55 protein-coding genes (1 of these 55 only partly in view) are annotated in these 56,545 nt (G+C 64.1%); 45 read left to right on the top strand and 10 right to left on the bottom strand.

Going from position 1 to position 56,545, the window contains the following annotated elements; translation table 11 throughout:
- A protein-coding gene (locus tag ACP16H_RS06200) for a PAS-domain containing protein (protein WP_425071394.1) crosses the window boundary here: on the top strand, positions 1 to 636 show its final stretch. It extends 1,263 nt beyond the left edge of the window; the window shows 636 of its 1,899 coding nt (coding positions 1,264–1,899); its start codon lies beyond the left edge, outside the window; its stop codon occupies positions 634 to 636.
- Entirely contained in the window at positions 633 to 1,331 is a 699-nt protein-coding gene (locus ACP16H_RS06195) for a response regulator transcription factor (protein ID WP_425071393.1), read from the top strand. The genes ACP16H_RS06200 and ACP16H_RS06195 overlap by 4 nt, the downstream gene beginning before the upstream one ends.
- Positions 1,332 to 1,394: 63 nt before the next feature.
- Here ACP16H_RS06195 and ACP16H_RS06190 read toward each other — a convergent pair whose 3' ends face one another.
- The 3 genes from ACP16H_RS06190 to fdhF all read right to left on the bottom strand — a co-directional run bounded on the left by ACP16H_RS06190 (position 1,395) and on the right by fdhF (position 6,516).
- The gene (locus ACP16H_RS06190) at positions 1,395 to 2,582 is read right to left on the bottom strand and encodes a PepSY-associated TM helix domain-containing protein (RefSeq protein WP_425071392.1); all 1,188 of its coding nucleotides are present in this window, start codon (positions 2,580 to 2,582) and stop codon (positions 1,395 to 1,397) included.
- Between the two features lie 86 nt (positions 2,583 to 2,668).
- Positions 2,669 to 3,607, bottom strand: coding sequence for an HNH endonuclease (locus tag ACP16H_RS06185; protein ID WP_425071391.1), 939 nt, complete (start codon positions 3,605 to 3,607; stop codon positions 2,669 to 2,671).
- Positions 3,608 to 3,738: 131 nt separating this feature from the next.
- Entirely contained in the window at positions 3,739 to 6,516 is a 2,778-nt protein-coding gene (gene fdhF / locus ACP16H_RS06180; protein ID WP_425071390.1) for a formate dehydrogenase subunit alpha, read from the bottom strand.
- 242 nt (positions 6,517 to 6,758) lie between these two features.
- On the opposite strand from fdhF, the gene ACP16H_RS06175 reads away from it, so the two are divergent.
- From ACP16H_RS06175 to ACP16H_RS06115, 13 genes are all read left to right on the top strand, one after another.
- Positions 6,759 to 7,619, top strand: a complete 861-nt coding sequence (locus ACP16H_RS06175; RefSeq protein WP_425071389.1) for a branched-chain amino acid aminotransferase — start codon at positions 6,759 to 6,761, stop codon at positions 7,617 to 7,619.
- Positions 7,620 to 7,635: 16 nt separating this feature from the next.
- Positions 7,636 to 8,076, top strand: a complete 441-nt coding sequence (locus tag ACP16H_RS06170) for a hypothetical protein (protein ID WP_425071388.1) — start codon at positions 7,636 to 7,638, stop codon at positions 8,074 to 8,076.
- 46 nt (positions 8,077 to 8,122) lie between these two features.
- A complete protein-coding gene (locus ACP16H_RS06165; RefSeq protein ID WP_425071387.1) occupies positions 8,123 to 8,578 on the top strand; it encodes a universal stress protein in 456 nt (151 codons plus the stop codon).
- A 25-nt stretch (positions 8,579 to 8,603) separates the two neighbouring features.
- Positions 8,604 to 9,713, top strand: coding sequence for a hypothetical protein (locus ACP16H_RS06160; RefSeq protein ID WP_425071386.1), 1,110 nt, complete (start codon positions 8,604 to 8,606; stop codon positions 9,711 to 9,713).
- A 152-nt stretch (positions 9,714 to 9,865) separates the two neighbouring features.
- On the top strand, positions 9,866 to 10,429 hold the full coding sequence (locus ACP16H_RS06155) for a NifU family protein (RefSeq protein ID WP_425071385.1): 564 nt from the start codon (positions 9,866 to 9,868) through the stop codon (positions 10,427 to 10,429).
- 189 nt (positions 10,430 to 10,618) lie between these two features.
- On the top strand, positions 10,619 to 11,206 hold the full coding sequence (locus ACP16H_RS06150; protein ID WP_425071384.1) for a LysE family translocator: 588 nt from the start codon (positions 10,619 to 10,621) through the stop codon (positions 11,204 to 11,206).
- A 37-nt stretch (positions 11,207 to 11,243) separates the two neighbouring features.
- Positions 11,244 to 11,822, top strand: a complete 579-nt coding sequence (gene tsaB / locus ACP16H_RS06145) for a tRNA (adenosine(37)-N6)-threonylcarbamoyltransferase complex dimerization subunit type 1 TsaB (protein ID WP_425071383.1) — start codon at positions 11,244 to 11,246, stop codon at positions 11,820 to 11,822.
- Positions 11,812 to 12,225 carry a ribosomal protein S18-alanine N-acetyltransferase gene (gene rimI, locus ACP16H_RS06140; RefSeq protein ID WP_425071382.1) on the top strand — a complete coding sequence of 138 codons (414 nt, stop codon included), beginning with the start codon at positions 11,812 to 11,814 and terminating at the stop codon, positions 12,223 to 12,225. Before tsaB ends, rimI begins: the two co-directional genes overlap by 11 nt.
- Before the next feature lie 115 nt (positions 12,226 to 12,340).
- On the top strand, positions 12,341 to 13,345 hold the full coding sequence (locus ACP16H_RS06135; RefSeq protein ID WP_425071381.1) for a BMP family lipoprotein: 1,005 nt from the start codon (positions 12,341 to 12,343) through the stop codon (positions 13,343 to 13,345).
- 102 nt (positions 13,346 to 13,447) lie between these two features.
- On the top strand, positions 13,448 to 14,905 hold the full coding sequence (locus tag ACP16H_RS06130; RefSeq protein WP_425071380.1) for a hypothetical protein: 1,458 nt from the start codon (positions 13,448 to 13,450) through the stop codon (positions 14,903 to 14,905).
- A gap of 91 nt (positions 14,906 to 14,996) precedes the next feature.
- A complete protein-coding gene (locus tag ACP16H_RS06125) occupies positions 14,997 to 16,598 on the top strand; it encodes an ABC transporter ATP-binding protein (protein WP_425071379.1) in 1,602 nt (533 codons plus the stop codon).
- 92 nt (positions 16,599 to 16,690) lie between these two features.
- Entirely contained in the window at positions 16,691 to 17,788 is a 1,098-nt protein-coding gene (locus ACP16H_RS06120) for an ABC transporter permease (RefSeq protein WP_425071378.1), read from the top strand.
- Positions 17,788 to 18,753: an ABC transporter permease gene (locus ACP16H_RS06115; RefSeq protein WP_425071377.1), complete on the top strand. Its 966-nt coding sequence runs from the start codon at positions 17,788 to 17,790 to the stop codon at positions 18,751 to 18,753. The genes ACP16H_RS06120 and ACP16H_RS06115 overlap by 1 nt, the downstream gene beginning before the upstream one ends.
- A 122-nt stretch (positions 18,754 to 18,875) precedes the next feature.
- Here ACP16H_RS06115 and ACP16H_RS06110 read toward each other — a convergent pair whose 3' ends face one another.
- Complete coding sequence (locus ACP16H_RS06110) at positions 18,876 to 19,733, bottom strand: prephenate dehydratase (RefSeq protein ID WP_425071376.1); 858 nt, start codon at positions 19,731 to 19,733, stop codon at positions 18,876 to 18,878.
- 144 nt (positions 19,734 to 19,877) lie between these two features.
- Between ACP16H_RS06110 and ACP16H_RS06105 the strand changes: the two genes are divergently transcribed.
- From ACP16H_RS06105 to ACP16H_RS06085, 5 genes are all read left to right on the top strand, one after another.
- Complete coding sequence (locus ACP16H_RS06105) at positions 19,878 to 20,390, top strand: c-type cytochrome (RefSeq protein WP_425071375.1); 513 nt, start codon at positions 19,878 to 19,880, stop codon at positions 20,388 to 20,390.
- A 247-nt stretch (positions 20,391 to 20,637) separates the two neighbouring features.
- Positions 20,638 to 22,566 carry an extracellular solute-binding protein gene (locus ACP16H_RS06100; RefSeq protein WP_425071374.1) on the top strand — a complete coding sequence of 643 codons (1,929 nt, stop codon included), beginning with the start codon at positions 20,638 to 20,640 and terminating at the stop codon, positions 22,564 to 22,566.
- A 49-nt stretch (positions 22,567 to 22,615) separates the two neighbouring features.
- The gene (locus ACP16H_RS06095; RefSeq protein ID WP_425071373.1) at positions 22,616 to 23,701 is read left to right on the top strand and encodes a microcin C ABC transporter permease YejB; all 1,086 of its coding nucleotides are present in this window, start codon (positions 22,616 to 22,618) and stop codon (positions 23,699 to 23,701) included.
- 1 nt (position 23,702) lies between these two features.
- Positions 23,703 to 24,917 (top strand): ABC transporter permease, encoded by a 1,215-nt coding sequence (locus ACP16H_RS06090; protein WP_425071372.1) that lies wholly within the window; start codon positions 23,703 to 23,705, stop codon positions 24,915 to 24,917.
- Positions 24,914 to 26,503 (top strand): ABC transporter ATP-binding protein, encoded by a 1,590-nt coding sequence (locus ACP16H_RS06085; protein ID WP_425071371.1) that lies wholly within the window; start codon positions 24,914 to 24,916, stop codon positions 26,501 to 26,503. Before ACP16H_RS06090 ends, ACP16H_RS06085 begins: the two co-directional genes overlap by 4 nt.
- 56 nt (positions 26,504 to 26,559) lie before the next feature.
- Here the strand turns inward: ACP16H_RS06085 and hemN are convergent, their stop codons facing one another.
- Positions 26,560 to 27,915, bottom strand: a complete 1,356-nt coding sequence (hemN, locus tag ACP16H_RS06080; RefSeq protein WP_425071370.1) for an oxygen-independent coproporphyrinogen III oxidase — start codon at positions 27,913 to 27,915, stop codon at positions 26,560 to 26,562.
- 68 nt (positions 27,916 to 27,983) lie between these two features.
- On the opposite strand from hemN, the gene fnrL reads away from it, so the two are divergent.
- Entirely contained in the window at positions 27,984 to 28,736 is a 753-nt protein-coding gene (gene fnrL, locus ACP16H_RS06075) for a transcriptional regulator FnrL (protein WP_425071369.1), read from the top strand.
- Entirely contained in the window at positions 28,729 to 29,646 is a 918-nt protein-coding gene (locus ACP16H_RS06070) for a PhzF family phenazine biosynthesis protein (RefSeq protein WP_425071368.1), read from the top strand. Before fnrL ends, ACP16H_RS06070 begins: the two co-directional genes overlap by 8 nt.
- Before the next feature lie 2 nt (positions 29,647 to 29,648).
- On the opposite strand, the gene ACP16H_RS06065 is transcribed toward ACP16H_RS06070, so the two are convergent.
- Positions 29,649 to 30,002 (bottom strand): DUF1428 domain-containing protein, encoded by a 354-nt coding sequence (locus ACP16H_RS06065; RefSeq protein ID WP_425071367.1) that lies wholly within the window; start codon positions 30,000 to 30,002, stop codon positions 29,649 to 29,651.
- 66 nt (positions 30,003 to 30,068) lie between these two features.
- Between ACP16H_RS06065 and ACP16H_RS06060 the strand changes: the two genes are divergently transcribed.
- Entirely contained in the window at positions 30,069 to 30,524 is a 456-nt protein-coding gene (locus ACP16H_RS06060; protein WP_425071446.1) for a MarR family winged helix-turn-helix transcriptional regulator, read from the top strand.
- Positions 30,525 to 30,546: 22 nt separating this feature from the next.
- Here the strand turns inward: ACP16H_RS06060 and ACP16H_RS06055 are convergent, their stop codons facing one another.
- A complete protein-coding gene (locus ACP16H_RS06055; RefSeq protein WP_425071366.1) occupies positions 30,547 to 31,389 on the bottom strand; it encodes a universal stress protein in 843 nt (280 codons plus the stop codon).
- Between the two features lie 196 nt (positions 31,390 to 31,585).
- Here ACP16H_RS06055 and ccoN point away from each other — a divergent pair, with 196 nt between their 5' ends.
- The 21 genes from ccoN to ACP16H_RS05950 all read left to right on the top strand — a co-directional run bounded on the left by ccoN (position 31,586) and on the right by ACP16H_RS05950 (position 52,008).
- Positions 31,586 to 33,196: a cytochrome-c oxidase, cbb3-type subunit I gene (ccoN, locus tag ACP16H_RS06050; protein WP_425071365.1), complete on the top strand. Its 1,611-nt coding sequence runs from the start codon at positions 31,586 to 31,588 to the stop codon at positions 33,194 to 33,196.
- A gap of 12 nt (positions 33,197 to 33,208) precedes the next feature.
- A complete protein-coding gene (gene ccoO, locus ACP16H_RS06045) occupies positions 33,209 to 33,970 on the top strand; it encodes a cytochrome-c oxidase, cbb3-type subunit II (protein ID WP_425071364.1) in 762 nt (253 codons plus the stop codon).
- Between the two features lie 9 nt (positions 33,971 to 33,979).
- Entirely contained in the window at positions 33,980 to 34,165 is a 186-nt protein-coding gene (locus tag ACP16H_RS06040) for a cbb3-type cytochrome c oxidase subunit 3 (RefSeq protein ID WP_425071363.1), read from the top strand.
- Between the two features lie 13 nt (positions 34,166 to 34,178).
- Positions 34,179 to 35,072, top strand: coding sequence for a cytochrome-c oxidase, cbb3-type subunit III (gene ccoP / locus ACP16H_RS06035; RefSeq protein WP_425071362.1), 894 nt, complete (start codon positions 34,179 to 34,181; stop codon positions 35,070 to 35,072).
- Positions 35,073 to 35,242: 170 nt separating this feature from the next.
- On the top strand, positions 35,243 to 36,748 hold the full coding sequence (locus ACP16H_RS06030; protein ID WP_425071361.1) for a sensor domain-containing diguanylate cyclase: 1,506 nt from the start codon (positions 35,243 to 35,245) through the stop codon (positions 36,746 to 36,748).
- 257 nt (positions 36,749 to 37,005) lie between these two features.
- Entirely contained in the window at positions 37,006 to 37,167 is a 162-nt protein-coding gene (locus ACP16H_RS06025; protein WP_425071360.1) for a hypothetical protein, read from the top strand.
- A gap of 104 nt (positions 37,168 to 37,271) precedes the next feature.
- Complete coding sequence (locus ACP16H_RS06020) at positions 37,272 to 38,153, top strand: LysR family transcriptional regulator (protein WP_425071359.1); 882 nt, start codon at positions 37,272 to 37,274, stop codon at positions 38,151 to 38,153.
- 119 nt (positions 38,154 to 38,272) lie between these two features.
- Entirely contained in the window at positions 38,273 to 39,691 is a 1,419-nt protein-coding gene (ccoG, locus tag ACP16H_RS06015) for a cytochrome c oxidase accessory protein CcoG (protein WP_425071358.1), read from the top strand.
- Positions 39,692 to 39,719: 28 nt separating this feature from the next.
- Positions 39,720 to 40,199: a FixH family protein gene (locus tag ACP16H_RS06010; protein ID WP_425071357.1), complete on the top strand. Its 480-nt coding sequence runs from the start codon at positions 39,720 to 39,722 to the stop codon at positions 40,197 to 40,199.
- 75 nt (positions 40,200 to 40,274) lie between these two features.
- Positions 40,275 to 42,461, top strand: a complete 2,187-nt coding sequence (locus tag ACP16H_RS06005) for a heavy metal translocating P-type ATPase (RefSeq protein WP_425071356.1) — start codon at positions 40,275 to 40,277, stop codon at positions 42,459 to 42,461.
- Positions 42,462 to 42,465: 4 nt separating this feature from the next.
- A complete protein-coding gene (gene ccoS / locus ACP16H_RS06000) occupies positions 42,466 to 42,627 on the top strand; it encodes a cbb3-type cytochrome oxidase assembly protein CcoS (RefSeq protein WP_425071355.1) in 162 nt (53 codons plus the stop codon).
- A 240-nt stretch (positions 42,628 to 42,867) separates the two neighbouring features.
- Positions 42,868 to 43,992: a hypothetical protein gene (locus ACP16H_RS05995; RefSeq protein WP_425071354.1), complete on the top strand. Its 1,125-nt coding sequence runs from the start codon at positions 42,868 to 42,870 to the stop codon at positions 43,990 to 43,992.
- Positions 43,989 to 44,582: a hypothetical protein gene (locus tag ACP16H_RS05990; RefSeq protein ID WP_425071353.1), complete on the top strand. Its 594-nt coding sequence runs from the start codon at positions 43,989 to 43,991 to the stop codon at positions 44,580 to 44,582. The genes ACP16H_RS05995 and ACP16H_RS05990 overlap by 4 nt, the downstream gene beginning before the upstream one ends.
- Before the next feature lie 79 nt (positions 44,583 to 44,661).
- A complete protein-coding gene (locus ACP16H_RS05985; RefSeq protein ID WP_425071352.1) occupies positions 44,662 to 46,473 on the top strand; it encodes an OmpA family protein in 1,812 nt (603 codons plus the stop codon).
- A 3-nt stretch (positions 46,474 to 46,476) separates the two neighbouring features.
- Positions 46,477 to 46,944, top strand: coding sequence for a hypothetical protein (locus ACP16H_RS05980; protein WP_425071351.1), 468 nt, complete (start codon positions 46,477 to 46,479; stop codon positions 46,942 to 46,944).
- Between the two features lie 35 nt (positions 46,945 to 46,979).
- Positions 46,980 to 47,819, top strand: a complete 840-nt coding sequence (locus tag ACP16H_RS05975) for a hypothetical protein (protein ID WP_425071350.1) — start codon at positions 46,980 to 46,982, stop codon at positions 47,817 to 47,819.
- A 37-nt stretch (positions 47,820 to 47,856) separates the two neighbouring features.
- Positions 47,857 to 48,420, top strand: coding sequence for a hypothetical protein (locus ACP16H_RS05970; protein WP_425071349.1), 564 nt, complete (start codon positions 47,857 to 47,859; stop codon positions 48,418 to 48,420).
- A gap of 39 nt (positions 48,421 to 48,459) precedes the next feature.
- Positions 48,460 to 49,497: a hypothetical protein gene (locus tag ACP16H_RS05965; RefSeq protein WP_425071348.1), complete on the top strand. Its 1,038-nt coding sequence runs from the start codon at positions 48,460 to 48,462 to the stop codon at positions 49,495 to 49,497.
- A 10-nt stretch (positions 49,498 to 49,507) separates the two neighbouring features.
- Positions 49,508 to 50,146 (top strand): hypothetical protein, encoded by a 639-nt coding sequence (locus ACP16H_RS05960; RefSeq protein WP_425071347.1) that lies wholly within the window; start codon positions 49,508 to 49,510, stop codon positions 50,144 to 50,146.
- Between the two features lies 1 nt (position 50,147).
- A complete protein-coding gene (locus ACP16H_RS05955; protein ID WP_425071346.1) occupies positions 50,148 to 51,320 on the top strand; it encodes a PASTA domain-containing protein in 1,173 nt (390 codons plus the stop codon).
- A 13-nt stretch (positions 51,321 to 51,333) separates the two neighbouring features.
- Positions 51,334 to 52,008 (top strand): PASTA domain-containing protein, encoded by a 675-nt coding sequence (locus tag ACP16H_RS05950; protein WP_425071345.1) that lies wholly within the window; start codon positions 51,334 to 51,336, stop codon positions 52,006 to 52,008.
- A 2-nt stretch (positions 52,009 to 52,010) separates the two neighbouring features.
- On the opposite strand, the gene ACP16H_RS05945 is transcribed toward ACP16H_RS05950, so the two are convergent.
- The 3 genes from ACP16H_RS05945 to ACP16H_RS05935 all read right to left on the bottom strand — a co-directional run bounded on the left by ACP16H_RS05945 (position 52,011) and on the right by ACP16H_RS05935 (position 55,209).
- On the bottom strand, positions 52,011 to 53,600 hold the full coding sequence (locus ACP16H_RS05945; protein WP_425071344.1) for a GMC family oxidoreductase: 1,590 nt from the start codon (positions 53,598 to 53,600) through the stop codon (positions 52,011 to 52,013).
- A 48-nt stretch (positions 53,601 to 53,648) separates the two neighbouring features.
- A complete protein-coding gene (locus ACP16H_RS05940) occupies positions 53,649 to 54,677 on the bottom strand; it encodes a Hint domain-containing protein (RefSeq protein WP_425071343.1) in 1,029 nt (342 codons plus the stop codon).
- A gap of 73 nt (positions 54,678 to 54,750) precedes the next feature.
- Complete coding sequence (locus ACP16H_RS05935) at positions 54,751 to 55,209, bottom strand: Lrp/AsnC family transcriptional regulator (RefSeq protein WP_425071342.1); 459 nt, start codon at positions 55,207 to 55,209, stop codon at positions 54,751 to 54,753.
- A gap of 148 nt (positions 55,210 to 55,357) precedes the next feature.
- On the opposite strand from ACP16H_RS05935, the gene ald reads away from it, so the two are divergent.
- Positions 55,358 to 56,476 carry an alanine dehydrogenase gene (gene ald / locus ACP16H_RS05930; RefSeq protein WP_425071341.1) on the top strand — a complete coding sequence of 373 codons (1,119 nt, stop codon included), beginning with the start codon at positions 55,358 to 55,360 and terminating at the stop codon, positions 56,474 to 56,476.
- The last annotated feature ends 69 nt before the right edge of the window (positions 56,477 to 56,545 follow it).

Here is a 56,545-nt window from a genome sequence, read left to right as displayed (position 1 = left end):
ACGGGCCGTGATGCCGCGCGGATCACCCTCACCGCGCGCGAACTGCAATCCACCTGGCTCGAGATCACTGTATCCGACACGGGTTCCGGCTTTTCCCCAGAAGCCCTGAAGCGTGGCCTTGCGCCCTTCTTCACCACCAAGGGCGGCGAGGGATCGGGCCTCGGCCTTGCCATGGTCTACGACATGACCAAGCTGGCTGGCGGATCGGTGCGCCTCTCCAACACCGACACCGGCGCGCAGGTGACCCTGCGCCTGCCCCTGCGCCCTGCCCCCGACCTGCCCGCCACGGGCCTTGCCCTCTTGGTCGAAGACAGCCCCGACCTGCGCACGCCCATCCGCGAGATGCTGACCGCCCAGGGCTACAACGTCGTCGAAGCCGCCTCGGTCCCCGAGGCGCTGGCGCTGCTCGACAACCTCCCGGTGGCGCTTATTCTCTCGGACGTCACGCTGGAGGGCGAGGAACCGGGCTACGCGCTGGCCGACCACGCTCCGCAGATACCGCTGCGCCTGATGACCTCGCTGCCCGCGAGTGACCCGCGCCACGCCGAGGCCCGCCACCGCGCGCCCGTTCTGGCCAAGCCCTTCACTCCGGAAATGCTTGCCAATTTCCTTGATACCCGCGAGGAAACGGCATGACCCAAGCGCCCCTCGTAACTATTCTCGACGACGAACCCGCCATCCGCGAGATCCTCACCGAGGCATTGCAAGAGGCCGGGTTCCGCACCCGCGCCTTCTCGCGCGCGACGGAGTTCGAAGCCGCCCTGCGAACCACCACGCCCGACGTGGCCCTCGTCGACCTCGGCCTGCCGGATCGCGACGGGCTGACCCTCGTGCATCGGCTGGCACTCGAACAGGGAGCGAAGGTCATCATCATCTCGGGCCGTGCGCAGGTTCAGGACCGGGTCACGGGGCTGGAACTCGGGGCCGATGACTACGTCACCAAACCCTTCGAGGCCGCCGAGGTCGTCGCCCGCGTCCGCGCCCGCCTGCGCACACCCGCCGCGAAACCGCAGCAGACCACCGCGCATTTCGGCGAGTGGACCGCGCATTTCGACCGTTTCACCCTGGAACGAGACGGACAGGAAACGCCCTTCAGCCAGGCTGAATCCGAGGTGCTGCGCCTGTTCCTCGAAAGCCCCAAGCGCCTGATCACCCGCGCCCACATGCAGGAGGCGCTAGGCGGCACGGCAGGCGACAGTTTCGACCGCGCGATGGATGTCCGCATCTCGCGCCTGCGCACGAAGCTGGGCGAAGACCCGAAAAACCCGCGCCTGATCAAGACGATCTACGGCGCGGGCTACATTTTCCTCGGCGATGTCACCTGGAGCTGACCCAAAGGCTTTCCCCCTGAGGCGCCTTCGCCCGCCAAGGTCTGTCGGACGAAAGACCTTCTGTCACGCCACCGCGCGCCGTGTCCGCGCCATCCGCGCCAACCGCCGATATCCCAGCGCGATGCCGGTCCAGACCAGCACAGCCGCCGCCAGTGACGCCAGCCCGGCAATGGTCTGCCCGATCAGCCCGTAATACTGTCCGGTATGCGCGAACCGTGCCCACATGCGCATCTTGGCCCCGGTCGTGCCGGTGGCCCCGCTCTCGGCGCTCACGACCTCCCCGCTCGCACGGTCCATGACAAACCGCGTCTTGGCGCCCGGCTGCTGCCCGTTGCCCGAATCCAGTGTCACCAGCACCACGCCCGCACTGTCCTCAGGCACGGCGATGGAAGCGCGGGTCCAGTCCGGTTTGACCTCCTGCGCCTTTTCGATCAGCACGGCATAGGCCAGCGGTTTCCCGCCAAGGTCCTGCCGCTCCAGCCGGTTCGGAATATTCGTCTCGCTGCGTTGCAAGGCTTGCTGCCCGCCCGTCGCGTTCAGGCCATTTGCCGGCGCCGACACCGGAGGCCCGCCGCGGACAGGCACATCTTCACCAACCGAGGCGAACAAAAGCGTATTCGCCCATGAATAACTCATGATCACCCCGGTCAGCACGATCACGAAAAGCGGCACCAATGCCCAGAAGCCCAGCACATGGTGCCAGTTGTGGTCCCGTGCCTGCGTGGTGGGCAGTCCGCGCCGGGACAGCAGGCGCGTCTTCAGCATCGACCACTTCCACGCCTTGGGCAGCCACATGTAGATCCCCGACACCACCAGCACGAGGAACACGAGGTTCGAAGCGTCGATCAGCCAACCGCCCACCTCGGTCGAGCCACTGAAGGACAACCAACGGTGCAAGGACATCACCGCGTGGAAGAAATCGGACACGCCATCGCCGGCGCCTTCGACCGCTGCACCACTGTAAGGGTCCAGCACCTGCGCCGAACGCCCCTGCGCCAGCGTCACCAGACCGCCGTCCTCGCGCGGCAAGGTCAGGACTTGGCCGGCCACCGCTCCGTTGGCTGCCAGCAAGTCCTCGGCTGACAGAACCACCGCGCCCTCGGGCGCATCAACGGCTTGCACCTTCGCCCAGTCCTCGATCTGCCCCTCGTAGGTCAGCAGCACACCCGTCACCGCCATGACCATGATGAATACCCCGGCGGTCAGACCCGCCACCAAATGCCCCCAGAAAATCACCTTTCTGAACATCATACCTATCCCCGTAGATTGCGTTCTTCAGGCTGATACGTCCCGCCCAGTACACCCCGTCGCAGTTTTTCCGCAGCGCGGCGAAAGTCTCAAGACGGCATAGGGTCGCCCCGGCCAAAGACATGCTCGCGGTGCCAGCGCAGGTTCTCGGGGTGGGGATGCAGCCTTTCGTCCTGCGGCAGATGCAGTCGCGGCCCCACAAGTCGCCGGACCACATCGCCAGGCACCTTGTTGTGCGACACCAGGACGGAATGGTCCTCCGCGACCGAGATCAACCCCCGGTCGAACATCCAGTGCAGCGTCCCTGACAAAGCCAGCCCATTGCGCACCGAATCGCTGCCGCCTTTCTCCACCGGGATGATGTGCGCTGCCTGCACCTCGGGGCGACCGCCACCATTGCGCAATTCCAGCCCCGACACAGCGCATCGATACCCGTAAGCCTCGCGCACCTTCCGGCGAAACGCCACGTCGCGGTAGGGCCTGCGTTCGACCCGCTCAACGATGGCGCGCGCCGAGGGCGCCGCGAATGCCTCCTGTCCCTTGAAAGCAAACCCCTGCGCAGATGCAGGCACGCCCGGCGGGACGACATTGTACCTTGCGGCCTCGACGCTCTCCAGGTCCCCCGGCAATCCCATGTCCACGATCCGCGCGAAATCGGTCTCGGTCAGTCGCCGCACAGCCAACTGCACCGCACCGCCCTTTTTCGGCGTTCCGTCCGGTTCGCGCAAAGCCGTCTCCAGCGGACGCCCGGCAATCAGCCGTGGCACAAAGCTGTCGAACTCCAGGTAACTTGCCGGCGCGATCATGGCCCAATACATCCCATTGCCCGGTGGGCTTTCGACGACTTCACGCACCTTCGCCACGGCAAAATACCCGCGCGGCCCGGCCTTCACCGGTTCGTAGTAGACAATCCAGTCCCCGACCGCCTCGCGCACGGCCTTCAGGTAGGTTCTCGGAAACTCGTATCGCACGTCCGGCGCATCATCATAGATCGAATCCGCGCGGTGCAGGAAAACAGCCTTCGTCATAATGGCCAGGAAGCCCGCCGCACACGCAAAAGGCAAGCCCGCCGATGCGCGACTCGCCCCTGCTTCTTTGGTTTTTCAAATACCCTCGGGGGTCCGGGGGCAGCGCCCCCGGGGCCTGAACTATGCGCAGATCACTCCGCCGCCATTTGCTCCACCGCTTCTACGCGCACCGCCGAATACTTGAACTCCGGAATCTTGCCAAACGGGTCCAGCACCGCGTTGGTGAGGATGTTGGCGGCCGCCTCCACGTAGGCAAAGGGCAGGAACACCATGTCCGGCGCCACGGCACGATCCGCTCGGGCCATGACTTCGATCATACCGCGGCGAGTCACCAGTCGCACAAGTCCGCCCGCTTCAACCCCCAAACGACGCAGGGTCGACGGGTGAAGGGAACAGTTGGCCTCCGGCTCTACTGCGTCCAACACAGTGGCGCGTCGCGTCATCGACCCGGTATGCCAGTGCTCCAGCTGTCGCCCGGTGGTCAGCACCATGGGGAAGTTCTCGTCCGGCACCTCTGCCGGCGGGGTCACCCGTGCCGGGGTGAACTTGGCCCGACCTGCGCGGCGCGGGAAGCCATCGCCGAAAACGACTGCCTGCCCCGGATCCTCCGGTCCCATCGTTGGATAGGTCACGGCGCTATCGGTCTCCAGACGTTTCCAGGTGATGTGATGCAGGCTGCGCATGGACATCTTCATCTCGGCAAACACCTGGCTGGGATGGTCGTAATCCCAGTCGAGCCCGATGCGCCGCGCCAGTTCGACGATGACCTGCCAATCTTCCCGCGCCTCGCCCGGCACCGGCACCGCCGCGCGCATCATCTGCACTTGACGGTTGGTGTTTGTCACCGTGCCGTTCTTCTCGGGCATGGCGGCGGCGGGCAGGATCACGTCGGCATAGTTCGCCGTTTCCGTCAGGAAGATATCCTGCACCACGAGATGATCGAGTTTCTCCAAGGCTTTACGCGCGTGTTCCACATCCGGGTCGGACATGGCGGGGTTTTCGCCAAGGATGTACATCCCCCGGATTTCGCCACGATAGACGCGATCCATGATCTCAACCACGGTCAGACCCGGCTGCGACTGGATCTCGGTGCCTTCCCAGATGTGCTTGAAGAGCGAGCGCACCTCTCCATCGGTCACCGTCTGGTAATCGGGCAGGAACTGCGGGATCAGGCCGGCGTCGGACGCGCCCTGCACGTTGTTCTGCCCGCGCAGCGGGTGCAGGCCGGTGCCGGGGCGCCCGACATGACCGCAGAGCAGCGCCAACGAGATAAGGCAGCGCGCGTTATCAGTGCCGTGAATGTGCTGCGACACGCCCATGCCCCAGAAGATCATCGCCCGCTGCGCCGTGGCAAAGGAACGTGCCACCTGGCGGATTTCTTCGGCCTCGATCCCGCACAGCTCGGACATCCGTTCTGGTGTGAAAGCCCGGATATGGTCGCGGAATTCAAAGAAGCCTTCGGTGAAGCCCTCGATGTACTGACGGTCGTAAAGCTTTTCCTCGACGATCACGTTCATGATCGCGTTCAGCAGCGCCACGTCCGTTCCGGGACGGAATTGCAGCATATGCTTGGCGTGCCGCTTCATCGCGGTGCCGCGCGGGTCCATGATGATCAACTCGCCGCCACGCTTGGTGAACTGCTTGAAGTAGGTCGCTGCGACGGGGTGGTTCTCGGTCGGGTTGGACCCGATCACGATGGCCACGTCGGCGTTCTCGATCTCGTTGAAGGTCGCGGTCACCGCCCCCGATCCGACGTTCTCCATCAGCGCCGCCACTGACGACGCGTGGCACAGGCGCGTGCAGTGGTCGACGTTGTTGTGCTTGAACCCCTGCCGGATGAACTTCTGGAAGAGGTAGGCTTCTTCGTTGGTGCACTTGGCCGACCCAAAGCCCGCCACCGAGGCACCACCGTAGTAAGACCGCAGGTCCGCCAGACCATGCGCGGCAAAGTCCAGCGCCTCTTCCCAAGTGGCTTCGCGGAAGTGCGTCCAGGGGTTCGACGGATCGACGTTCAGTCCCTTTTCAGGCGCATCCTCCCGGCGGATCAGCGGTTTGGTCAGGCGGTGCGGGTGGTGGATATAGTCCATCCCAAAGCGGCCCTTGACGCAAAGACGCCCCTCGTTCGCCGGACCGTTGATGCCCTCGACGTATTTGACCTTACCGTCCTTGACCTTGATCGAGACCTGGCAGCCGACGCCACAGAAGGGGCAGACGCTCTTGGTCTCGCTGTCAAAGTCGTTGCGATCGCCTTGCTGTTGCGCGTCCAGCACCGTGGCAGGCATCAGCGCCCCCGTCGGGCAGGCCTGAACACATTCGCCACAGGCAACACAGGAAGACTCGCCCATCGGGTCGTCGAAATCGAACACCGGGTAGGCGTCGTGGCCGCGTCCCGCCATGCCGATCACGTCATTCACCTGCACCTCGCGGCAGGCACGCACGCACAGACCGCACTGGATGCAGGCATCAAGGTTCACGCGCATGGCGACGTGGGAATCGTCCAGCAGCGGAATACGCTCGACCTCAAGCGTCGGAAACCGCGACTCGGCCACGCCGTTCTCGGCGGCCATGTCCCACAGGTGTGAAGACGCATCATGCGCGGCGGTCTTCTCCGGCTGGTCGGCCAGCAGCAGTTCCATCACCATCTTGCGCGCCGTCTGTGCGCGGGCCGAGGCGGATTTGACCACCATGCCTTCGGAGGGTTCGCGGATACAGGACGCCGCCAGCGTGCGCTCGCCCTCGATCTCCACCATGCAGGCGCGGCAGTTGCCGTCGGGGCGATAGCCGGTCTGCGGCTTGTGGCAGAGATGCGGGATCTTCAGGCCGCGGCCATTGGCCACTTCCCAGATCGTCATGCCCTTCTCGGCCTCGACTTCCTCGCCATCGAGGGTGAAACGGATGATGTCGGACATGTTGAGGCCTCCCTGAACGCTCGCGGGCTGAATAAACCATGCTCACGGCCATCGGCATGGAACAATGCCGACCTTCGGCTGCGTTTTTGCGTCTCAACGTTTCCGATGCGCAGCAAACAACGCAGTTTTGGAACATGCGCTACGGAAAACCTCTGCGTACGTCGGGGATCTTCCCCGACTCTCCCCCTCTGGACGTCACCGCCCGACGCGCCTAGCCTCCGCGCCAAATCACGGAGGACACCATGGCGACCGGCACGAACATCCGCACATACTTCAACGGGACGTGGCACGAGGGTGATGCCATGATCATGCGAGCGGCGGATCATGGCGCCTGGCTGGGCTCCAGTGTCTTTGACGGGGCGCGTTACGTGAACGGGGTCCACCCTGACCTCGATGCACATCTTGCCCGCGTTAACCGCTCCGCAGAGGCACTGATGCTGCGCCCGACCATGGGCGTGGAACAGATGCTCGACATCACCCGTGAGGGACTGTCGAAGTATGCCAAGGACGCCGCCGTCTACATCCGCCCGATGTATTGGGGCATCCACGGCGACGTCACCGCCATCGTCCCGCAGCCCGAGGAAACCGGCTTTGCGATCTGCCTCGAAGAAATCCCCATGGCACCCGAAACCGCATCGACCACCCTTGGCCGCACCCGGTTCCGCCGCCCCGTGATGGAGGACGCTGTGGTCAACGCCAAGGCTGGCTGCCTTTATCCCAACAACGCCCGCATGCTGGCGGACGTGCGGTCGCGCGGGTTTGGCAACGCGCTGGTGGCGGACGCCATGGGCAACGTGGCCGAATCCGCCACGGCCAACGTCTTCATGGTCAAGGACGGCGCGGTCCTCACCCCTATCGCCAACGGCACTTTCCTCGCCGGGATCACCCGCGCGCGGCACATGGCCAACATGGAGGCCGAAGGCATCGACTGTTTCGAAACCGTCCTGACCTTCAAGGACTTCGAAGAGGCAGACGAGGTCTTCCTCACCGGGAACATGAACAAGATTACACCCGTGACGGGCTTCGAGGACATTTCCTACCAAGTCGGCCCCATGACGAAACGCCTGCGGCAGATGTACTGGGACTGGGCGCTGTCGGCCTGAGATGTAAGAGCGCGACATGGCAAAGCTCATCGTCATTGGCATCATCCTCGCGTTCTTTGGTGCGGTGCTGCTGGTCGTTCAGATGAACTACCGCCGCGAGATGCGCGACCGCGAAACCCGCGTACCCACGCTGGACGATCAGCTGGACACGCTGGTGCGCGCGGGGCTGCCCCTGCGCGCCGGCGTTACCCGCGACACCCTGCTTGCCCGCGCCTCCGAGGAGGACTACCGCACCGCCCCCTGGGCGCGCCTGCTGCTGGAACTGGCGCGCGACACCGGGGACGGCGCGCCCTGCCCTTGCACCGGTGACGGCGCGCCTGCCGGTGGCACGGTTGTCCTGCTGCTCGACCACGCCTCCGGGACCGCACGCTACACCCTGCCCGACGCCACGGCAGAGCGCATCCAATCCCTCGCCCCCGGGCTTCTCACCCGCCTGCCCCCGGGCACGCCGCGGTAGACAGGACCGCGCCCCTCTGCCAGTGTTCCCCGGCAGGAGGCCCCACATGCGCAAGTTCCTCGTCGTGCTCGACGATTCCCGTGAATGCCTGAACGCCATGCGCTTTGCCGCCATGCGCGCGTCGAAATCCGGTGGCGGCGTCGCGATCCTGTCGATCATCCCGCCCGAGGAATTCAACCACTGGATCGGCGTTGGTGACATCATGCGCGAGGAAGCCCGTGAACGCATCCACGCGCATTTCGAGGTCTTCGCCAAGTGGATGCGAGACAAGCAGGGCGTCGATCCCGAACTGGTCATCCGCGAGGGCGACCCGGTGAATGAAATCCTCGCCCAGGTCCGCGAGGACACCGAAATCGGCGTGCTCGTCCTCGGTGCCGCCGCCGACAAGAAAGGGCCCGGCCCGCTTGTCACGCAAATGAGCCGCAGCGCAGGGTCCCTGCCCATTCCCGTGACCATAGTCCCCGGCGACCTGTCCAAGGAACGGCTCGAAGCGATCACCTGACGCCTTCTGCCGAAAACGCTTTCCCATGGCGTCCACACACGGCATCCTACCCCGGATTTCACTGAAGGGTTTTCCGATGCGCGCGCTTTGCCTCCTGCTGTCCATATTGCTTGCCACCCCTGCCGCCGCACAGGAAGAACCCCGCATCCACGCCAGCTGCCTCGGCGGGGCCTGGCAATCCTGCTTCATCCTGATCGACGGACCGATCCGCGACGGCATCACCGACCGGCTGAAACAGATGGTTGCCGCAGGCGAGGTGCGCGGCCGCGTCGTCTACCTCAACAGCCCCGGCGGCTCGTTGCAGGAAGGCCTGCGCATGGGGCGCTACTTCCGCGAGATGCATTGGGACACCACCATCGGCAGCCTCGACGGCGTGCCGCGCAATCCCGACGGCAGCCCCGCTTTCGCCAGCGCCGCCGAACTGGGGCCCGGCCATTGCGAAAGCGCCTGTTCCTACGCCTTCCTCGGCGGCGAAAACCGCGCCTATCAGGACAACGACAAGCTCGGCTTTCACCAGTTCTACAATGTCGACGGCGATATCGGTGATGGGCTGACCCAGCAATTCTCCGGCCTCGTGGTGTCCTACATGGTCGAGATGGGCGTGGATGCCCGCATCTTCTCGCTCGCCGCGACTCAAGGCCCTTCGCAGATGTTCTACGTCGACCGCAACGAGGCCATGGAGTTCGACATCGTCAACCGGCGCGGCTTCGATGCCCTGACGCTGGAGCCCTTCGGGAACGGCATCATCGCCATCTCGAAACGCCTCGACCCGGCGAAACACCAGGACGGTGCGGACTTGGTGACCTTCTTCTGTCAGGGCGGCCAGCCCTACGCCATGCTGCACACCGCGCATCACATGTTCCTGCCGGGCACTCAGGGCACGCCCGCCGTCTGGTTCTCCGCCGACAAGTTCGACCTGCCCGCCGATGCGCTGTCGCTACAGGTCAGCGGACCCGAGGCCAAGATGACCCTCCGCCTGCCCTTCGACATCGCCACCGAACTGACACGCCGAACGGATTTTTCCATTTGGATCAGCTACGGACGCCTCGAAGGGGGCACCTTTACCGCCTCGCGCGAAACCTCTCAGAAAGATCGCGAAATGATCGCAGCCGCCTTCCGCTACTGTATCGGCTGACTCGCTGCTTCTTTGGTTTTCCAAATGCCCTCGGGGGAGCCGCCCCGGCAGGGGCGGCAGGGGCAGAGCCCCTTCTTAGAATCATTCCAAACCTTGACCTTCCGGACCGGCGCCCGCATATTCCGCACAAGACCACGAAAGGTGTCCCCAAGATGTTCATCCAGACCGAATCCACCCCGAACCCGGCAACGCTGAAGTTCCTGCCCGGCCAGACGGTCCTGGATATGGGCACCGCCGACTTCCCCTCCTCCGAAGCCGCCTCTGCCTCGCCGCTGGCGCAACGCCTGTTCAGCGTGAACGGCGTCACCGGCGTGTTCTTCGGCACCGACTTCGTGACCGTGACCAAGGCCGACAGCATCGACTGGGACCACCTGAAGCCCGCCATCCTCGGCGCCATCATGGAGCATTTCCAGTCCGGTGCGCCGGTCATGTCCGATGGTGCCGCGCAGGCCGGTGGCCATGCGGAGCACTCCGGCGAGGACGCCGAGATCGTCGGCCAGATCAAGGAACTGCTGGACAGCCGCGTGCGCCCGGCAGTGGCGCAGGACGGTGGCGACATCACGTTCCATGGCTTTGATCGCGGCGTCGTCTACCTGCACATGCAGGGTGCCTGCGCAGGCTGCCCCTCGTCGACCCTGACGCTGAAGATGGGGATCGAGAACCTTCTGCGCCACTATATCCCCGAGGTGACCGAGGTCCGCCCCGTCGCGGTCTGACACAGCCTACCTTTCGACAACCGCCGACAAGGCCGCCCTCCCGTGGCGGCCTTTCCCATTTGTGCGCCCCGGAAACTTGAAAAGTTTCCGTCCCGAAGTCTTTTCAAGACTTCGCCCCACAATGCGCAAAATCCGGATCGCCCCGGTGTGCCCGGCATGACCTGATGTGTCATCGCCCGGAGGTGCCCCATGTCCCTGATCGTCCCGCTTGTCCTGTTTCTCTTCCCCCTCGCCTACAGCCCCGGTCCGGGCAATCTGACCTTCGCCGCCAATGGCGCGCGCTTCGGCTTTGCCGCGACGCTGCCAGCCAGCCTTGGCTACCACCTGGCAACATGGATCGTGACCGTAGCGGTGGGCTTCGGTGCCGTGGCGCTGTTGCAAGCACTCCCCGGAATTTTCACCGTTTTGAAACTCACAGGCACGGCCTACGTCCTGTTGCTGGCCACCCGCTTTCTGCGCGCCGGAATCACCGAGGACGAAACCGCTGCCCGCCCCATAGGCTTTGGCGACGGCGCGGTGCTCCTCGTGCTGAACCCAAAGGCCTACGTCATCATCGCGCTCATGTTCACTCAGTTTCTTGGCACGGCGGGCAATGCCGCCCTCATCCTTCTCATCGCCACCGTGTTCACCCTGAACAACCTCCTCGCCTTCAGTCTCTGGACGCTGGCCGGGGACGTGCTGCTGCGCGGTTTCCGCACGCCTACCCACGCCCGCCGGATCAACCTTGCCTTTGGTGCGGCCCTCGCGCTGACCGCGCTGTGGATGCTGTCGGCCTGACATTGCAGCAGGCCAAGGATCGCGCCATAAGACCGTTATGATCCTTGCCTTCGATACCTCCGCCGCCCATGTCTCTGCCGCCCTGCTGGACGGCGCGCGCCTTTTGACGCGACACGAGGAGATGGGCCGCGGACAGGCAGAACGCCTGATGCCCCTGCTCGAAGAGCTGCTGGCCGAGGCGGACGCCACATGGCACGATCTGACGGCGATCGCCGTGGGCGTCGGTCCCGGCAATTTCACGGGTATCCGTATTTCCGTCGCCGCAGCGCGGGGACTCGCCTTGGGACTGGGCATTCCCGCTATCGGCATCAATGGCTTCGATGCCATTCTCGCCACGGCCTCCAAACCGGGCGTGCCCTGCATTCCCGCGCCGCGCGGTCAGGCCTATCTGCGCCGGACCGGTGCAGAACCGGTTCTGGTCAGCGCCGAAGAACTGGACGTGACCTCCCGCGAAACGGACCTCCTGACGCCGGATTACAGCACGCTGGCCGAGGGCATCGCCCGTGCCGCTGCCAACAATCCAGACACCACGACACGGCCCGCGCCGCTCTACATCAAGCCCGCCGATGCAGCGCCGTCGTCCGAGGTGCCTCCGGTCATCCTCGATGGCGCCTGACGCACTGGCCCTCATCGCGGCCCGCGCCTACACGCATCAGGCCCCGTGGTCCGCGCAAGCCTTTGCCGACACACTGGCCCGCCCGCACGCCCTGCTGACCGCCTCCGATCACGCCTTTGTTCTGGGCACCGTGGTGGCCGACGAGGCCGAGATCCTCGCCCTCGCCGTCGATCCGGATCACCAGCGGCAGGGCCATGCCCACCGTGTCATTGAACAATTCCACGCCGACGCCCAAAAAAGAGGCGCGAGCCGCGTCTTCCTCGAAGTGGCCAGCCGCAACACGCCCGCGCAGGCGCTTTACGCAGCTCATGGGTACACACAGGCAGGGTGGCGCAAGGGCTACTACCCGCAACCGGACGGCCCCGCGGACGATGCGCTCGTCCTGACGCGTAACCTGCCCTGACGTGACCCGCTATCGTGGTAAAAACCGCCTTGACCCCTTCGCGGGGCTGCGTCTTGATGACTTCATCACATAACTGAGGGGCCATTCCGGCCCCCACCACCTGGGAGCACACCTCATGACCTTCATGCAGAAGACCCTTGGCAGCGTTGCCGCACTGGCGCTGACCGCCGGTGCCGCGCTGGCCGACCCGGCGCTCGTCTATGACCTTGGCGGCAAGTTCGACAAGTCCTTCAACGAAGCCGCCTACAACGGCGCCGAGCGTTGGGCGCAGGAAACCGGCGGCACCTACAAGGACATCGAGATGCAATCCGAAGCCCAGCGCGAGCAGGCGCTGCGCCGCTTTGCCGAGGCAGGCTACAACCCGGTCATCACCACCGGCTTCTCCTTTGCCGAGCCGATCAAGAACGTCGCCGCCGACTACCCGGATACCAAGTTCGTGAACGTCGACGGCTGGCTGCCCGAAGTCCCCGCCAACGTTCAGCTGATCGGCTTCCAGGAACATCAGGGCTCCTACCTCGTCGGCATGCTGGCCGCGATGGCATCCAAGACCGGCACCGTGTCCTTCGTCGGCGGCATGGATATTCCGCTGATCCGTCACTTTGCCTGCGGCTATGCCCAGGGTGCGAAGGCCGTGAACCCCGACATCAAGGTCATCGCCAACATGACCGGCACCACCCCCGCCGCGTGGAACGACCCGGTGAAGGGCGCCGAACTGGCCAAGGCGCAGATCGGCCAGGGCTCTGACGTCGTTTACGCCGCCGCCGGTGGCACCGGTCTGGGTGTTCTGCAAACCGCCGCCGACGAAAAGATCTACTCGATCGGCGTCGACTCCAACCAGAACTACCTGCACCCGGGTTCAGTCCTGACCTCCATGCTCAAGCGCGTCGACAACGCCGTGTACGAGTCGATGAAGGCCGGTGCCGACCTCGAAACCGGTGGCATCACCACCTTGGGTCTGGCCGAGGAAGGCGTGGGCTACGCGGTCGATGACAACAACGCCTCGCTCATCACCGACGAGATGAAGGCCGCCGTCGAAGACGCCAAGGCCAAGATCATCGCGGGCGAGATCGACGTGGTGTCCTACTACGCCAACGACAGCTGCCCGGCTCTGGACTTCTGATCCGCCATCCGGTCGGCCTGACCGGACAGCAAGCGGCAACAGGACATCGGCCGGGCCTCCCGGCCGATGTTTCTTTATCTCCATATGAGTTTCACGGTTTTCATGTCCATTTCGACCATTTCCCTCCGGGCAGCCCTCTTCCTGAGCCTCACCGCTACCGCGCCCGCCGATGCACAATACACGGCCACCGAAACCGTCCTCCTGCGCACGGCCTGCATCGCGCAAACGACGCTGGATTTCACCGCAGCCCCCTGCGCCGAACTCCTCGTGACGGATCAGGGCCACCTCGTGGCTGACAACCCGCGCCTGCTGTCAGCCGAGACCCGCGACACCTTCGTTGCCCGCGAAGAAACCCTGTGCGCCGAGGGCAGCGCCCTCAACTGTGCCCGCCTCGGTCGGATCACCTTTGCGACGGACCTGTATAATCCACGGCACTTCGACCTGCTGTCGGTGGCCTGCGACGCGCGCATCGGCTGGGCCTGCTCCGCGCTCAGCGACTCTGCCGACAGCTTGTCCTACATTCCCGCGAAGCACGTCGCAGACCGTCAGCGCCTGCGTGAATGGTACGACGCCCTCGGCCCGGCCTGCGAAACGGGTGACCAGACCGCCTGCGTGAACCGCGCCCGCCTCAACCCCGTGCTTCCAGTCTCCAGACCGGCCCTTGAAATCACCATTGGCGGCCTCGAAGCACCCTGCGAAGACGGCCACGCCCGTGCCTGCACCGTCCTCAGCGACCTGCACGGCGACGGAGCCTACGCGCTGCAACAGGTCCTGCCCGACTTTCGCCCCAGCCAGCGCAAGGCCGACCGCTATGCCCGCCTCGCCTGCGACTGGGGCAACCCGTCGGGCTGTTACAATCTCGGGCTTTCGCTCGAAGACAACTGGGAACTTGCCCACATGCGCTACACCGAAGCATGCGCCGGCGGAGAACCGGAGGGCTGCGCAGAACTGCGCTGGGAAAGCTACTGGCGACGCGGCGACCCGACTGGGCTGCTGTCGAACGCCTGCCGCGCGGGCGACTTCAACGCCTGCCTCTACCTGGCCGAAAAGCGCGCGGAACCCATCCGTCTCGACAGCGACGCCCCCGCGGACAAGGCCCGCCTTGCAACCTACGCCGAGGACCTCGAACGCATTTGCCGCATGGGATCGGGCACCGCCTGCGGCCAATACGCCAATCTTCTGTCCTACACCGCCCCGGATCTGGCCCGCGAACAGGCCTACGCCACCGCCGGATGCGAGGTCTTGGACGGCCACGCCTGCTATGTCCTCGCCTACGGGCACGAAACGCAAGACGCGTGGCCCATGGCGCTGAACTTCTACCAAACCGCCTGCGACCTGGAATTCTGGGCCGGATGCGCCGCCTCTGGCTACCTCTTGGAAACAAGCAAAGCGGCCCCCGCCGACCGCGACGAGGCCGCCCGCTACTACCAGATCGGCTGCAACCATCGCGACGCGCGCTCTTGCCGAAACCTGTCCGTCCTGCTCAGGGACACCGCCCCCGCCGAGGCCGCCAATCTCGCCGACCGCGCCTGCGCGTTGAACACAGGCTATTGTCCATAGGGTTACGTGGGGGGCCACAGACACAAAGGCTCTGGGCAAACCCGGTGACCTCTGTAACAAATGGGTTAATGACAGCAGGGACATTCCAGGCATGACCGACACCCCCGCCATCGAGCTCAAGGGCATCTCAAAGGCTTTCGGCCCCGTCCAGGCCAACAAGGACATCGCCATCCGCGTCATGCCCGGCACGATCCACGGCATCATCGGCGAGAACGGCGCGGGCAAGTCGACACTCATGTCGATCCTTTACGGCTTCTACAAGGCCGACAAGGGCGAGATCTTCATCCACGGCAAACAGGTCAACATCACCGACAGCCAGGCCGCCATCGCGGCCGGCATCGGCATGGTGTTCCAGCACTTCAAGCTGGTGCAGAACTTCACCGTTCTGGAAAACGTCATCCTCGGGGCCGAGGAAGGTGCCATGCTGCGCCCGTCGCTGGACAAGGCGCGCGGGTCCCTGAAAAAACTGGCCGAGGAATATGAACTGCACGTCGACCCCGACGCCCTGATCGAGAACCTCTCGGTCGGGCACCAGCAGCGCGTGGAAATCCTCAAGGCGCTGTACCGCGAGGCCGACATCCTCATCCTCGACGAGCCCACCGGCGTGCTGACCCCCGCCGAGGCCGACCACCTCTTCCGCATCCTTGAAGGGCTGAAGCGCGAGGGCAAGACGATCATCCTCATCACGCATAAACTGCGCGAAATCATGGAGATCACCGATACCGTCAGCGTCATGCGACGCGGCGAGATGACCGCCACGGTCAAGACCTCGGAAACCTCTCCCGAACAACTGGCCGAGCTAATGGTGGGCCGCAAGGTGCTCTTGCGCGTCGACAAGACACCCGCCCAACCCGGCGCGCCCATCCTCGAAGTCGAGAACCTGCGCCACACCGACAGCCACGGCGTCGAACGCCTCAAGGGCGTGTCCTTCAACGTCCGCGCGGGCGAGGTCCTCGGCATCGCCGGGGTCTCCGGAAACGGCCAGTCCGAGCTGCTGCATGTCCTTGGCGGCATGACCAATGCGACCGGCTCGATCCGCGTGAACGGGCAGGAAATCGACCTGACCGGCAAGCACTCCGACGGCCAGTCGCGCCGTGCGCGCGGCATTGCCCATGTCCCGGAGGACCGCCACCACGAAGGCCTGATCCTGCCCTATACCGCCTGGGAAAACACCGTCTTCGGCTACCACCTCGACCCGGCGCTGGCCTCTGGCCCCTTCATGAACAACGCCGCGATCAAGGCCGAGGCACAGGCCAAGATGGACCGCTACGACGTCCGCCCGCCGAACCCGAACCTCGCGGCCAAGAACTTTTCCGGCGGTAACCAGCAAAAGATCGTCCTCGCGCGCGAGATCGAGCGCGACCCCGACATCCTGCTGATCGGCCAGCCGACGCGGGGCGTCGACATCGGTGCGATCGAGTTCATCCACCAGCAGATCGTCGCCCTGCGCGACGAGGGCAAGGCGATCCTTCTCGTGTCGGTGGAACTGGACGAGATCCTCAGCCTGTCGGACCGCATCGCCGTCATGTTCGACGGCCAGATCATGGGCGAACGCCTGCCGTCCGAGACCAACCAGACCGAACTGGGCCTGCTCATGGCCGGTGTCACCGAAATGCCCGACAAACCCATCATCGAAGCGGTCACCGACCAGATGGCCGCCAAGGCCGACCGCGAGGCCGCGCAGCATGACTGATCCAACCGACCTCGGCTTCTTCTTGGTAAAAATACTCCCGCCGGAGGCATCCCGACATGCCACCCGCGCCACGATCCAAAGGACCACGCGACATGGATAAGATGCCCGCCTGGGCGGACGCCGTTCTCGTCCCCCTGATCTCGATCCTCATTGCCGCCGTGCTCTCGGCACTGGTCATCGCCGCGCTTGGCATGAACCCCTTCGAGGCCTTCCAGCTGATGGTCGAAGGCGCGCTGATGAAATCGTCCGGCTGGGGCTACACGCTTTATTACGCGACGAACTTCATGTTCACCGGGCTCGCCGTCGCCGTCGCCTTCCATGCCAAGATGTTCAACATCGGCGGCGAGGGTCAGGCACAGATCGGCGGCCTCGGCGTGGCGCTCTGCTGTCTCTTCATCCCATGGCCGCACTGGTCGCTGGCCCTGATCGGCGCAACCATTGCCGCCGCCCTCTTTGGCGCGGCATGGGCTTACATCCCCGCGATCCTCCAAGCCAAACGCGGCAGCCACATCGTCATCACGACGATCATGTTCAACTTCATCGCCGCCGCGCTCATCAACTATGTGCTGGTCAACGTCCTGCGCCCCTCCGGCGCGATGGAACCCGCCACGGCCACCTTCCCGGCGGCGACCTCCTTGCCCACGTTCCAGCAGATGTTCTCCACCTCCGAAACCGTGCTGTTCCGTGGTTCCCCCGCCAACATCACCTTCTTCATCGCTGTCGCTGCGTGTTTCGGCGTCTGGCTGCTGATCTGGCGTACCCGGCTGGGCTATGAACTCCGCGCCTTCGGCCACTCTGAAACCGCTGCCAAATATGCGGGCATCTCACCGGTCAAGATCACCGTGGTTTCCATGCTGATCTCCGGCGGACTCGCGGGCCTCATGGCAATCAACGCCACCATGGGCGAAGCCGAACGCCTTGTCCTCAACGCCTCCGAAGGCGCGGGCTTCATCGGCATCGCCGTGGCCCTCATGGGCCGCTCCCACCCTGTGGGCGTCTTCCTCGCGGCGCTTTTGTTCGGCTTCCTCTACCAGGGCGGCGCGGAGCTGGCCTTCTGGGCCAACATCCCGCGTGAACTGGTGACGGTGATCCAGGCGCTCGTGATCCTCTTCACCGGCGCGCTCGACAACGTCGTCCGCTGGCCGCTGGAACGCCTGTTCCTCGCCTTCCGCCCCAAAGGAGCACAGTGATGGATTTCGCAACCCTCATCCAGCTGCTCGAATCGACGATCCGCCTGTCGACGCCGTTGTTGCTCGCCTGCCTTGCAGGGCTGTTTTCCGAACGTTCCGGCGTCTTCGACATCGGCCTCGAAGGCAAGATGCTCATCGCCGCATTCTTCTCCGCCGCCATCGCCTACAACACCGGGAATGTCTGGCTTGGCCTCTTGGCAGGCATCGCCGCGTCGATGGTCCTCTCGGCCATCCATGGCCTTGCGTCGATCACCTTCCGGGGCAACCAGCTTATTTCCGGCGTGGCGCTGAACTTCCTCGCCTCGGGCATCACCGTCCTGATCGCGCAAAGCTGGTATAAGCAAGGCGGCAAGACCCCGACCCTCACCGGCAACGCCCGCCTGTCGGAAATCACCCTGCCCTTCGCGGAAACCCTGCGCGACGTGCCCATCCTCGGCCCGATCTACGCCGACCTGATCTCGGGCCACGCGCCGCTGGTCTACGTCGCCTTCCTCGCTGTGCCCGCAACCTGGTGGCTGCTTTACCGCACACGCTTCGGCCTGCGCCTGCGCGCCGTCGGAGAAGCGCCCGAGGCCGTCGACACCGCCGGCATCTCGGTCATCCGTCTGCGGTATACCGCCGTTGCGATCTGCGGTATCCTCTGCGGCATCGCGGGCGCCTACATGGCAACCGGCCTGCAACCCTTCTTCGGCAAGGAAATGACCGCAGGACGCGGCTACATCGCGCTGGCGGCGCTGATCTTCGCCAAGTGGCGCCCGTGGTACGCCCTCGCGGCCTGTCTGCTGTTCGGCTTCCTTCAGGCCGCAGCAATCCGTTTCCAGAACTTCGACCTCGGCGCCTTCACCGTCCCGGTTCAGTTCATGGACGCCCTGCCCTACATCCTGACCGTCATCATCCTCGCGGGCTTCATCGGCAAGGCCATCCCCCCGCGTGCCGGCGGCGACCCCTACGTCAAAGAGCGCTGATAAATGACGAAGGGCGGCCGTCTCACAGGGCCGCCCTTCGTCTTGAATAAAACTTTGTTATCCGAGAGGCAGACCGCCAAAGCGACTGGTACTGCCCACCAAGACCCCGTCCCTCGACAACTTCAATCTCGCCGCGAGTCCCGTGGATAGACGCCGAGAATCTCCAGCATCGATGTGAAGTATTCCAATTCCTCCAGCGCCCGCGCCACTGCGGGATCTTCCGGATGCCCTTCAATGTCCGCGTAGAATTGTGTCGCGGTGAAGGAGCCTCCGACCATGTAGCTTTCGAGCTTGGTCATGTTCACGCCATTGGTCGCGAAGCCCCCCATCGCCTTGTAAAGCGCGGCCGGGATGTTGCGCACCTGAAATACGAACGTCGTCATCATGCCGTGATCGCCCCGACGGGAGTTGTCGGGCATTGGCGACATCAGCAGAAATCGCGTCGTGTTGTGGGAATGGTCTTCGAGATGGCGGGCAAGTATGTGCAATCCGTTGATCTCCGCCGCGAGATCCGAAGCCAGCGCACCCACGTCCCGCAGGCCGTCCCGCGCGATCTCGGCGGCGGCACCGGCGCTGTCGGCCCAGGCTTCGCCCTTGATTCCATATTGCCGAAGGAAACTGCCCGCCTGCGGCAATAACACCGGATGCGCGCGCACTTCCTTCAGGTCTTCGACCTGAACACCCGGCAGTGCCATCAACGAGATGTGCACCCGGACAAAAGCCTCGTCCACGATGCGCAGCCCCGATTCCGGCAACAGTCGGTGAATGTCCGCCACGCGCCCGTAGGTCGTATTTTCCACCGGCAACATAGCCAGATCCGCACGCCCGTCGCGCACCGCGTCGATCACGTCCTCGAATGTCTGGCAGGGCAGAACCTCGGCATCCGGGCGGGCATCGACGCACGCCTGATGGGAATAGGCGCCCAACTCACCCTGAAAGGCGATACGCTGAGGCGTCTGGAGAGTCATTTCGGGCGACATCAGGGTTCCTCCGGCGTGTTCCAAGGCAAATTTTCGCAATCTCCCGGCGGTCGGGCGATTGGTCGCGGCTTCTATCGCTTGCCACCGGCAAAGGGAAGGCGTAGTTACCCGCGCGACGGATATGCAAGACGAACAGGGCACCTCATGTTTGACACGATGACAATGACCAAGGTTGTGGGCGGCGTCTGCGGCGCCCTGCTGATCTATCTGATGGGCAAGTGGGCTGCCGAAACGGTGTACCACATGGGCGCCGGCGGCCACGGCGAAGAGCACGCAGCAGCCTATGTCATCGAGGCTGGCGGCGGCGAGCCGGCACAGCCTGCCGAAGAAGTCGATTTTGCAACTCTCTACGCTTCGGCAGATGCTGCCGCTGGCGAAAAGGTTTTCGGCAAGTGCCGCGCCTGCCACAAGTTGGACGGCACCGACGGCACCGGTCCGCACCTTAACGGTGTGGTCGAGCGGGCGATCGGCTCGGTGGGTGGTTTCGCCTACTCCGGCGCACTGCAGCAGGTCGGCGACGCATGGACGCCCGAGAACCTGTTCCACTTCCTCGAAAGCCCGAAGTCGGCAGCGCCCGGCACCACGATGGGCTTTGCCGGTCTGCCGAAAGAAGCCGACCGCGTGAACCTGATCGCCTACCTGGCGACCCAGAGCTGACACGCGCAAGCGACAGTTACGCACCGACGAGTTTCAATAAAGGGCTGCGCCACCCCGGCGCAGCCCTTTTTCCGTTAACCGCACCTGCCCGACTACCGGTCACGGCTCGTCGCGCCCTCGTGAGCCATAACTTTCTCACCTTGAATGTGGTCAGCCAGAACACTTAGCTTAAAATTAACCATAATTGATGTGTCATGAAGGCAAGCTGCGCCGACGCCGCTGCCCGCACGCCCAAGGGAGACCCCGGATGACCAAGTCCAAGCCGTTCCAGATCGACCGACGCAAGGCATTGGGCCTGATCGGGGCTTCTGCCGCAGCACCTCTGATGCCGCGCACCGGTTGGGGCGAAAGCCACGGCGCCGACCCGGCCATGATCCGGTCACACGGTTATTCCTTCTACGGCGATTTGAAATACCCCGCCGACTACCCGCACTGGGCTTACGTCAACCCCGACGCCCCGCGCGGCGGCGAGATCGTCATCGGTACGCGGGGCACCTTCGACGGCTTCAACCGCTGGGCGTGGCGCGGCAACCCAGAAAGCAATTCCGGCGTCGTGGCCGAAGCGCTCTTCGGCGAGATGCCTTGGGGCGGCGGCCTGCCTGCCGATACAATCACGGACAGCTACTGTCTTGTCGCGCGCGAGGTCGAATATCCCGAAGACCAGACATGGGTCATCTTTCACCTCCGCGACGACGTGAAGTTCCGAAACGGCCAACCTGTGATGGCCAAGGACGTTGTGTTCACCCACAACCTTTTCCTTGAACAGGGCATTCGGTCCTATGCGAGGTCTGTCTCCGAACGCGTCATCGGTGCCGAAGTCCTCGGTGACCTGTCCTGCAAGTTCACCTTCGCTGACGGGATTTCGCGCCGCTCGCTCATCGATCAGGTGGGCGGAACACCCATCTTTTCCGAAGACTGGTACAAGGAAACCGGCGAGCGTCTGGACGAGCCGTCGGTTAATTCCCCCATGGCTTCCGGCCCCTATCAAGTGGCGGATTACGAGTTCAACCGCTTCGTCGTTTACGAACGCAACCCCGACTACTGGGGCTGGGAGCACCCGGCGAACAAGGGCCGTTTCAACTTTGACCGCGTGCGCTTCGAATACTTCGCCGACGACACAGCGGAATTCGAGGCCTTCAAGGCAGGCATCACCACCTTCCGCCAGGAAGGTTCGACCAAGCGCTGGGCCACGGGCTACGACTTCCCCGCCATCAGCAGGGGCGACGTCGTGCGCGAGACGATCCCGGATTCGACCGCACCGAACAACTCCGGCATCATCTTCAACACGCAGAAACCGCCGCTGGACAACCGCAACATCCGCCACGCACTGACGCTGGCCTTCAACTTCGAATGGGTGCGCGAGTCGCTGCAATACAGCCTGACGACGCAGCGCAATTCCTACGTCGAGGGCCAGGAGTGGGAAGCCAAAGGCGTACCGCAGGGCGCTGAGCTGGAGCTGCTGCAATCCTTGGGTGACCTCGTTCCGGCCGGGATGCTGACCGAGGAAGTGGTGATGCCCCACACCTCGAACCCGCGCGATCCCATTGACCGCCGCAACAAGCGCGCCGCGCTGAAGCTTCTCGAAGAGGAAGGCTGGACGCTGGATGCCGAGGGTAAGCTGCGCAATGCCGCGGGCGAGCAGATGTCCTTCAACTTCTTGGTGATTTCGACTTGGGACGACGTCCGCCTGTCTTCGATCGAGACCTACGTGCGCACCCTGACCGACTGGGGCATCGCGGTGAATGCGACCAAGGTGGACAGCGCACAGGGCCAGCAGCGTTTCCTCGACAAGGATTACGACATCATCCACACCCGCATCCTGACCTTTTCGAGCGCCGGGACCGGGTTGAAGCAGATGTTCGGGTCGGAAACCGCGCAGGTGTCCTCCTACAACCCGGCCAATCTGCAAAGCCCTCTGGTGGACGCGCTGATCGAAAAGGCGCTGGACACCAAGACCCGTGCCGACGAGATCATCGCTCTGACCGCACTGGACCGCGCGCTGCGCTGGGAACGCCTGATGGCCCACGAAGGGTTCGTCCCGGAGTATTGGACCGCGCAATACGATATGTTCGAACACCCGGCGGACCTGCCCCCCTACGCGCTCGGGGTGCTGGACTTCTGGTGGATGAACGAGGAAAAACACAAGGCGCTTCAGGAGCGTGGCGTTCTGAAGTGAGCGCCCGACCCACGGCATCAACGACAAGACTCAGGTGAACTGACCGACCATGGCCGCGTATATCCTCAGACGTTTCCTGCTCATCATCCCCACGGTGCTGGGGATCATGATATTCAACTTCGCGTTGGTGCAATTCGTGCCCGGCGGTCCCGTCGAACAGGTCTTGGCCAAGATGCAGGGCGAAGGCGACGTGACCTCCGGCTTCTCTGGCGGCTCTCAGGACGTGGGCGAAGAAACCTTTGGCTCCAACAGCGACTATGTGGGCGCACGCGGCCTGCCAAAGGAATTCATCGAAGAACTGGAAAAGGAGTTCGGCTTCGACAAGCCACCGCTGGAGCGGTTCCTGAACATGATGTGGAACTACATGCGGCTCGATTTCGGCGAGAGCTATTTCCGCTCGATTTCGGTCATCGACCTTGTGCTGGAAAAGATGCCCGTCTCGATCACGCTCGGCCTGTGGTCGACGCTGATCGCCTATATCGTGTCCATTCCCCTGGGGATCAGGAAAGCGGTCAAGGACGGCACCTCCTTCGACACATGGACCTCGGGGATCATCATCGTGGCCTATGCCATCCCCGGCTTTCTGTTCGCCATTCTGCTTCTGGTGCTGTTTGCCGGTGGCAGTTACTGGCAGATTTTCCCGTTGCGCGGCCTGACCTCGGACAATTTCGAAAACCTCAGCCTGCTGGGCAAGATCGCTGACTACTTCTGGCACATCGCCCTGCCGGTGACCGCCTCGACCATTTCGGCCTTTGCCACGCTGACCCTGCTGACGAAGAATTCGTTCCTCGACGAGATCAAAAAACAATACGTCATGACCGCCCGCGCAAAGGGACTATCGGAAGGCAAAGTCCTGTACGGCCACGTCTTCCGCAACGCTATGCTGATCGTGATCGCGGGTCTGCCCGGCGTCTTCATCGGCGTCTTCTTCGGCGGCTCGATCATCATCGAAACGATCTTCAGCCTCGACGGACTTGGGCGTCTGGGCTTCGAAGCGGCGGTGCAGCGCGACTACCCGGTGGTCTTTGGCACGCTGTTCATCTCGTCTCTGATCGGCCTGACGGTCGGCATCATCTCGGACCTGATGTATGTCGTCATTGATCCTCGTATTGATTTCGAGCGGCGGGAGGGGTGAGATGAGCATGACCCCTGCCCCGCCCGAGCCCAAGCGCGGCCGTTTCACCCTGTCGCCTCTGAACCAGCGCCGCTGGAACAACTTCTGCCGCAACCGCCGCGCGTTCTGGTCACTCTGGATCTTCATTCTGCTGTTCGGCCTGTCGCTCTGCGCCGAATTCATCGCCAACGACAAGCCGATCATGGTGACCTACAAGGGCGAGACCTACTTCCCGGTCTTTAACTTCTACCCGGAAACCACCTTTGGCGGCGACTTCAAGACCGAGGCCGCCTACCGAGACCCCGAGGTCCGCTGCCTGATCCAGTCAGGCGGCCTCGAGGAATGTTTCGACGACCCCGAAGGCATCATCGAGGACATCGACGCCGGTACCTTCGAGGCGGACGGCTTCGAAAAGGGCAGCCTGCTCTGGCCGGTGATCCCCTATTCCTTCGATACGCCCGTGGACCGCAGCGGTGCGGCCCCTCTGGCACCTGATGTGATCGGTTTCTACGAGGGCGAGGACGGCGAACGTCACTTCGGCCTGCTGCCGGAGGACCAGCGCGGCACCAACTGGCTGGGCACGGACGACACGAAACGCGACGTGCTGGCGCGCATCATCTACGGTTTCCGCCTGTCGATCGTCTTCACGCTTGTGGTGACCTTCTTCGCCTCGATCATCGGCGTGGTGGCCGGGGCCTTGCAGGGCTACTTCGGCGGCTGGCTAGACCTGATCTTTCAGCGCGTGATCGAGATCTGGGGCGCGATCCCCATGCTTTACGTCATCATCATCCTGTTTGCGATCTTCGGGCGCAGTTACGGATTGCTGCTGTTGCTGACCATCCTGTTCAGCTGGACAGCGCTGGTGGGCGTGGTGCGGGCGGAATTCCTGCGCGCGCGCAACCTAGAATACGTGCGCGCCGCCAAGGCGCTGGGTGTCAGCGACCGCACCATCATGTTCCGCCACGTCCTTCCGAATGCCATGGTGGCAACGCTGACCTTCATGCCCTTCATCGTGACCGGCACCATCTCGACGCTTGCGGGCCTCGACTTCCTCGGCTTCGGCCTGCCATCCTCGGCCCCCTCACTGGGCGAATTGACCCTGCAGGCAAAACAGAACCTGCAGGCGCCCTGGCTGGCCTTCACCGCCTTTAGCGTCTTTGCCGTGATGCTGTCCCTGCTCGTCTTCATCTTCGAAGGCGTGCGCGATGCCTTCGACCCCAGAAAGACCTTCGCATGACAAAGATCCTCGACGTCAAGGACCTGAAGGTCGCCTTCCGGCAAGACGGCAAGACGAACCTCGCGGTGAAAGGCGTGTCCTTTCACATCGATCGCGGAGAAACCGTGGCGCTTGTGGGTGAATCCGGCTCTGGCAAGTCGGTCACCGCGCTGTCCACCGTGGCGCTGCTGGGCGAAAACGCGCAGGTCTCCGGGTCCGCCCGCTACGAAGGGCAAGAGATGATCGGCGCCAAGCCTGCGCTCTTGCAGAAAGTCCGCGGCAACGACATCTCCTTCATCTTCCAGGAGCCGATGACCTCGCTCAACCCACTGCACACGCTGGAAAAGCAGCTGGCGGAATCCATCGCCCTGCATCAGGGACTGACCGGGATCGAGGCGCGGGTAAAGATCGTCGAACTGCTGCACCGCGTGGGCATCCGTGACCCCGAAAGCCGGCTGACGTCTTACCCGCACCAGCTGTCCGGCGGGCAGCGGCAGCGTGTCATGATCGCCATGGCGCTGGCCAACGGTCCTGACCTGCTGATTGCCGACGAACCCACCACGGCGCTGGACGTGACCATTCAGGCGCAGATCCTCGACCTGTTGGAGGACATCAAGCAGAAGGAAGGCATGGGGATGCTCTTCATCACCCATGACCTGAATATCGTGCGCAAGATTGCCGACCGGGTCTGCGTGATGAAGGATGGCGAAATCGTCGAACAGGGGCCGACGAAGGCGTTGTTCGATGATCCGAAACACCCCTACACGATCAAGCTGCTTTCCGCCGAGAGCACAGGCAAGCCCGACCCGGTCGAACCGGATGCCGAAGAAATCGCGCGCACCGACCATTTGAAGATCTGGTTTCCCATCCAGAAGGGCCTGCTGAAGCGCACGGTCGGATACGTGAAGGCTGTGAATGACGCCTCCATAGCTGTGCGCGCGGGGGAGACTGTCGGTATCGTGGGCGAATCCGGTTCAGGCAAGACGACGCTGGCATTGGCAATCATGCGGCTGATTTCTTCGGAAGGGGATATCCGCTATCGGGGCGAGGATGTGCGCAGCTGGTCGACACGGCAATTGCGGCGGCTGCGCTCCGAGATGCAGATCGTGTTCCAGGACCCCTTCGGGTCGCTGTCCCCCCGCATGACCTGCGAGCAGATCATTGCAGAAGGGCTGGGCGTGCATGGGTCCGCCGATCCCCGCTCGGACCGGGAAAAGGTCGCCGAGGTGATGGCAGAGGTTGGTCTCGACCCGGCGTCGATGCACCGCTATCCGCATGAATTCTCGGGTGGGCAGCGCCAGCGCATCGCCATTGCACGGGCCATGGTGTTGCGGCCCAGGCTGGTCGTTCTGGACGAACCGACTTCGGCGCTGGATATGACGGTTCAGGTGCAGATCGTGAATCTTTTGCGCGAACTGCAGCGCAAATACGACCTTGCCTATCTCTTCATCAGCCACGACCTGAAGGTGGTGCGCGCCATGTCACACAAGGTCATCGTGATGAAACAAGGCGACGTGGTCGAGGCAGGGACCGCCGAGGAGATTTTCGAGACACCGCGCACGGAGTACACGCGGACTCTCCTGAAAGCCGCGTTCGAAGTCGCCTGAGTCCCTGTGGACGCCCGAATTTTCGCAGAAAATTCACGTCCGCCGGAGAGGTCACATCAGATTGCCGAGGAATGCCCGGCCTTGCTGAGGTCATAGGCGTCAAAGGCGCGCGCGATCATGCGCGTCAGCGGGCGCGCCTCGACAGGAATATACAGCCCGTCCTCGGTGACCTGCACGAGATCCTCAAATTGCCCGGCTGCCTCGACGAGAATGTCGAACAACTGCGGGCGCGTGATCGGATAATTGTTCACGATCTCGGTCGCATCTATGCGGAAATCGCACATTACCGCTTCGATCAGGCGGCTGCGCAGCCGGTCTTCTCCCTTGAACGCGTGCCCCCGCGCGGTTGCAAAACGCCCCTCGCGGATCGCTGAGGAATAAACAGACGTGCCCGCGGCGTTCTGCGCATACCCCTGCGGGAACTTGGAAATCGACGAAGCCCCCAGCCCTATCAGCACATCTGCCGTATCGTCTGTATACCCTTGGAAATTCCGCCGCAGCTTGCCGGTTCTGGCCGCAATGGCCAGACCATCAGAGGGCGCCGCGAAATGGTCGATCCCGATTTCGACATACCCGTCCCAAGCAAACAGCTTTCGCGCGGTCTCGAACAGTTCCAACCGCTCTTCCGGGGTAGGCAGCACGTCCGAGGGGATCATCTGCTGACGCTTGGCCATCCATGGCACATGGGCGTAACCGTACAGGGCAACCCGATCCGGGGCGAAGCTGAGCAGCTTCTGCACCGTCTCGGTGATACGGGCGCGGCTCTGATGTGGCAGGCCGAACAGGATGTCCGTGTTCAGGCTGGCGACGCCGCGCTCGCGGATCATGTCCACCACACGGCGTGTCACGTCGAACCCCTGCTCGCGGCCGATGGCGTCCTGGATCAGCGGATCGAAATCCTGGACCCCGATCGAGGCCCGGTTCATCCCGCCTTCAACCAGCACGTCCAGTCGCTCTGCGTCGATCTCGTTCGGGTCGATCTCGACCGAGAACTCGGCATTGTCGGAAAACTCAGCCATTTCGCGAATTGCCGCGATAAGCCGCTTCATCAAGTCGGGTTCCAGCAAGGTCGGCGTGCCACCGCCCCAATGCAGCCGCGAAAGCCGGACTCCTTTAGGCAAATGCTTGCGCAACAGCGCCAGCTCGGCGTCGAGCGTTTCAACGTAAGTGCGTACCGGGCTGGCAGTCGCGGTTCCTTGTGTCCGGCATGCACAGAACCAGCACAGCCTGCGACAAAAAGGGACATGCAAATAAAGGGATATGTTCCCATTTGCAGGAATGGATTGAATCCATTGCTCGAAACGCGCCGGTCCGACGTCTCCGTCGAAATGTGGTGCCGTCGGGTATGAGGTGTAACGCGGGACCTTGGCGTCAAAAAGTCCAAGCCGCGCGAGTTGTGTTCGCTTCGCCATGCGCGTACCGTTAGGGCGCGTCCAATGTCGGGGCTTTGACGCAGATCAAATTGGAAGGCGCGCATGACATGTTGAATGAAAGAAGCCTGAGCATTCACCAAGAGTGCGACCAGTGTCCGATCCGGCACAAGGCAGTCTGTGCGCGTTGCGAATCCGACGAGCTCGAACGCCTCGAAGAGATCAAGTATTATCGCAAGTTCGAAGCGGGCCAGATGGTGATCTGGTCCGGCGACAAGATGGATTTCGTCGGTTCCGTCGTCTCGGGCATCGCGTCCCTGACTCAGACGATGGAAGACGGGCGCACGCAAATGGTCGGACTGCTGCTTCCCTCCGATTTCGTGGGCCGCCCCGGCCGCCAGAATGCCGCCTATGACGTCGTGGCGACCACCGATCTGGTGATGTGCTGTTTCCGCAAGGCTCCTTTCGAGGAAATGATGATCCGCACGCCCCACATCGCCCAGCGCCTGCTGGAGATGACGCTCGACGAACTCGACGCGGCACGCGAATGGATGTTGGTGCTGGGGCGCAAGACCGCCCGCGAGAAGATCGCCTCGCTGCTGTCGATCATTGCGCGTCGCGATGCCTCTCTGCACATGGCGCTGGCTGGCAAAGACGGCCCGCTTTCCTTCGATCTGCCCCTCACGCGCGAGGCCATGGCGGACTACCTCGGCCTGACGCTGGAAACCGTGTCGCGCCAGATTTCCGCCCTGAAGAAGGACGGCGTGATCGAACTGGAAGGCAAGCGCCACGTCACCATTCCCGACATGGAACGCCTGATGGAAGAAGCTGGCGACGACTCCGACGGCGGGATGCTTGTCTGATCCGACGGCGATAACCCTGCCCTTTGCGACATGCGACGTCTTCACGGAGGTTGCATTTGGCGGCAACCCGCTGGCGATCGTCGAGGGCGCGGATGCGCTGAGCGTCGCACAGATGCAGACCATCGCTCGCGAATTCAACCTGTCCGAGACGATCTTTGTCCAGTCTCCGGACGACCCCGCGCATACCGCAAAGGTCCGCATCTTCTTTCCCACCGCCGAGATCCCCTTTGCCGGGCATCCCACCATCGGCTGCGCCATTCATCTGGCGCTGAAAGACGCGCCCGATGGCGACTTCGACACCCAGGTCACGCTGGAAGAACAGGCCGGACTTGTGCCCGTGAAGGTCTGGCGCACCGAAGGGCGCGCCATGGCCGAATTCCGCGCTCCGGTGATCCCGCACGCTGTCGAAGGCGTCACAACTCCCGGCACCGATCTGCTGGCCGGAGCTTTGGGAATTACACCCGAAACCATAGGTTTTGGACGCCACCGCCCCGCAGTCTGGCAGGGCGGGCCCCGCTTTCTCTATATCCCCGTCCGCACCCTCGACACGCTGGCACAAGCGCGCCCGCAGGAGCCTCGCTGGTCCGAAGTCATGGAGATGGCAGGCGTCGACAGTGCCTATCTGTATACGCCGGGCGACGCCTGCGATTTGCGCGCGCGGATGTTCTCGCCCACCGCAGGCATTCCCGAGGACCCGGCCACCGGCTCCGCCTCGGCCATCCTCGCAGCGCAACTCATGGCCAGCGGCGCTTTGACCGGAACCAACCAGTTCACCCTTCATCAGGGAGTCGAGATGGGCCGCCCCTCCGAAATCACTTTGACGGTTTTGTCAGAAGGCGACCGGATCGAAACCGTCCTGGTGCGTGGCAGCGCTGTGCCGATCTCGCAGGGCCGCATCCGCATCCCGTGACCTCAGGCGTTCCGCACAAAGACCGCGTCGAAACTGCCCCAGATCATACGTTTGCCGTCGAACGGCGCGGCCAGAGCCTGCCAACGTGCGTCGGTGTCCATTGTCGCCATGCAGGTCTCGTAGGCCTCCTTGTCACGCCATACCACCCAGGACAGAACGACCTTCTCGCCCTCACCGCGTTTCACTGCCATGGGAAACGACGTCACCTCGCCGTCGGGAACGTGATCCTCCCAGCATTCCCAATGCGCCACGGCCCCGTATTCCCTGAACAATGGCCACGCTTCTGCGGCGCTTTGTATGTAGGCGTCGCGGTTCTCTTCGGGGACAGGCGTGACAAATCCGGAAACATAGGCCATCTGGAATACTCTTGTTGACGCAGGTCAACGCTACGCCAATGATTGATTGATATCAACGTGAATATGATGGACCCCGAGCTTCCGATCTCCACCACGCTGGAAGTGCGCGACCGCTGCCTGTGCCTGCATGCGCAACGGGCGGCGCGAGCCTTGGCGCGGCGGTTCGACATCGCCTTGAAACCCGTTGGCCTGACCAACGGACAGTTCTCCTTGCTGATGTCGTTGAACCGCCCCGAAGCGCCACGCATTGCCGACCTCGCGCCGTTCCTTGCCATGGACAGGACGACGCTGACGGCAGCGCTGAAGGTGCTGGAACGGCGCGGCTTGGTGGACGTGTTGCCCGACGAGAACGACCGTCGGTCCCGTCGTCTGTCGCTGACCGACGAGGGACGATCCGTGATGAAACAGGCCGTTCCGATCTGGCGTGCGGAACATGAAAAGGTCGATACCGAACTCGGCGACATCGACCTTGATGCGCTGAAATCAGCGCTCAATCGTCTGGGGATGGGCCAGCAGGACTGACCCACGCCCCATCCCTCGGAACTCAGTGCGCCATCATCACGGGCACGCTGGACTGCTCCAGCATGTTGCGGGTCGCCCCGCCAAGGATCGCCTCGCGGAAACGCGAGTGGCCATATGCCCCCATCACCACCATGTCGGCGTTCACGTCGGCCACATGACGCAGCAGAACGTCAGAGACACGCGGCAAGGTCTTGGACAGCACGTCGATCTCGGCCTTCACACCGTGCCGTGCAAGGAACTGCGACAGCATCCCACCCGGGTCGGAGCGGTTCGGGCCGTGCTGCGGCGGGTCGATGACCACAACGTGCACCGCATCCGCAGCTTCCAGCACCGGCATGGCGGCCCGAACGGCGCGCAGCGCCTCGGCGCTTTCGTTCCACGCCAGAACGATCCGCTTGGGCTTGGCCTCCAGCGGCGCCTGCGAACAGGGGTTCACCACCACCGGCACGCCACCCTCGAACAGTGCGCCTTCCAGCACCGGCTCCAGTTCGATTCCACGATCCTTCCCGTAGGGCTTTGGCAGCACGCAGAAATCCGAGAATCTTGCGCGCGCGGCAACGTGCCGCCCGATGTCTGCTAATTGCGCCACACCGTGATCCACGCCCCAGCGGAGATCCGTGGAGCCCAGCTTTGCCTTCACGGCAGAGGCCAGCTTCTCTGCGTCGGCAGTGGCTCGCGTCAGGGTTTCCTGCAACACCATCGCATTGGCGCCTGCGTAATAGTATCCGGTTTGCGTCCGGTCGACGCCAAGGCACAGCACGTCGAGATGCGCGTCGTAGGCGTTGGCCAGCGTGATCGCATTGTTCAGCGTGCAGTCCACAAGGTCGGTATCGGTGACGACGGTCAACAAAGTCTTGAAAGCCATGTCCGTTCTCCTGTTCGAACTCGGGATCACACTAACCATGCGCGTATGGTCGCACTTTGACCGTGGTCAATTGCGGGCGGCTTCTCGATTGATGCAGATCAAGGATGACTTTGCCGAAAAAGCGTCAAGACGGGCTCAGTCTAAAAACCGCCCAAGCGGACTCTCGAATCGTATGGGTAAGACGAAGGGACGAAACATGTACAATTACCTCAAGCTCATCGTGCTTGGCGTGATCGCGATCTTCGCCGCGATTGCCGCCAACTATGCACGCGATGTGGCTTACATGGTGAACGCGATCACGGTGATGCTGGCAGCCGCGATCACATTCGTCATTGTTCTGCGGAACACCGACGAACCCATGAAGCCCGTCGATGAAACACAATATATGGACGGCGTCGTGCGGTACGGCGTGATCGCGACCGCGCTTTGGGGCGTGGTCGGCTTCCTCGCCGGCACCTGGATCGCCACGCAGCTGGCCTTCCCCTCGCTGAACTTCGACTGGGCCCAGGGCTACATGAACTTCGGTCGCCTGCGTCCGCTGCATACCTCTGCCGTGATCTTCGCATTCGGTGGCAACGCACTGATAGCGACGTCGTTCTACGTGGTGCAGCGCACCTCTGCCGCTCGCCTCTGGGGCGGCAACCTCGCATGGTTCGTCTTCTGGGGCTACCAGCTGGTGATCGTGCTGGCCGCAACCGGCTACGTGCTGGGCGCCACCCACGCCAAGGAATACGCCGAACCGGAATGGTACGTCGACTGGCTGCTGACCCTGGTCTGGCTCGCATACCTCGCCGTTTTCATCGGCACGATCGTGAAGCGCCGCGAACCCCACATCTACGTGGCGAACTGGTTCTTCCTGTCCTTCATCATCACCGTCGCCATGCTGCACGTGTTCAACAACCTCGCCATCCCGGTCTCGATCTGGGGCTCCAAATCGGTGCAGGTCTTCTCGGGCGTGCAGGACGCCATGGTGCAGTGGTGGTATGGCCACAACGCCGTGGGCTTCTTCCTGACCGCAGGCTTCCTCGGCATGATGTACTACTTCATCCCGAAGCAGGCCGAACGTCCGGTGTTCTCGTACAAGCTGTCGATCATCCACTTCTGGGCGCTGATCTTCATCTACATCTGGGCCGGTCCGCACCACCTGCACTACACCGCGCTGCCTGACTGGGCGTCGACGCTGGGCATGGTGTTCTCGGTCATCCTGTGGATGCCGTCCTGGGGTGGCATGATCAACGGTCTGATGACGCTCTCGGGCGCATGGGACAAGCTGCGCACCGACCCGGTGATCCGTATGATGGTGATCTCCGTCGGCTTCTACGGCATGTCGACCTTCGAAGGCCCGATGATGTCGATCCGCGCTGTCAACTCGCTGTCGCATTACACCGACTGGACCATCGGTCACGTCCACTCCGGCGCGCTTGGCTGGAACGGCATGATCACCTTCGGCGCGCTCTACTACTTGGTGCCGAAACTGTGGAACCGTGAGCGGCTGTATTCGCTGTCGCTGGTGTCCTGGCACTTCTGGCTCGCCACCATCGGTATCGTCTTCTACGCCGCCTCCATGTGGGTCACCGGCATCATGGAAGGCCTGATGTGGCGCGAAGTGGATGCGAACGGCTTCCTCGTGAACTCCTTCGCCGACACCGTGGGCGCGAAGTTCCCGATGTACGTGGTCCGTGCAACCGGCGGCCTGCTGTTCCTCACCGGCTCGATCATCATGTGCTACAACCTGTTCATGACCGTGCGTCGCTCCCCTGCCGTCGAGGCAGACCGCGCGCTCGCCCATGCAACGCCGGCCGAATAAGGAGCGCCGACAATGGGTATTCTCAACAAACACGCGATCCTCGAAAAGAACGTCACGCTGCTGGCCATCTTCGCCTTCCTCGTGGTGACCATCGGGGGTCTGGTTCAGATCGTGCCGCTCTTCTACCTCGAGAACACGATCGAAGACGTCGAGGGCATGCGCCCCTTCACCCCGCTGGAAATGTCGGGCCGGGAAATCTACGTGCGCGAAGGCTGCTACGTCTGCCACAGCCAGATGATCCGCCCGATGCGCGACGAGGTCGAGCGTTACGGCCACTACTCGCTGGCGGCGGAATCGCAGTACGATCACCCGTTCCAGTGGGGGTCCAAGCGGACCGGGCCGGACCTCGCCCGCGTCGGCGGCCGCTACTCCGACAACTGGCACGTCGATCACCTGACCAACCCGCAGTCCGTCGTGCCTGAATCGGTGATGCCGAAGTATGGCTACCTCTCGCAGCGCATGCTGGACGACGAGGCGGGCATGATCTCCGGTCAGATCTCCGCGACGATGATCGGCGACATCATGGCGACCAACGCGCTGGTCGGCGTCCCCTACTCCGACGAGATGCTGGAGAACGCGCAGTCCGACTTCATGGCCCAGGCCGACCCGGACAGCGATTTCGATGGCCTTATGGAGCGCTACGGCGAGACCGTGAACGTGCGCAACTTCGACGGCGCGCCGGGCGTGTCCGAGATGGACGCACTGGTGGCCTACCTCCAGGTGCTGGGCACGATGGTCGACTTCTCGACCTTCACCCCGGACGCAAGCCGGTAAGGGGGCGAGATGGAAACCTATTCCTTCCTTCGCCACTTCGCGGACAGCTGGGGTCTGCTGGCCATGGCCGTATTCTTCGGCGCGGTCGTGATCTGGGCGCTTCTGCCCGGCGCGCGCCGCGGTCAGGAAGATGCCGCCAGCATCCCCTTCCGGCACGACGATCGGCCCGCGGCGGCCGACCGTTCCGAACGATAAGGAGGCTCATGTCATGAGCGACAAGAAAGAGATCAAGCCGGGACACGACTACGAGACGACCGGCCACTCCTGGGACGGCATCGAGGAGTACAACAAGCCACTGCCCAAGTGGTGGCTGTACACCTTCTACGCCTGCATCGTCTGGGGGATCGGCTACTCCATCGCCTATCCCGCATGGCCGGGCATCCATTCGGCCACCGCAGGCCTGCTGGGGTTCTCGACCCGTGGCCAGGTTGCCGAAGAAATCGCCGCAGTGGACGCCTCCAACGCAACCATCAACGAGGAGCTGGCCAAAGCCGACCTCGTGGCCTTGGCGTCCGACACCGGGTCCGACCTGCACCGCTACGCGACCAACGCCGGCGGCGCCGTGTTCCGCACCTTCTGCGCACAGTGCCACGGCTCCGGTGCGGCAGGTAACGTCGGTTATCCGAACCTGCTCGACGACGACTGGCTCTGGGGTGGCTCGGTAGAGGACATCTACACCACCGTGCACACGGGCATCCGCCAGCCCACGGACGAGGACTATGTCCGCACCTCGCAAATGCCGGCCTTCGGCAAGGACGAACTGCTGGAAAAGCCCCAGATCGAAGCCGTGGTGAACTACGTTCTGTCCCTGTCGGGTGAACCGCAGGATGCGGCCATGGTTGAAGAAGGCTCTGTCGTCTTCGCCGACAACTGCGCGGCGTGCCACGCAGAAGACGGCACCGGTGACCGCGTACAGGGTGCGCCGAACCTGACCGACTCCATCTGGCTTTACGGTGGCGACTACGACGCGGTTTACGAGACCGTGTTCAACGCCCGCTACGGTCAGATGCCGCCGATGGGCGGGGCCGATCTGTCCGAAGCCGAAGTCCGTGCCGTGGTGCTCTACGTGCACGGTCTGGGTGGCGGCGAAGCCTCGGAGTAAGGTTCCGGTAACACCCGGTTCACCGATATTTGACTGCTCAAGATCCCCCCGCCCCACAAGGCGGGGGGATTTTGCATTCCAACGATTCAATTTTCACGAGTTCGTTTACCGAATTTCAAGGTTCCTGACCCATTACTGCCTCTCAGGCTTTTCCCAGAGTGCGTGTCCCCATGAGCAGAAGTTCCAGCATCAGTTGTCTCCTGCACTGCCACGACAGCGCAAACGTCCGCGCCATTTTCGAAGCATCGAACGATGCCGTGGTTTTTACCGATGCGGACCGCCGTATCCTCTGGTGCAACCGACCTTTTGAAATGCTGCTTGGCTACCCTCTCGCCGATGTGCGCGGCACGGTGCTCGACACCCTGTATCGCCGCTTCGACGACGATCATGCGGCAGAGAAACATCTCTTCGACTCACTCTCGCAGGCGTCGGGCAGCGGCTATCCGATGACCTACATCCACAAGACCGGCGTCGCAGTCGAAACCACGACAATCGGCTGGTCGCTGACCGAGTCAGACGCCAGCGTTGTCGGACACATCAAGATCCTGCACGACCGCACGGAAACCAACCGCCTTGAACGCGCGCGTCGGCGCTTGTTCCGCATTTCAACCGAACAGAAAAGCACGCCGTCCGAAAAGATCGAAGAGTTGCTGGCGCTGGCCTGCGAGTTCCTCATGATGCCCATTGGCCTTGTCAGCCTGCTGGACGAAGAGGAAAAGCTTTGCATCCACCAAGCGAAGTCCACCCTGACCCCGATCCTGACAGGTGGCACATATAATCCGGGGGACACCGATTGCGCACGTGTCCTCGCGTCCCGATGCTTCCACGAATACCACGAAGCCCCGCAATGCCGCCCACATCCGCTGGTGCCTTACATCGGTGTGCGCAGCTATGTCGGCGTGCCGCTTTTCATCGGCACCGCCTGCGAAGGCACGCTGAACTTTCTCAATCCCCTGCCCCGCCTCGCGCTGGGACGCAGCGAACGCGAGATGGTCACCGCCATCTCCGAAGTCATTGCTTTCCAGATCGCTCTCGACCGTCACACCCGTACACTCGAACGCGCCGCGACCGAGGACTGGCTGACCGGTGCCAGCTCCAGCCGCCAGTTCCGTCATGACCTCGAGGCGATTTTCCGCACGGTGCGGCGCAACCATTCCACCGCCAGCCTTGTCCTTTTCGATATCGACCACTTCAAGTCGATCAACGATTCCTATGGTCACGACATGGGCGACCGCGTGCTCTCGGAAATCGCGGCGCTTGTGCGCGCCAACCTGCCGCCGCGCCTACGACTCTATCGCGTGGGCGGCGAGGAGTTCGCCATCATCCTGCCCGGCTCGCAGGCGGACAATGGCGCCATCCTGGCGGAACAGATTCGCCAACGCCTGACCATGCCCAACGAGGGCTGGGACGACCTGCCATCAGTCACGGCCAGCTTCGGCGTCGCCGCGCTCGACCCGGACATCACATGCGCCGATGCATGGATGAAATGCGCCGACGTGGCGCTTTATGCGTCCAAGAACAGCGGTCGCAACCGTGTGACCAGCAACGGCACGATTGCGGGTGTGGATATCCCGTCGCTCGCCCCGCCGTCCTCCAAAAAGGTGTACAGCAAGGTGACCGAAGAGATATTCGGCAAAAAATCTGCGCAAAAACCTTCCGAGGTCACCGGAACTTGATGCAAGTCAAGGTTACAGGCCAAAACCGCGTCATAATGGGTGCATAAGGTTCGGGGCCCTCCCCCCGAACTGGGAACACCCGGCGGCAAGGCCGGGATGTATGGCGCCGGTGTCCTGTCCTGTTCGCGCGTTTCCTAGGACACCGGCGCCCTTTCCATTTTCAACGGTCCTGATGATCCTGCTTCTGCGAAGCAGCGCGCCATGACCCGCGCCGTGGCGGAATAGGCCAGTGCCGAAACAGCACAATCGGATCAATCATGACCGTTTCCCGCATCTTTACGCTGAAACGGCTGATCCTCGTGGCGCAATCCAAGGCGCGGATAGTCTCCGTCCGCCTCGCGCGGCAACCTCCGGCGCGGTGCGCCATGACGTGGTTCCATGTAAGTTGCGAGCATGAAGCTCCGGGCGATGGTCTGTAGCATGGCGGCCTCCTGTCCTGCGCTTTGCATCTGCCCTCACCTTGACGCGAAACCCGTTCCCATGCGACTCAGGAAGAAATGTCACATGTAAGACAAACTGACACATGAACTGGAACCGCCTGCCCTCACTCTCCGCGCTGCGCGCCTTTTCCGCCTATGCCGAAACGGGCAACGTCAACGCGGCGGGCACCGCACTGAATGTCAGCCACGCTGCCATCAGCCAGCAACTGCGCGCTCTGGAAACACACCTCGGCTTGCCGCTGCTGAACCGCGAAGGCCGGTCCATGACCCTCACCGCCGAGGGCGAAACCCTCGCCCGCGCCCTGCGCGAGGGCTTTGGCCAGATCGCGGCTGCCGTCGAGGCGCTCACCGGCGCAGAGGCCAACCGCCCCCTGCAAATCTCCACGACGCCGACCTTTGCCGCATCCTGGCTGATGCCGCGCCTCGCCCGCTTTCGCACCGAACACCCGGACATTGCCCTGATGATCGACCCTTCGGCCGAGGTGCGCCCGCTGACAGCCGGCGGCATCGACGTTGCCCTCCGCTACGGCGTCGGCGACTGGCCGGGAGTGCACACCGAGCTCATCGTGCGCTCGCCCATCGCCGTCGTCGCCTCCCCCGATCTTGTCGGCACACATGCCATCACCAACCCGAGTGACCTTGCCGGATATCACTGGCTTCAGGAGCTGGGCACCAACGAAGCAAGCGCATGGCTGGCCCAACATGGCGTCACACCCGACGCGCGCAAGGGCATGACCTCGCTCCCCGGCAACCTGATGATCGAGGCCGCGCGCCAAGGGCATGGAATCGCCATCCTGGCCCGCGTGTTTGCCGAACCGGACATCGCCGCCGGGCGCCTGCGCTTGCTGTTCGAGGCCAAGGAAACCGAAGGCTACTGGATCGTCACACGCCCCGGACTGCCCCGTCCGCCGCTGAAGGCCTTCCTCACCTGGCTCAAACGCGAGGCAAAACGCCGCGACGCCTGAATGCCCTGTCGACTTCGAAACCTAGATCACAGATTCAAATATTGATGCAGGTCAAGGTTACTGACGCGCCTACAGTTCAAAAGGTGTCTCAAACACGCAATTAACGGAGCGATTCCCCCGTGTCCGACAGCACTCCTCCCAGCCTCTACGCCTCGCGCGAACCGATCTTTCCGCGGCGCGTCAGCGGTAAGTTCCGCAATCTCAAATGGATCCTCATGATTATCACGCTGGGGATTTACTACGTGACCCCGTGGATACGCTGGGACCGCGGACCGCAACTGCCGGATCAGGCGGTGCTGATCGACCTCGCCAACCGCCGCTTCTTCTTTTTCTGGATCGAGATCTGGCCGCATGAGTTCTACTTCGTCGCGGGCTTGCTCATCATGGCGGGCCTGGGCCTGTTCCTTTTCACCTCGGCGCTGGGGCGTGTCTGGTGCGGCTACGCCTGCCCGCAGACCGTCTGGACCGATCTGTACATCCTAGTCGAACGCTGGGTCGAAGGCGACCGCAACGCCCGCCTGCGCCTGCATCGCCAGGAAAAGATGGACCTGCGCAAAGCCCGTTTGCGTGCGACGAAATGGGTGCTTTGGTTCCTCATCGGCCTCGCCACGGGGGGCGCGTGGGTGTTCTACTTCGCCGATGCACCAACCCTGCTGCGCGATCTCGTAACGCTGAACGCGCATCCGGTGGCCTATACCACCATGCTGATCCTGACGCTGACCACCTTCTTCTTTGGCGGGTTTGCCCGCGAACAGATCTGCATCTACGCCTGCCCGTGGCCCCGCATTCAGGCCGCCATGATGGACGAGGACACCCTGACCGTCGGCTACCGCGAATGGCGCGGCGAGCCGCGTGGTAAGGGAAAATCGCGCGAGGGACTGGGCGACTGCATCGACTGCAACGCCTGCGTCAACGTCTGCCCCGTGGGCATCGACATCCGCGATGGCCAGCAGCTGGAATGCATCACCTGCGCGCTGTGTATCGACGCCTGTGACGACATGATGGCGAAGGTCGGCAAGCCGCGCGGCCTGATCGACTATCTCGCCCTGTCCGACGAGCCGCGCGAGCGCGAAGGCAACACGCCCCGCCCCGTCTGGCAGCACGTCCTGCGCCCCCGCACGATCATGTACACCGCTCTGTGGTCCTTGGTCGGCATCGGCTTGGTCTTCGCACTCTTCATCCGCCCAGATATCGAGATGACCGTGGCCCCGGTGCGCAACCCGACCTTCGTGACGCTCTCGGACGGGTCGATCCGCAACACCTACGACGTGCGGCTGCTGAACAAGCACGGCGAGGATCGGCCCTTCCGCATCTCGCTGACCGGAAACGATTTCCTGCGCGTCCAACTGGAGGGCACGCCTTACGAAACCGTCACCGTTCCCGCGAACGAGACCTACCTCCAGAAGGTCTACGTGGTGGCCCCCAGGGGTTCGGATCCGGCCGAAGACGAACGCACCGAATTCCGGTTCTGGGTCGAGGACCTGACCAACGGTGACCGTGCGTCCAACGACACCATCTTCAACGGCCGTGCGAATTGACGTGGGCGATCAGAGAAGGGACAACCACATGATGACCACAGATCCACAGGACAGCGGCTTTCGTCTCAAGGGCTGGCACGTTTTCGCAGGCTTCGCCGGGGCCTTTGCCATCATCATCGGGGTGAACGTGACCCTGGCGGTGAACGCGGTGCGGACCTTCCCCGGCATCGAGGTCGACAATGGCTACATCGCCTCGCAGACCTTCGACGCCCGGCGCGAGGCGCAGCTGGCACTCGGCTGGGACGTGGCGGCGCGGCTGGACGAGGGCAAGCTGATCCTCACCATCAACGACGCCAAGGGCTATCCGGTGCGGGTCAAGTCCATGGACGTCACCCTTGGTCGCCCCACCAACGTGTCCGAGGATGTCGTGCCTGACTTCCAATGGGACGGCACCGCCTACATCGCCGAAGAGCAGCTGAACCCCGGAAACTGGGATCTCTGGATCAAGGCCGTGGCCGAGGACGGCACCCCCTTCGAGCAGCGTCTCGAACTGCGGATGCCTTTCTGATCCACACCACGGGCCAATCAAATGCGTAGGGCGGGGACAACCCTCACCCTCCCCCTCCGAACCCGGACGACCGACATGACCGCCACGCTGCGCCCTTCCGTCTCTGCCTGCCCCGCCTGCATCGCCGCCCCGGCGGCCGAAAAGCTGGCCGAATACGAAGCGCCCAAGGACGCGCACATCGTCCTCTCGCTGCCGACGATCCACTGTGCCGCCTGCATGTCCACGGTCGAGCGCGCACTGAACGCCGACCCCCGTGTCCGCTCTGCCCGCGTCAACCTGACGATGAAGCGCGTGAGCATCGAAGCCGACCCCGACCTCACCGCCGAGGACGTGATTCCCACCGTCGAGGCCGCAGGGTACGAGGCGCATGAACTGGACACCGGCGCGCTGAACGCGACCGCCACCGACCGCGCGGGCCGGGACCTGCTGATGCGCCTCGCCGTCGCCGGGTTCGCCGCGATGAACGTGATGCTCCTGTCCATTGCCGTCTGGTCCGGTGCCGCCGGAGAGACGCGCGACCTGTTCCACTGGATTTCCGCCTTCATCGTCCTGCCCGCCGTGGCGTTTTCCGCGCAGCCTTTCTTCCGCAACGCCTGGACTGCATTGAAGGCCCGCTCGCTCAACATGGACGTGCCGATCTCGCTGGCCATCCTGCTGGCCATCGTCACCTCGCTCTATGAAACCTCGCTGTCCGGCGAGCATGCCTATTTCGACGCAGCCATCGCACTGACCTTCTTCCTGTTGACCGGCCGCTACCTCGACCACCGCACCCGCTCCGTCGCGCGCTCCGCCGCCGAGGAACTGGCCGCCCTCGAAGTTCCCCGCGCCATCCGCCTGACCGACGGGGCCGAGGAAACCGTCTCCGTCGCAGACCTCCGCATCGGCGACCTGATCCGAGTCCGCCCCGGTGGCCGGATGCCCGTGGATGGCGAGATCACCGAGGGCACCTCGGAAATCGACCGTTCCCTGCTGACCGGGGAAACCCTGCCCGTTCTGGCAGAACCCGGCCGCCCTGTCAGCGCGGGCGAGGTCAACCTGACCGGCCCCCTGACAATCCGCGCCTCTGCCGTGGGCCGCGATACCTCTCTTCACCGCATGGCCGACCTCGTGGCCATCGCCGAATCCGGCCGCTCGCGCTATACCTCGCTGGCCGATCGCGCCGCGAAACTCTACGCGCCGGGGGTGCATATCCTCTCGGCCCTGGCCTTCCTTGGCTGGCTGGCCTACTCGGGCGACCTGCGTGTCGCGCTCAACATCGCCGCCGCCGTTCTCATCATCACCTGCCCCTGCGCGCTGGGTCTGGCCGTGCCCGCCGTCACCACCGCAGCCTCGGGCCGTCTGTTCCGCAAGGGCCTGCTCATCAAGGATGCCACCGCGCTGGAACGCCTCGCGCAGGTCGATACCGTCGTCTTCGACAAGACCGGCACCCTGACCGCCGGGACGCCGGAACTGACCAACCTCGACGCCTTTACCACCGCCGATCTCTCCATCGCCCGCGCGCTGGCCGAAGGGTCCAACCACCCGCTCAGCCTGTCGCTGGCCGCCGCCGCCCGCGCCGCCAACATTCCCGCGGCACAGGTCACCGACATCCGCGAAGTCCCCGGTTTCGGCGCCGAAGGCCTGTGGCGCGGACAGACCGTCCGCCTTGGCCGCGCCTCTTGGGTCGGTGGTCAGCCCACCGAACAGACCGCCGCATGGCTGCAACTGGGCGACATCCCTCCGCAGGCCTTCCTCTTCATCGACCGCCTGCGCGACGGAGCCGCCAAGGCCGTCGAGCGCCTGCAACAGCAGGGCCTGAAGGTGATCCTCATGTCCGGCGACACCACGGCGGCGGTGGAAAGCCTCGCCAACCGCCTGAACATCCTGCAATGGATGGCCGAAGCCCTGCCGCAGGACAAGGCCGCCCGGATCAAGGCGCTCACCGACCAGGGCACCCGCGTCCTCATGGTCGGCGATGGTTTGAACGACACCGCCGCCCTGACCGCCGCCCATGCCTCGATCTCGCCCGCCTCCGCGCTGGACGCGGCGCGTGTCGCCTCGGACATCGTGCTGCTGGGCCGCGACCTCTCGCCGATCCCCGACGCTGTCGTGACGGCACAAAAGGCTGTGAAACGCATCCGCGAAAACTTCAGCGTCGCCACCTGGTACAACATCATCGCCGTGCCTCTAGCCATCGCTGGCCTGTGCTCGCCGCTGATTGCCGCATTGGCCATGTCGTCCAGTTCGATTACCGTTTCCCTGAACGCCCTGCGCCTGAGGTAGCCCCGTGAATGTCCTGACCTACCTGATCCCGATCTCGCTGGTCCTCGGCGGCATGGGCCTGCTGTTCTTCGTCTTCACGATCCGTTCGAACCAGTATGACGACCCCGAAGGCGACGCCCAGCGCATCCTGTCCGGCGAATACGACGACAAGCCGAAACAGGACTGAGCGGGCCGCTCCGCCGCATTCATCGCGACTTGGTAAAATTCCGCGAAAAGTTCTGCAGCGCAGCCTTGCGCCGCTCTCTTCGCGCACGCACGTGCTCTTAAATTTACGCTACGTCAAGTCCGGAAAACCGGACTAACCCCATGCGGCGACTCCCCTCAAAGTTGAAACAGTTAACGCACTTCGTTTTTCTGGCGGTGGCTGCGCCGTCTTTCAATTTTGTTAAGTCACGTGGGGGATGGCATGACCAAGGCCATTGCTTCGGCCGATCTGGCCGAACACGCGGAAGCTTTCCGCATCGTCTTTCACTCCATTGGAACGGCCTCTCCGGCGAATGCTGCGTCCATTGCGATCGGTCTTGGCGTGCCGGTGAACACGGTCCTTGAAGCTGTCTATCGCGCGCCCTCCATCCTGATCGACGGGCTGCCACAGGACATTGGCGACCAGATGGCCGGGCTGCTGACGGACCTCGGCTGCAAAGTCTCGCTCGACGCGATGCACGCCCCGATACCTGCGCCCGCTCCCCTGTTTGACGTCGCCCTGCACATCACCGAAACCGCGCGCTACGGCGACATCACAGCCGCTCTCGCGGGTTTCCTCGGGACCAAACCTGAAGAGGCCGCACGGCTCATTTCCACCCCGCCCGGAATCGTTCTGGGCAAGGTCAGTGCCGCCACCATCGACGCCCTGCGTGACCGTCTGGGTGCGGGTGTGGCGTTGATCGCCTCCGATCCCGACGCGGCTCTGTATGACGTTTTCCTCGGCCCCTGTGACGCCACCGTCCGCCAACGTTTCCTCGGGGACCTGCGTCGACGCGGCATGTCTGTGCTGGCCGGGGAAGGCTGCATCCTCGCCGGTCTTTCGAAAACCGACGCCGATGCGCTCTGGGCCACGCACCAGCGTATTCAGGCGCTGCGGGTGGTGAACCGGGACTTCCTGCGCTTTGACCTGGTGATGACCGGCGGCGCGGCCTCTGACGCGGCGACCAGGGCGCTGACCGAGCTCGCAGGCATCCCGGCCCACATTGTCCCACGCCTTTTCGACGATCCCGGCATCACCGTGATGGAGGCTGTTCCCCACGCAGGGATGACCGACGCCATGGACCGTCTCACCGCCGCCGGGCTGGAGATCCGCGCCGATCTGGTGACCTTTCTGCACCTCGGGCTGGAGATCACCGGCATCGGCGACCCGCGCGCCGTCAATGCCGTACTTCGGGCCATGAGTATCGCCGAGGCCGACTTCCGCCGCCTGCCCTACCGCCTGCCGTTTCACATGCCGGAGCTTCAGGCGCGAATGTTGCGCGACACGCTGGAGGCCACAGGCGCGCAGGCCGACCTGTTCGATCCCTCCGAGGATCTTCGCGCATGACCGCCCCGGCCAAACATCCCGACAGCGCCCGCCGCGCGGCCTTCCATGCCATGCACATGGGCATCGCAGAGACAGGCAAAATGCGCGCCGTGGCAGGCGATCACATCGACGCCCTGCGCCACTACCGCGAGGCGCTGCGGCTGGCGCAAGGGTCCGGCGCACCCGAAGTCTTCTTTCGGCACTACACGCAATGCGTTCTGGAAAGCCTCGAACAGACCGGCGCCCACGCCGAGGTCATCGACTTCTGCGAAAACGCCCTCGCGCATTTCGAGAGGATCGAGACGCCGCTGGCCCTGCACCACCGCGATCACGCCGCGACACTGGAACGCTATGCGCTGAACCTGCTGAAATCCGGGCGGCCCAAAGACGCGCGTGCGGCGCTCGACAAGGCCATGCCGCTGGTCAAGCGGGGCGACCTGCCCATTGCTCACACCATTCTGGACTGGCTGCGCCGGGGCATGACCCCCGACGCCCGCCGCATCACCGACCTGCAACGCAAGCACGGCTATTGGACCGTGCGTGCAGACACCCTCGACCCCGCCCGCGCCGTGCCTCTGCCCGAGCATGCGGGCGCACCCGCAATGACCTGATCCGGCGCGCAGGACGCACGCCATTTCTGAACGACCAGCCTTGCGGCCCTGACCGGGCCGCCTTCGAGAGGATTCGACCATGCCAGACATCGAAGACATGACACCCGGCCAGGTGCTTGCCGAAGCCAGCGTTGCCGATTTCATCAAGTCGCTCGGTCTTTCGATCGCCGAGGCGCAAAAGGCACTGGACGAGAATTCCGTCAACCAGATGGGCGAATTCATCACGCCCCGTGACGGTCTGGGCGGCAAGTCCCTGCTGGACATCGGCCTGATGCCCGCCTTCTACCACTACCAGCACGCGGACATCACCTGCTCCATGCAGTTGTCGCTGAAGGTGGAAAAGAACATCGGCGTCGGCGTGAACCTGAGCGGCTCGTTCAACGACAACACGACGTCGAACGCCTCCAGTTCGAACGCGTCGAGCAGTAGCGAAAGCGGCTCCTCGACACGAACCAGTGAACGCACCGCGCAGATCGAGATCACCTCTTCTTCGACCGGAGCCCTGACCATCGGCGGGCAAAGCTTTGCTCTGACCGGATCGGATCCGATCAGCCGGATGCGCGCCCTGCGCGACGCGGTCACGGCAGATACGACGGCTGGCGTCCCACGCCTGCTGTTCGAACCCGCGGACGCCACCTTCACGATCACCAGCGATGCGCCGGCGGACAAGGTCCGGACGGGTTCGAACACCGTCACATTCCTCGGCGGCGGCTTTGACCGGGCCATCATTCAGGTCGATACGGATGCGGCCACCAGCTATGTCTTCAACGGCACCACCACGGTGACGACCACCGCCCAAGGCAGCGTCGCCGCCTATGCCGCCCATGTGGCAACACAGGTTCAGGCCACCGGTATCTCCTGCCAGGTCTTCGCGCCGACAGATCCGATCTCGCAATGGTATTTCGACACCGGCGAAGACGAAGTCTTTACCGCCTCGGGAGAGGCCGCCACCGCGAACCGTAATATAACCCAGCGCTTGATCGACCTTTCGCAACTGGTCATCCGCCACAGCCTGAACGTCACGATTCAGGGATACGCGGACGCACAGCCCTACCGCGACGGCTCTCAACCTTCGGACCTGTCCAACCAGCAACTGGGCCAAAGACGCGCCGAACACCTCAAACGTCTGCTGACCGCCCACGGCGTTCCGGACACGCAGATCACGATCACGACCTCGACCGGCGCCGCCGATGCGCAGGCGGACGTTGCGGGCGGCGGACCCGTCGATAACGTGCGCTTTCGCCGGACCGACGTGCGGATTTCCGGGCGTACCGCGTACTACCTGCTGTGCGACGCGCCGGGCGGAACCGATATCACCGGCGTTGCCCCGGACAAGACCACCCCGCCCCCCGGCACCGGCAACGGATTCATCTACCTGTACCGCCCGACACCGCTCAGCCTGTCCAGCGACTCCAACTCCTGCACTATCGACGGCACCAACTTTGCATTTTCCGGAGCGGCAGTCACCAGCGGCCCAGCCTCCGGCACGCCCGAAGCCTATGCCCACAACCTGATGACCAGCATCAATGCAAACACCGGCGTCGACTTCACGTCGTCGGCCACAGGAAACGTGGTGACTGTCTACCGGAAATCGCAACCCTTCCGCCTGACACTGTTCAGCACGCAGTCGCGCAACATCCAGCTGTCCGGCAGCGAAGGCGTCACCGTCACACAGCAGTTCACGCGCACCACGTCTTCCTCCGGAACCACGGCAAACACCGGCAACCGCACCGTGGCTGTCGGGGCGTCCCTGGACGTGCGCTACGGCCGTCAGTTCGAGATGAACGTGACCGGCAACTCCTCGATCTCCGCCCGGCTGGTGTCGATCCCGGCGCCGCCGCAGTTCCTCGAAACGATCAAGACCTTCCTCGATCAAGGCAACGGGGGCTGATCCATGGCCGAGACGCCCAAGGTCACGCGCAACCTGCTGTCCGCGCCGCTGCCGGACATCATCCAGCGGCTGGGTGTTGCCATCGCCCAGGCGCAGTTCGCGCTCGACCAGAACTCCGTCGCGCTGGCGACCGAAATGGCCCAGACCGAGGTCGAGATCGGCGGCGACAAGTACAACCTGCTTTCGCTGGGGTTCGTGCCCTCGTTCTACACCTTCACCGAAGCAACGGTAGAGGCCAAGCTGTCGTTCTCCATGACCGAAAGCACCGAGATGTCGATCAACGTCGGCGTGCAGGTGGGCGGCGGGACGCCTTTCGTCATGGCCGCCGCCAGCGTCGAGGTCGGCTACGCGCGCAAGTTCTCGGTCTCTGCCGAAGGCATGTCTTCCATCGCCGCGCGGCTCGTCAGCCTGCCGCCCCCGGAAATCTTCACCGATCTGCTGCGACGCAAATTCGAAAACGACGTGATCTGACGCCGCTCGCGCGGCCTGCAAAGGAGACCTGAACAATGGGTATCGGACAGGAACTGTTGAACGTCCCGATGGGCGACATGATCCGGCAGATGGCCTTTGCCATCGCCGACGGCCAGACCAAGCTGGACGAAAACTCCATGAACACTGCCGAGATGATGGGCGGCCTCACCACGGTCTACGACGAAAAGGGCAACGTCAGTTTCGACGACAGCCGCGTGTTCTTTGGCTACGAATACATGTCGCTGGCCGAGGCGGTGTCCTACGCCATCATGGACGACGCCATGACCGGCACGCTGGACGATGACGAGGCCAACTCGCTCTTTGCCATGGTCAAGAAGATCGCCACGACCTTTGGCGTTACCATCGGCGGCACGCGCGAGACGCCGACGATCCCCAACACCGATGTCACCACGCCTGCCGGTCAAACGGTCAAGGCACCGGACCTCGAAATCCGGATGCCCACCCGCATGTCGATGATGGAGCTCGGCTTTGGTCCGACCTTTTACCAGTTCGTCGACACGATCATCGAAGTGAAGATCGCGATAAAGATCACCCGCGACCGCAGTTACACCCGTACAACGCAGGCGAAAAAAAGCGATGTGAACTCCTCTTCCGCCCGCAAGCGCAGTTTTTGGGGCACATCGAAATCCTCATCCTACGGGCGCAACGTGGCCACCAGCCAGGTCGATGCGACTTATTCCAACCGCTATTCCTATTCGGCCGAGGGGGCGTCGATCCTGCGGACCAAGATCATGCCGGTGCCGCTGCCCACCGCGCTCGAAGACCGCATCCAAAGTTTCATCGAAACCGAGGAAGCCCGCCGCGAAGCCGCCCTTGCGGCCCGCAAGGCAGCGGCAACGCCCCCGACGCCCTGATCCTCGCATCTGAACCCCACGGCAAAAGGAATCCGCGATGTCCGTCAGCACGGAAATGGTCAATACGCCCTTCCCCGAAATGGTGCGCGCCATGGGGATCGGCATCGCCGAGGCGCAGTACGAACTGGACCTCGTTTCTCTGAAGATCGCGCGCATGATGGCGGGCTACATGCCCGATCCCGAACCGCGCGAGGGCGAAACCGCCCCTGCCCCATCGGGTCCTCCGGAACGCACGGTGCTGGTGAAACTGGGGGACGGGCAGGAATACTCCCTGCTCGAACTCGGCTTTGTCCCGACCTTCTACCAGTTCGTCGACACGCTGATAGAGCTGAAGCTCTCGATCTCTGCCAGCCGCGAGACCGAGGTCAAACGCTCGTCCACCACGGTCGACGCCTCCGTGTCCGGCAAGGTGGGCTTCTTCTCGGCCTCGGCCAAGATGCGCTGCTCTGTGGTCTCGGCGTCTTATTCGGCCAAGTATCAGTATTCCGCCGAAGGCTCTTCGCTGATGCGGACAAAGCTGGTGCCGGTGCCTGCCCCCGCCATCCTCGAAGAACGCATTCGCTCGATGATCACCGCCTCGACCACCGATCCGACTCCCTGACCCGCCCTCTCTGACCTGACCACCAAAGGCCCGCCCACCATGCCCCGCCGTTCCTGGAGAGACCTCGACCGCCCCGAACGCCCGATTGATCGCCCAATTGATCGCGCAGCGGTTCGGCCTGCGTCCCCTGCCGCGCAACAGGCCACGGCGGGCCGCCCGGACGATCTGGCGCGCGCGGCCAGCCTCGCGCCTGACTCGCGCCTGTCTCAGCTGATGCAGGAACGTCAGGCACTGGAGGATCGTCTTCGCAACCTCACCGGCCTGCCCGGCCAGCAGGGCAGCGGCGATCCGCACCGCGACGCGCGCTTCCAGGTTCCGACCTTCGCGCAACGGCAGGCCGAGATACGCCAATGGGAGGCGCAGCGTCAGGCCCAGCTTGCACAGGGTCCGCAGCAGGCGCAGGCGCGCTGGGGACAGCAGATGCAGGCGCAACCGCAGGGGCTGCCCCCCCTGCCTGGCACGCTTCCGGCCACCGGCCTTGGCGCAACCGGTCTCTCCCCCGGCGTCTCGGATCGTATCCGCGCCCAGCGCACCGCGTTCACCAACCGCACCCGCACCGCGCGCGAAGGGTTGCTGGACCGCCCCCGCGCGGTGGCCGAACAGGTCGACAGCATCGGTCGCCCCCTGCGGCAACTGGGCAACCAGTTCGCGCAGCAGGACGCGAAACTCGACGAGATGGACCGCAAACTCGCCGCCGAGGGGGTCAGCCAGTCCGAACGCGACGAGATCCGTCGCAGCGTGTCGAACCCCGATGTGAACAAGGCGGCCAAGGTGCTCCAGCGTGCCAATGCCGCGCTGGAGGCACCGAAAAAGGCCGTCGCCAAGATCGATCAGTTCTGGAAGCGTCGCGAACAGCAGATCAGCGGCCCGATGGACCGTTTCTCGGGCTACGCCGCCGACCGCGAACGCCGCCTGTCCACCGAGACCGGCGGCTCGGGCGACCTGTTCGAACGTATGCAGACCAATCGCCAAAGCGCCCTGCGCAACCGCCAGCAGGCGCGGATGCGGGACCGCGCTGACGAACGCCGCCGCGAACGCGCCCGCGAGCGGGCCGCCGCACGCCGCGCCGAAGATTGAGGACCCCGGAATGAGCGACGACGGAAAATTCATTGCCGATACGCTTGAAAGCGTCATCGTCGGCATGGCCGAAAGCCTGCGGGACGCGCAGGAGGAACTCTCCGGCGCGCCGCCGCTAGACGCCTATGGCCGCCCGACACCGCAATACCGCATCCCGCATCTGGACTTCGAAATCGGCTTCAAGCTGGTCACCGACACAAAGGCCACGGGCGGGATGCGCCTGATCTTTGGTCCCACCACGGACAAGACCCGCGACGTGACCTCCACCATCTCGGGGCGCTTCGTCGCCGTCCCCCCGGGCGAGGGCCTGCCCCTGCCGGTCCTGACCCTCGCGGTCGAGGGATCTGGCAACAGCCGTCAGGTCGTGGTCACCGCCGGAACCACCGCCGGCGAACTGCTGGCCGGTGCCGAGATCGAACTGAATGTGGACCGCGCCGCCTCGGTCGCGCTTTCTGCGGACAATGGGGTCGCGTCGCCGCGCCTCGACGGTCAGGTCAGTTTCGACAGCGCCGTCGTCACCACCGACGAAACCGGCGCCGCCCGCACGGGACTCACCTTCGGCAACTCCCTGCAGGTCGCGGCCATCGTTGTCCTGACCGCCGAAATCGGCAGCGAAGCGGTCCGCGTCCTCACCGGCAAGGAGCTGTGACATGGCCAACCTGATCTTTCGCGCCCGGCTGTTCGGCAGCGATGGCAAGCCCCTTGGCGGTCGCGGCCTCATGGTCTTGGCGTCCAATCTCAGCAACGGCGCATGGGCCGCGTTTCTCGACGGTGAATCCGACGCCGAGGGGTTCTTTACCGCTCAGACCGACACGCGCACCATTCGCGGCCTGGGCAAGGTCTCCCCCGCCCTGCGTCTCAGCGAAGGCGGGCGGGACGACCGTGTCCTCGCCAGTGCCGTCATGTTCACGCTGGAAAGCAACGCCGACATAATCGTCGACTTCGGCGAAATCGACGTGCTGGATGACGGCAGCTATCCCGCGCGGGACGCCAAGGGCGAAGATATCTACACCGTCGCGGGCATCCCGCGCCGCAAGGAACTGGCGCTTGGCAGCATCTTCACCCGGTTCGACACCATCCCGCCCGGCACCGTCATTCTGGATACCATCAACCGCCCTCCCGGCGGCGGCATCGTGCTGGACACCGGGGTCCTGAACAACGGAGCCACCGCCACGCTTGACCTCGACCCAAAGGTCAAGGCCGAGCTGGAAAGCCTGCACAAGATCAACCTCGAAAACACCGCACGACTGGCCACGCAGGAACGCCTTCTGACCGAAAGCACCCACGCCCTCAGCCTGAAGGACGCCGATCTCAAAATCGCCCTCGACCGCGCCACCGCTGCCGAAGCGAAGGTCGAAGAGATCAAGATCGCAGCGCGCGGCGAACCGGCGCAGATCGACAGCGTGGTGACCAATATCGGCAGCAAACTGGGTGCCGCCTCGGCAGAGCTCAAGGCCAAGGACAACCCCTTCCGCATCGGTGCCATCCGTCTGGACCTCAAGGGCTCGCTGGCCGAGGACGGGCGCATCTTCCTCGGCGGCGACAAGACCGATGGCTCCGGATTCTCGGTCGAGATGACCCCCGAAAGCGACGCCACAAAGGGCGAGGTGCAGATCACCGTCCCCGATGTGACCGGCCTGACGCAAGGCCCCGCGCGGCGCGTCCTGCGTTCGGTCGGGCTGCGGCTGACGGCGGCAACGCAGCCTGTGAAACCGGGCAGTGCCGCGCATGGTGCCGCCCTGCGCCAGACCCCCAAACCCGGCCAATCCGCCCCACACGGCACCGAGGTGCTCGTGGTCTTCGCAACCGTCACACAGACCTGAACAGGAGCACGCCATGAGCGACCTCAAGAACCTGATCGGAGACATCGTCGCCTCGCCCCTCGGACAGGTCATCGCGCAGGTGGGCCAGGGCGTCGCCGACGCACAGGAAGCACTGGACGAGGCCTCTCTCGCCAAGGTTTTGGAAATCTACGCCGAGGGTGACGACGAGAAACTGGCCCTCCTGCGCGAGATCGGCTACCGCCCGACCTTCTACACTCTGCCCGACACCACCGGCGAGGTCCGCGTGGCGCTGCGGCTGGGCAATGGCGCGCAGGGGGCGGGCAAATCCGTGCGGCCCGTCAGCCCCGTGGTAAAGGCCGTGCCCGCCCGACTGGGCCTGAATGCCCTCTCGGCCCGCATGTACGCCGCGCCGGTCGATGCGGGCTATGCCAACACCTATGGCTATCAGGCCGACATCTCGGCCAAGCTGACCTTTCGCATCGTCCCGGTGCCGCCGCCTGACGGCGCGGACGAATTGCGGCAGGTTCCCGACCTGTCGACCCGCACGATCCCCGCAGCGCGCACGGCCTTGGAAGCCCTCGGGCTGGAGGCCGCTTTTGTCGACGCCTCCGGCACCGCAATCGCCACCCCGGACGAAACCCACGTCGTGACCGCCCAGTCACCGGCGGCCAACGCCATCGCGCGGATGGAGGACACGGTGACCCTCACCATCGCCGCGCCGACCTGATCTCAGGCGCGGCCCAGCACCATATCTGCCGCCTTCTCCGCGATCATGATCGTCGGAGAGTTCGTGTTCCCCGACACGATCCGTGGCATCACGCTGGCATCGACCACGCGCAGCCCCTCCATCCCCTTGAACCGCAACTGCCCGTCCAACGGCGCCTCGTCCTCCATGCCCATCCGCACGGTCGAGACCGGGTGAAAGATCGTCGTCCCCACCTGCCCGGCGGCCTCTGCCAGCTCTGCATCCGTTTCAAAGGACGCCCCGGGCTTCATTTCCTCCGGCTGGTACTTCGCCAGCGCCGTCTGCGCCATGATCCGCCGCGTCAGCCGGATCGCGTCGATGGCCACCCGCTTGTCCCCCTCGGTGGACAGGTAGTTCGGCGCGATCCTCGGCGCATCGCGGAAGTCGCCAGACGCCAGCGTCACAGTGCCCCGGCTCTCGGGCCGCAGGTTGCACACGCTGGCCGTCATGGCCGGAAAATCATGCAACGGCTGGCCGAAGGCCTCCAGCGAAAGCGGCTGCACGTGATACTCCAGATCCGCCGTCGCCACGCCCTCGCGCGACTTGGCAAAGGCCCCCAGCTGCGACGGCGCCATGCTCATCGGCCCACGCCGCCGAAAGACGTAATCCATGCCGATCAGCCCCTTGCCGATCAGCGTATTCGCCATGGTGTTCAGTGTCTTGGCCCCGGTCATCCGCCATGCGCAGCGCAATTGCAGATGGTCCTGCAGGTTCGCCCCCACCCCCGGAGCCTCGCGGATCACCTCGATCCCGTGATCCGCCAGCATCTCGCCCGGACCGACGCCGGACAATTGCAGGATCTGCGGCGACCCGATGGCTCCCGCCGACAGCATGACCTCGCCGCCGCACCGCTCCGTACGCTCGACCCCGCCCTGCTCGAAGGCCACGCCCACCACGCGCCGTCCGTCAAAGGCCAGCCGCTTGACATGGCACCCGGTCTCGACCTTCAGCCGATCCTTCGGTGCGCCCTTCAGGAACGCCTTGGCCGTGTTCATCCGCCAGCCGTTCCGCTGGTTCACCCGGAAATAACTGACACCCTCGTTGTCCCCGGTGTTGAAATCGTCGGTGCGCGGAATGCCCTCCGCCTCGGCGGCCTTGATCCAGTCGTCCAGCACGTCCCAGTGCAGCCGCTGGTTCTCCACCCGCCATTCGCCGCCCGCGCCGTGAAACTCCGACGCGCCATCGACGTAATCCTCGGACTTCCTGAAATACGGCAGCACGTCGTCCCAGCCCCAGCCGGTCAACCCCATCTGCCGCCAGCCGTCATAATCCGCCGCCTGCCCGCGCAGGTACAACATCCCATTGATCGAGGAACAGCCGCCCAGCACCTTGCCGCGCGGATACAGCAGCGACCGCCCACCCAGGCCCGGCTCGGCCTCGGTCTTGAAACACCAGTCGGTGCGCGGGTTGTTGATGCAGTACAGGTAGCCCATCGGGATGTGCACCCAGTGGTAATTGTCGCGCCCGCCCGCCTCCAGCAGCAGCACCCGCCGTCCGCCATCCGCCAGCCGCCGTGCCAGCGTGCAGCCCGCGCTGCCCGCGCCCACCACGATGTGATCCCATTGCCCGGTCATGCCGCTCTCCCTCGTACCCGCCCGCACTAAAGCGCAGAGGCCAAAGGCTCACAAGTGCGCGGGATCGCGCACCGGGACGATCCTCTCATGCGCGATAAGTTCCGCTTCGCGCCGCGTCAGGATGGGCCGACAGGGTCGCCGCGCGTCGTCCCCCAGCGCCGCCCGGATGGCCGCCCGATCCGCCGAAGACATGATGTCCCGCGTGCGATACCCCGGCAGCAGGCTTTCACACGGCGCGCCCTCGGCGATCAGGATGTCGTGCGTGTTCAGCAGGATATGCACATACTGCACCTCCCGGCGCTTCACTTGCCGCACCGCGTGCCCGTCCACCAGCGCGATCGCGGGCACCAGCACCTCGGGCGCTCCATAATGCAGTTCCACCTCAGGCGCAGAGATCAACACCCGATGCTGCGGTGACAACTTCAACGGAGCGTAATTCCCGATGGCCCCCTTGGCAAAGCGCACCGGCGCGCCCGGTCCCTCTCCCGGCACGGTCTTGCGCCCGATCCACTTGATATCCCGCGCACGGCCCGACCAAGTGCAGACCGTCTCTCCGACCTCCAGACGCCCCGCCTGCACCGGCCCGCGCGGCGTGTGGATCTTGGTCGATTTCTCGAAACAGATGAACTCGTGCGTGTAGGCCGCGTTCTGGTCCGTGTTGAAGAACTGCGGCGGGTTGCCCCCGGTGAAATTGGCGTAATACCAGGCGTTCAGATCGAAGCCCGGCGTCCAGATCACCTCCGCCACCTGGCCCAAATCATCAATCCCCTCGAAGACGATGACCCCGCCCGCCCCGGCGGAATCCGAACGTGTCACCACGGCATTCAGGATCGACCCGCCACCGCCCGGGTCCATCCAGCTCAGGTCATAAGTGTCACCCAGCTCGAACAACCTTGGGTCGGGATCGCCAGCCTTTGTCGTGATGACGAGGTCGATGGAACTGGTCGGCGGATCGTCAAATGCCGACTTGCCCGGTGCCACATCCACATTGGCACCGGTTGCCGTCGCGAATTCGTTGTTCGCGGCATATATCGGGAAGGATGCGACCAACGACAGCCCCCAGGTTGACCCGGCCACTGTCTGATTTCTTCCCTAATCCGCGTTTAACCACGCCCCCCGAGGCGCAAGGTTTTGTATAGAATTCAATCTATCAGACCGGCAGCGCCGTGGTCTTGAACACCGTCTTCAGTGCAAACGAAGACTGCATCTGCGCCACTCCCGGCAGCCGCGTCAGGTACTGTCGGTGAATGCGGGCGAAATCCTCGGTGTCCTCGGCCACGACCTTCAGGATGTAATCCGCCGTCCCCGCCATCAGGTGACACTCCAGCACCGCCGGCACACGCTGCACCGCTGTTTCAAAGGCCTCCAGCACCTCGTCCGCCTGCGCACTCAGCGTGATCTCGACAAAGACCGTGGTGGGCAGCCCCATCTTGCGCGCGTTCAGCAAAGCCACGTAATCGCGGATATAGCCCTCGGCCTCCAGCCGCTGCACCCGCCGATGACAGGCCGAGGCGCTCAGGTTGACCGCCTCGCTCAGGTCCGCATTCGACATGCGCCCCTTGCGCTGAAGCACCCGCAAGATACGCCGATCCGTCTCATCCAAGGCCATATGCGAAGATTTCTCCGTTCAAAGCGCTTGTCCGTCGAAGGATCGTGCGCGCGTCCGGGCAAAGATGAACAAGCTTCGGACCCTTTTGCAAGCCTCTGCTGGCACAATTCGTCGCAGGAACGTCACCCCCTGCGCACAGGAGCCCAGCATGCAGATCGGTTGCCCGACAGAGATCAAACCCCAGGAATTTCGTGTCGGTATCACCCCCAATGCCGCCCAGGAAGCGGTGGCCCACGGCCACTCCGTCCTGATCCAGAAAGGCGCAGGCGTGGGCGCGGGCTTTACCGATGCCGATTACACCGCGGCCGGGGCGCGTATCGTCGACACCGCCGCCGAGGTCTTTGCCTCCGCCGACATGATCGTCAAGGTCAAGGAACCGCAGGCCGTGGAACGCGCCATGCTGCGCCCCGAGCAACTGCTCTTCACCTACCTGCACCTCGCGCCAGATCCCGACCAGACCCATGACCTGCTGAAATCCGGTGCCACCTGCATCGCCTACGAGACCGTCACCGACCCGCGCGGAGGCCTGCCCCTGCTTGCGCCCATGTCCGAAGTCGCCGGTCGCCTCGCGCCGCAGGTCGGCGCGTACTCGCTGCAAAAGGCCAATGGCGGACGCGGCGTGCTGATGGGCGGCGTCCCCGGCGTGGGTCCGGCCAAGGTCGCCGTGATCGGTGGCGGGGTGGTCGGAACCTTTGCCGCCCGCGTCGCAGCGGGCATGGGCGCGGACGTGACGGTCCTCGACCGCTCGCTGCCCCGGATGCGCTACCTCGACGACACCTTCGGCACGATGTTCAAGACCCGATATGCCTCGGCCGGAAACACCGCCGAACTGGTGGCCGAGGCCGACATGGTCATCGGCGCGGTCCTCATTCCCGGTGCCGCTGCGCCAAAGCTGGTCAGCCGCGCGCAACTGTCAACCATGAAGCCCGGGGCCGTGATCGTCGATGTCGCCATCGATCAGGGCGGCTGTTTCGAGACCTCCCGCGCGACCACCCACCAAGACCCGATCTACGAGGTCGACGGCATCGTCCACTACTGCGTCGCCAATATGCCCGGCGCCGTGGCGCGGACCTCGACGCTGGCCCTTGGCAACGCCACGCTGCCCTTCATGCTGGCTTTGGCGGACAAAGGCTGGCGCAAGGCCTGCTCCGACGATCCCCACCTGGCTCAAGGCCTGAACGTACACGCAGGCCAGCTGACCAACGCCCCGGTGGCGGAGGCGCTCAACCTCACCGCGATCACGCCCGAAGCCGCCATCGCCAGCTGACCGGTTTCGCCTTGCCTGCGGCCAGGCGACCGGGGGGGGGGCCGGCGAGGGCCCCCGCAAAACGGCGGT

Source organism: Sagittula sp. S175, assembly GCF_049800975.1.
Classification (GTDB): Bacteria; Pseudomonadota; Alphaproteobacteria; order Rhodobacterales; family Rhodobacteraceae; genus Sagittula.
The sequence above is the reverse complement of the archived record's forward strand: the minus strand, read 5'-3'. Positions and strand labels throughout refer to the sequence as shown.

What these genes read in the sequence shown, in the direction of transcription:
- ACP16H_RS06060 (WP_425071446.1), top strand. Translation starts at nt 30,069, where the DNA reads ATGGACCCCGAGCTTCCGATCTCCACCACGCTGGAAGTGCGCGACCGC.
- hemN (WP_425071370.1), bottom strand. Translation starts at nt 27,915, where the DNA reads ATGGCGAAGCGAACACAACTCGCGCGGCTTGGACTTTTTGACGCCAAG.
- ACP16H_RS06125 (WP_425071379.1), top strand. Translation starts at nt 14,997, where the DNA reads ATGACCGACACCCCCGCCATCGAGCTCAAGGGCATCTCAAAGGCTTTC.
- ald (WP_425071341.1), top strand. Translation starts at nt 55,358, where the DNA reads ATGCAGATCGGTTGCCCGACAGAGATCAAACCCCAGGAATTTCGTGTC.
- ACP16H_RS06115 (WP_425071377.1), top strand. Translation starts at nt 17,788, where the DNA reads ATGGATTTCGCAACCCTCATCCAGCTGCTCGAATCGACGATCCGCCTG.
- fnrL (WP_425071369.1), top strand. Translation starts at nt 27,984, where the DNA reads ATGTTGAATGAAAGAAGCCTGAGCATTCACCAAGAGTGCGACCAGTGT.
- ACP16H_RS06175 (WP_425071389.1), top strand. Translation starts at nt 6,759, where the DNA reads ATGGCGACCGGCACGAACATCCGCACATACTTCAACGGGACGTGGCAC.
- ACP16H_RS06120 (WP_425071378.1), top strand. Translation starts at nt 16,691, where the DNA reads ATGGATAAGATGCCCGCCTGGGCGGACGCCGTTCTCGTCCCCCTGATC.
- ACP16H_RS05995 (WP_425071354.1), top strand. Translation starts at nt 42,868, where the DNA reads ATGACCAAGGCCATTGCTTCGGCCGATCTGGCCGAACACGCGGAAGCT.
- ACP16H_RS06085 (WP_425071371.1), top strand. Translation starts at nt 24,914, where the DNA reads ATGACAAAGATCCTCGACGTCAAGGACCTGAAGGTCGCCTTCCGGCAA.
- ACP16H_RS06100 (WP_425071374.1), top strand. Translation starts at nt 20,638, where the DNA reads ATGACCAAGTCCAAGCCGTTCCAGATCGACCGACGCAAGGCATTGGGC.
- ACP16H_RS06105 (WP_425071375.1), top strand. Translation starts at nt 19,878, where the DNA reads ATGTTTGACACGATGACAATGACCAAGGTTGTGGGCGGCGTCTGCGGC.
- ACP16H_RS06170 (WP_425071388.1), top strand. Translation starts at nt 7,636, where the DNA reads ATGGCAAAGCTCATCGTCATTGGCATCATCCTCGCGTTCTTTGGTGCG.
- ACP16H_RS05990 (WP_425071353.1), top strand. Translation starts at nt 43,989, where the DNA reads ATGACCGCCCCGGCCAAACATCCCGACAGCGCCCGCCGCGCGGCCTTC.
- ACP16H_RS05955 (WP_425071346.1), top strand. Translation starts at nt 50,148, where the DNA reads ATGGCCAACCTGATCTTTCGCGCCCGGCTGTTCGGCAGCGATGGCAAG.
- ACP16H_RS06150 (WP_425071384.1), top strand. Translation starts at nt 10,619, where the DNA reads ATGTCCCTGATCGTCCCGCTTGTCCTGTTTCTCTTCCCCCTCGCCTAC.
- ACP16H_RS06040 (WP_425071363.1), top strand. Translation starts at nt 33,980, where the DNA reads ATGGAAACCTATTCCTTCCTTCGCCACTTCGCGGACAGCTGGGGTCTG.
- ccoP (WP_425071362.1), top strand. Translation starts at nt 34,179, where the DNA reads ATGAGCGACAAGAAAGAGATCAAGCCGGGACACGACTACGAGACGACC.
- ACP16H_RS06160 (WP_425071386.1), top strand. Translation starts at nt 8,604, where the DNA reads ATGGCGTCCACACACGGCATCCTACCCCGGATTTCACTGAAGGGTTTT.
- ACP16H_RS06190 (WP_425071392.1), bottom strand. Translation starts at nt 2,582, where the DNA reads ATGATGTTCAGAAAGGTGATTTTCTGGGGGCATTTGGTGGCGGGTCTG.
- ACP16H_RS05970 (WP_425071349.1), top strand. Translation starts at nt 47,857, where the DNA reads ATGTCCGTCAGCACGGAAATGGTCAATACGCCCTTCCCCGAAATGGTG.
- tsaB (WP_425071383.1), top strand. Translation starts at nt 11,244, where the DNA reads ATGATCCTTGCCTTCGATACCTCCGCCGCCCATGTCTCTGCCGCCCTG.
- ACP16H_RS06110 (WP_425071376.1), bottom strand. Translation starts at nt 19,733, where the DNA reads ATGTCGCCCGAAATGACTCTCCAGACGCCTCAGCGTATCGCCTTTCAG.
- rimI (WP_425071382.1), top strand. Translation starts at nt 11,812, where the DNA reads ATGGCGCCTGACGCACTGGCCCTCATCGCGGCCCGCGCCTACACGCAT.
- ACP16H_RS05945 (WP_425071344.1), bottom strand. Translation starts at nt 53,600, where the DNA reads ATGACCGGGCAATGGGATCACATCGTGGTGGGCGCGGGCAGCGCGGGC.
- ACP16H_RS06155 (WP_425071385.1), top strand. Translation starts at nt 9,866, where the DNA reads ATGTTCATCCAGACCGAATCCACCCCGAACCCGGCAACGCTGAAGTTC.
- ACP16H_RS06005 (WP_425071356.1), top strand. Translation starts at nt 40,275, where the DNA reads ATGACCGCCACGCTGCGCCCTTCCGTCTCTGCCTGCCCCGCCTGCATC.
- ACP16H_RS06135 (WP_425071381.1), top strand. Translation starts at nt 12,341, where the DNA reads ATGACCTTCATGCAGAAGACCCTTGGCAGCGTTGCCGCACTGGCGCTG.
- ACP16H_RS05965 (WP_425071348.1), top strand. Translation starts at nt 48,460, where the DNA reads ATGCCCCGCCGTTCCTGGAGAGACCTCGACCGCCCCGAACGCCCGATT.
- ACP16H_RS05950 (WP_425071345.1), top strand. Translation starts at nt 51,334, where the DNA reads ATGAGCGACCTCAAGAACCTGATCGGAGACATCGTCGCCTCGCCCCTC.
- fdhF (WP_425071390.1), bottom strand. Translation starts at nt 6,516, where the DNA reads ATGTCCGACATCATCCGTTTCACCCTCGATGGCGAGGAAGTCGAGGCC.
- ACP16H_RS05935 (WP_425071342.1), bottom strand. Translation starts at nt 55,209, where the DNA reads ATGGCCTTGGATGAGACGGATCGGCGTATCTTGCGGGTGCTTCAGCGC.
- ACP16H_RS06020 (WP_425071359.1), top strand. Translation starts at nt 37,272, where the DNA reads ATGAACTGGAACCGCCTGCCCTCACTCTCCGCGCTGCGCGCCTTTTCC.
- ACP16H_RS06025 (WP_425071360.1), top strand. Translation starts at nt 37,006, where the DNA reads ATGACCGTTTCCCGCATCTTTACGCTGAAACGGCTGATCCTCGTGGCG.
- ccoN (WP_425071365.1), top strand. Translation starts at nt 31,586, where the DNA reads ATGTACAATTACCTCAAGCTCATCGTGCTTGGCGTGATCGCGATCTTC.
- ACP16H_RS05980 (WP_425071351.1), top strand. Translation starts at nt 46,477, where the DNA reads ATGGCCGAGACGCCCAAGGTCACGCGCAACCTGCTGTCCGCGCCGCTG.
- ACP16H_RS06130 (WP_425071380.1), top strand. Translation starts at nt 13,448, where the DNA reads ATGTCCATTTCGACCATTTCCCTCCGGGCAGCCCTCTTCCTGAGCCTC.
- ACP16H_RS05975 (WP_425071350.1), top strand. Translation starts at nt 46,980, where the DNA reads ATGGGTATCGGACAGGAACTGTTGAACGTCCCGATGGGCGACATGATC.
- ACP16H_RS06055 (WP_425071366.1), bottom strand. Translation starts at nt 31,389, where the DNA reads ATGGCTTTCAAGACTTTGTTGACCGTCGTCACCGATACCGACCTTGTG.
- ACP16H_RS06195 (WP_425071393.1), top strand. Translation starts at nt 633, where the DNA reads ATGACCCAAGCGCCCCTCGTAACTATTCTCGACGACGAACCCGCCATC.
- ACP16H_RS06010 (WP_425071357.1), top strand. Translation starts at nt 39,720, where the DNA reads ATGATGACCACAGATCCACAGGACAGCGGCTTTCGTCTCAAGGGCTGG.
- ACP16H_RS06095 (WP_425071373.1), top strand. Translation starts at nt 22,616, where the DNA reads ATGGCCGCGTATATCCTCAGACGTTTCCTGCTCATCATCCCCACGGTG.
- ACP16H_RS06030 (WP_425071361.1), top strand. Translation starts at nt 35,243, where the DNA reads ATGAGCAGAAGTTCCAGCATCAGTTGTCTCCTGCACTGCCACGACAGC.
- ACP16H_RS05985 (WP_425071352.1), top strand. Translation starts at nt 44,662, where the DNA reads ATGCCAGACATCGAAGACATGACACCCGGCCAGGTGCTTGCCGAAGCC.
- ACP16H_RS05960 (WP_425071347.1), top strand. Translation starts at nt 49,508, where the DNA reads ATGAGCGACGACGGAAAATTCATTGCCGATACGCTTGAAAGCGTCATC.
- ACP16H_RS06065 (WP_425071367.1), bottom strand. Translation starts at nt 30,002, where the DNA reads ATGGCCTATGTTTCCGGATTTGTCACGCCTGTCCCCGAAGAGAACCGC.
- ACP16H_RS06090 (WP_425071372.1), top strand. Translation starts at nt 23,703, where the DNA reads ATGAGCATGACCCCTGCCCCGCCCGAGCCCAAGCGCGGCCGTTTCACC.
- ACP16H_RS06165 (WP_425071387.1), top strand. Translation starts at nt 8,123, where the DNA reads ATGCGCAAGTTCCTCGTCGTGCTCGACGATTCCCGTGAATGCCTGAAC.
- ACP16H_RS06185 (WP_425071391.1), bottom strand. Translation starts at nt 3,607, where the DNA reads ATGACGAAGGCTGTTTTCCTGCACCGCGCGGATTCGATCTATGATGAT.
- ccoO (WP_425071364.1), top strand. Translation starts at nt 33,209, where the DNA reads ATGGGTATTCTCAACAAACACGCGATCCTCGAAAAGAACGTCACGCTG.